This is a genomic window from Micromonospora noduli, assembly GCF_003264365.1.
Classification (GTDB): domain Bacteria; phylum Actinomycetota; class Actinomycetes; order Mycobacteriales; family Micromonosporaceae; genus Micromonospora; species Micromonospora noduli.
Genome location: NZ_PYAK01000051.1, coordinates 1 through 44,655, shown reverse-complemented (window position 1 = coordinate 44,655; position 44,655 = coordinate 1). Strand labels below are relative to the sequence as shown.

The window sequence follows — 44,655 nt, the reverse complement described above, 5'->3', positions numbered from 1 at the left end:
AGCCGCCGCCCACCGCACTCCGGGCAGGCGTACGCGGCCGCCACCCGGGCGCACCACCGGCAGGCCGGGGTGCCGCCGGCCGAGGGCAGCGCGAGCGGGCCGGCACAGTGCGCGCAGCGCGCCGGGGTGCGGCACTCGGCGCAGGAGATCGACGGGAGGTAGCCGCGGCGGGGCACCTGCACCAGCACCGGCAGGTCCTGGCGGAGCGCGTCGCGGGCAGCCGTCCAGGCCAGGCTGGGCAGCCGGGCGGTGGCGGCCCCGGGGTCGCGGGCCAGTTGCGGGTCGTCCCCGGTCGGCGCGATGGCCGGGATCCGGGCCCGCACGGTGGCCCGGTCGGCGACCACCTCCGCGGCCCAGCCGGTCTCCACCAGCAGCTGCGCCTCGGCCGTCCGGGCGTACCCACCGACCAGCGCGCCGGCCTCGGCGAGGTGGGCGCGGGTGAGCAGCACGTCGCGGGCGTGCGGGTAGGGCGCCCGGGGCTCGGAGTGCAGGTCGTCACCGTCGTCCCAGACGGCGACGAGGCCGAGCCGGGCCACCGGGGCGAACATCGCCGCCCGGGTGCCGATCACCACCGGCACCTGGCCACGGCGAGCGGCGAGGAAGGCCCGGTACCGCCGGGCCGGGCCGAGCGCGGCGGAGAGGCTGACGTGCCGTCCCGGGCCGAGCACGCCGGTGAGCGCGGCGTCGAGACGGTCGAGGTCACGCGCGTCGGGCACCACCACCACCGCGCCGCGCCCACCGGCGACGGTGGCCGCCACCGCGTCGGCGTAACGGGCCGCCCAGTCCTCACCGGGCAACGCCGACCAGACCGCGCGGGGCGCCCGGCCGTCGGCGAGCGCCCGCAGCAGGGCCGGACCGGTCGGGTAGTCGCGCCACCCGCGCGGGTCGACCGCCTCGGTGGGGGCCGCCGGGGTGGGCTGCTCGTCGCAGGGCTCCTTCTCCACCCGGGCGTGCCGGGGTGGCACGGCGAGCCGGAGCACGTCGGCGAGGCTGCCCGCGTACCGGTCGGCGACCGCTCGGGCCAGCCGGGCGACCTCGGGGGCAAGCACCGGCTCCGGGGAGACCACCTTCTCCAGGTACGCGAGGCGGCCGGTGTGCCCGGAGTCGTCGGCGCGTGACAGCAACCACCCGTCGACGAGTTGCCCGGCGAAGCGCACCTTCACCCGGGTACCGGGCACCGCCACCTCGTCCAGCTCCGCCGGCACCAGGTAGTCGAACGGCCGGTCCAGGTGCGCCAGTCCCACATCCACGCAGACGCGCGCGACCGGCGACCCGTCCGCGGGTCGCCGGTCGCTGCGCTTGGTGGCGGTCAGGCTCCCGCGGCCGACTTGAGGTCGGCGGCCCGGTCGGTGCTCTCCCAGGTCAGGTCCGGCAGCTCCCGGCCGAAGTGGCCGTACGCGGCGGTCTGCTGGTAGATCGGGCGGAGCAGGTTGAGGTCCCGGATGATCGCGGCCGGACGCAGGTCGAACACCTCGGTGACGGCCTTCTCGATCGAGGAGACGGGCACGGTCTCGGTGCCGAACGTCTCGATGAACAGGCTCACCGGGTGCGCCTTGCCGATGGCGTAGGCGACCTGCGCCTCACACCGCTCGGCCAGACCGGCGGCGACCACGTTCTTGGCAACCCAGCGCATCGCGTACGCGGCCGAGCGGTCCACCTTGGACGGGTCCTTGCCGGAAAACGCGCCGCCACCGTGGCGGGCATACCCGCCATAGGTGTCGACGATGATCTTGCGGCCGGTCAGCCCGGCGTCACCCATCGGGCCGCCGATCTCGAACCGGCCGGTCGGGTTGACCAGCAGCCGGTAACCGTCGGTGTCCAGGCCGAGGCTCTCCAGCTCCGGGGCGATCACGTGGTCGCGCACGTCCGGGGTGAGCAGCGAGTCCAGCGAGATGTCGGCGGCGTGCTGGCTGGACACGACAACTGTGTTCAGCCGGACCGGGCGCAGCCCCTCGTACTCGATGGTGACCTGGGTCTTGCCGTCCGGCCGCAGGTACGGGATCGTGCCGTCCTTGCGCACCGCCGAGAGGCGGCGGGCCAGCCGGTGCGCGAGCGCGATCGGCAGCGGCATCAGCTCGGGCGTCTCCGAGCAGGCGAAGCCGAACATCATGCCCTGGTCGCCCGCGCCCTGCGCGTCCAGCGCGCTCTCCGACGCCCCGGTGCGCAGCTCGAAGGCGTTGTCCACACCCTGCGCGATGTCCTCGGACTGCGCGCCGATGGAGACGCTGACCCCGCAGGAGGCGCCGTCGAAGCCCTTCTTCGACGAGTCGTAGCCGATGTCGAGGATGGTCCGGCGGACGATCGTCGGGATGTCGGCGTACGCCTTGGTGGTCACCTCACCGGCGATGTGCACCTGACCGGTGGTGATCATGGTCTCCACGGCCACGCGGCTGTGGGGATCCTCGGTCAGCAGCGCGTCGAGGATGCCATCGCTGATCTGGTCAGCGATCTTGTCCGGGTGGCCTTCCGTGACCGATTCGGACGTGAAGAGACGGCGTGTCACGGCACTCCTAAGCGTGTGAGGTCGTTCCGCGGCAGTCTAATCACCACTGCGGCCGGTGTCGGGATCGGTCGAGCCCTGTTCCACCCGTCAGGAGCGGCCGGACAGCCGCGCCACGACGAGATCCCAGACGGCGTCGGCCACAGCCTCCTTGGCCTGCTCGGGCAGCCGGCTGACCGAACCGTCCGCGCCGATGACCGTCACCGTGTTGGTGTCGGCGCCGAAGACCAGGTCCGGACCGACCTCGTTGACCACGATCAGGTCGGCCCGCTTCCGGGCGAGTTTCGCCCGGCCGTTGGCCTCGGCATCGCCGGTCTCGGCGGCGAACACCACCAGCACCTGCCCCGGTCGTTTGCGCTGGCCGAGCTCCGCCGCGATGTCCGGGTTCGTGACGAGCTCGATGGTGGGCGCGACACCGTCGTCCGACTTCTTGATTTTGCCAGTCGCGTACGTCGCGGGCCGGAAATCGGCCGGAGCCGCCGCCATCACCACCGCGTCGGCGTCGACGGCGGCCTTGACGGTCGCCTCCCGCAACTCGGCGGTGGTGCCCACCCGGATCAGGTCGACCCCGGCCGGGTCGGCGAGGCCGACGTTGGCCGAGATCACTGTGACGCGGGCACCCCGGGCGACCGCCGCGCGGGCGAACGCGTAGCCCTGCTTGCCCGACGAGCGGTTGCCCAGGAAACGCACCGGGTCGAGGGGCTCGCGGGTGCCACCGGCGGTGACGACCACCCGGCGACCGGCCAGGTCGGCGGGGGCGGAGTCGCCGCGGGCCAGGAGCCGTCCGGCGACGGCGAAGATCTCCGCCGGGTCGGGCAGCCGACCCTTGCCGGTGTCGGCGCCGGTGAGCCGGCCGACGGCGGGCTCGATGACCCGGACCCCCCGGGAGCGCAACGTCGCCACGTTGGCAACGGTGGCGGGGTGCTCCCACATCTCGGTGTGCATGGCCGGGGCCAGCAGGACCGGGCAGCGGGCGGTCAGCAGGGTGTTGGTCAGCAGGTCGTCGGCGAGGCCGTGGGCGGCCTTGGCGAGCAGGTCGGTGGTGGTCGGCGCGACCACCACCAGGTCGGCCTGCTTACCGAGCCGGACGTGCGGCACCTCGTGGACGTCGGTCCAGACGTCGTCGGCGACCGGTTGACCGGAGAGCGCGGCCCAGGTCGGCGCTCCAACGAAGCGGAGCGCCGACGCGGTTGGCACGACCCGAACCCGGTGACCGGATTCGGTGAAGAGTCGCAGCAGCTCGCACGCCTTGTAGGCGGCGATGCCGCCACCGACCCCGAGGACGATCGAGGCGGACATCGGCCAGCGGGGGCTTACGGCTGGTCGGTCGGCTCGGCGGTGAGCAGGCCCGAGTTGATCTCGCGCATGGCGATGGAGAGGGGCTTCTCCTGCGGGGTGGTCTCGACGAGCGGGCCGACGTACTCCAGCAGACCCTCACCGAGCTGGCTGTAGTAGGCGTTGACCTGGCGCGCGCGCTTGGCGGCGAAGATGACCAGCGCGTACTTCGACGTCGTCTTCTCGAGGAGCTCGTCGATCGGCGGGTTGGTGATGCCTTCGGGGTTGGCGATGGATCCCACGAATTAACCTCTGCGTCTTTCGAGCCGCGCGGACGCGGTGCTGAGTCTCAACGGCGGCCGACCGTCAGCCACGCACGCGCGACCAGGCCGGATCCGGATAAGAAGAACCGAGTAAGCCTACCAGCTCCTCGACCACCCGTTCGGTGTGGTCGTGGGTCAGCGCGTGCTCGACGGTGGCGGCCACCGTGGCGTCGGGCGCGTACCCGGGTGGGCTCAGCAACACCAGCCGGGCATCGGGCAGTCGCGCCCGGATCAGTGGGACGCCGCGCAGGTCGAGCGGGAGCAGCACCGGCTGCCCGGCGTCGAGCCGGGCGCGCAGCGGGGGGTACGGGGTGCCCCGGCGGTGCGAACCGATCCGGGACCACTCCAGCAGCTCGCCGTCGACGATCCGTCGATCGAACTCGGCGGGGGCGAGGAAGACGCGGTCCACCCCGTCGATCTCCGACTCCCGGCGCGGCCTGGTGGTTGCCGCGACCGGGATCCACACGGACGGAGAACGCGCCCGGACGAGCTCGACGACACTCTCCCTGCCGGAACCCGAAGGTCCAGCCAGGACAGTGAGCCGAGCCGCCGGGCGCGCCTCGTCATCCGTGCTCACTGCTTGTTTCTACACGCTGCCAGGTTCAGTTGGCGGCGAACTCTCCAAGCAGTGCCTTGCGCTGCTGCTCGCCGAGGCCACGCAGGCGACGGCTGTCGGCGATCTTGAGCTTCTCCATGATCTGGGTAGCCCGGATCTTGCCGATGCCCGGCATGGCCTGCAGGACGGCCGACACCTTGAGCTTGCCAACGACGTCGTCGTTCTCGGCCCGCTCGAGGACGGCACCGAGGGTGGTCTTGCCCTGCTTGAGCTGCTCCTTCAGCTGAGCACGGGCCTTGCGGATCTCCGCGGCCTTCTCGAGCGCGGCAGCGCGTTGTTCGGGGGTCAGTGACGGGAGCGGCACCAGTTCTCCTCAGGTCCCTATCGCGGCGGGCGGGGCGCACCGCCGCATCTGTGAAACGTGGTGTCGCTGTGAACCAAGGGGTCCATGGTTCCCAGCGCGGGGAAAACTAGCGGCCAACGGAGCTTTCGGCAACGTGGGGGCCGCATGATCACCGTAGAGTGACCGACCCGTCAGTCAGTCACCGGGCAGGCAGGACGGCCCGACAGTCGACCAACACGCGGTCCGCGGCGGCCCGCAGCGCGGCCACATCGGGGCCTGCCGAGAGCACTTCCCGGGAGTACGACGGAAGCACCGAGGCGAGGCTCGAACCGAAGACGGTACGCAGATCGGCTGCGCCGGCACCCTGCGCGCCGAGCCCCGGAGCGAGCAGTGGGCCGCCCACACCGGAGAGGTCGTGACCGGTGTCACCGATGGTCGCGCCGACCACCAGACCGAAGCTCCCGAGCGGGGACGCACCCATGTTGAGCTGGGAAATCTCGTCGATCACGGTTTGCGCCACGGTGCGGCCGTCGGCCGTGACGGCCCGCTGCACGGCCGCGCCCTCGGGGTTGGAGGTGAGGGCCAGCACGAACACCCCGCCGCCGTGCTCGGCGGCCAGCTCGAACATCGGCGCCAGCGATCCGACCCCGAGGTAGGGGCTCGCGGTGACCGCGTCGACATACACGGGGCTGGATGGATCAAGGTACGCGGCGGCGTACGCGCTCACCGTCGAGCCGATGTCGCCGCGCTTGACGTCAAGCAGAACGAGCGAGCCGGCATCTCGTAACTGTCGGATAGTTGACTCAAGAATCGCCACACCTCGGGACCCGAACCGCTCGAAAAAGGCCGACTGAGGCTTGACTACCGCAACCCGGTCACCGAGCGCTTCCACCACGGTCCGGCTGAAGCGTTCGAGCCCCTGAACGTCGTCCGGGAGGCCCCACTGAGCCAGCAGACCGGGATGCGGGTCGATGCCCACACAGAGCGGGCCGCGCTCGGTGATCGCCCGGTGCAGCCGGGTACCGAAGCTCTCCATCGGAGTGTTCTCCTCTTCTCGTCCGGGCGGCCGACCCGCCCGGGTAACCCGTCGACCCGGTGACCGGGCCGACTCAGCCAGCCGCCACCGCCGCCGCCACCCCGGTCGCGATCCGGGCCAGGTCGGCGTCGTCGGTGACGTACGGCGGCATCGTGTAGATCAGGTCGCGGAACGGACGCAGCCACACCCCCTGGGCGACAGCGGCCGCGGTCGCCGCGCCGAGGTCGACCTCGTGATCGAGCTGGACCACGCCGATCGCGCCGAGGACCCGTACGTCGGCCACGCCCGGCGTGCCGCGCAGGGGCTCCAGACCGGCGCGCAGGCCGGCGCCGACCCTGGCGACCTGGCCGGCCCAGTCTCCGGCCCGCAGCAGCCCGATGGAGGCGTTCGCCACCGCGCAGGCCAGCGGGTTGCCCATGAACGTGGGCCCGTGCGCCAGCACGCCGGTCGCCGAGATGCCCCGGGCGACCTCCGCGGTGCACACTGTCGCCGCGAGGGTCAGGTACCCGCCGGTCAGCGCCTTGCCCACACAGAGCACGTCCGGCGTCACCCCGGCGTGCTCGGCGGCGAACATCTCGCCGGTACGGCCGAACCCGGTGGCGATCTCGTCGAAGATCAGCAGAATCCCGTGCGCACGGGTCACCTCGCGCAGCACCCGCAGGTAGCCCGGGTGGTGGAAGCGCATCCCGCCGGCGCCCTGGACGACGGGCTCGACGATCACGGCGGCCAACTCGTCGGCGTGCCGCTCGACCGTCTCCACCAGCGCCGCCACGTACGCGTCGTCGGGCGGATCGGTGAAGCCGCCCGGCGGCACCGGGGCGAACACCTGCCGGGGCAGCACGTCGCCCCACAGGTGGTGCATCCCGCCCTCCGGGTCGCAGACGCTCATCGGGTGGAACGTGTCGCCGTGGTAGCCACCCCGCCAGGTCGCCAGCCGGCGCCGCTGCGGCCGCCCGACGGCCCGCTGGTACTGCAGGCACATCTTCACCGCCACCTCGACGCTGACCGAGCCGGAATCGGCCAGGAACACGTGCTCCAGGCCGTCCGGGGTCAGCTCGACCAGGGTCCGGGCCAGCCGCACCGCCGGCTCGTGGGTGAGCCCGCCGAACATCACGTGGCTCATCCGGCCGAGCTGGTCGGTCACCGCCGCGTCCAGCACCGGGTGCCGGTACCCGTGGATCGCCGCCCACCAGGACGACATCCCGTCCACCAGCTCCCGCCCGTCGGCCAGGGTGAGCCGTACCCCCTCGGCGCCGCGCACCACGTACGGCGGGTTGGCCGGCGGCAGCGCGGCGTACGGGTGCCAGACGTGCGCCCGGTCAGCGGCCAGGATCTCCTCGGGTGTCACGCGTACTCCTCTGCGCCTCAAGCGGTCCGGACGGCGGACGTCCTGCGGCCGGATCGAACCTCCGGGCCAGCACCGGACCGGGAGCGGTCACCGGCCGGCGACCGCGTCCGGTGCCGCCGTTGCGGCCGCCGCGCGGGCGGCGGCGCGGACCAGGGCCGGTCCTCGGTAGATGAAGCCGGTGTAGAGCTGCACCAGGGCGGCGCCGGCGTCGAACATCCGCGCCGCGTCGTCCGGGTCCAGCACCCCGCCGACGCCGATGATCGGCAGCCGGCCGCCGGTCTCGGAGTGGACGAAGGCGACCACGTCGCGGGCCCGCCCGGTGAGCGGCCGACCGGACAGACCACCGGCCTGCGCGCCACGCTCGACGTCGACGCCGGCGAGGCCGTCCCGCGACAGCGTGGTGTTGGTGGCGATCACCCCGGCGGCACCCCGGGCCAGGCAGACCTCCAGCAGCTCGGCGATCGCCGCCTCGGTCAGGTCTGGTGCGATCTTGACCAGCACCGGCTTCTCCCCCACCAACGCGCCGAGCAGCGCGTCCAGGTGGCCACGGTCCTGCAACGACCGCAGACCCGGGGTGTTCGGTGAGGACACGTTCACAGCGAAGTAGTCGCCGTGCCCGCGCAGCGCCCGGTACGAGGCGAGGTAGTCCTCGACCGCCTCGTCGAGCGGCGTCACCTTGGACTTGCCCAGCGAGATGCCCAGCGGCACCCCGAGCGGGCGCGGCAGCGCCGCCAGCCGGGCGGCCAGCGCGGCGGCCCCGGCATTGTTGAAGCCCATCCGGTTGACCACCGCCTCGCTGGCCGGCAGCCGGAACAGCCGCGGCCGGGGGTTGCCCGGCTGGGCGTGCGCGGTGACAGTGCCGACCTCCACGAAACCGAAGCCGAGCGCCGGCCAGGCCGGCAGCGCCGCGCCGTCCTTGTCCATGCCGGCGGCCAACCCGACCGGGTTGGGGAACCGCACCCCGAACACCGTGCGCGGCGCGTCGACCGCATAGCGGGCCCGCAGTGCGGCGAGCGCGGCCGGCCGCCGCGACAGGGCCGCCAACCGCCGCAGCGTCCATTCGTGCGCCGCCTCGGCGTCCCCGCCCCCCAGCCGGAACAACCACGGCCGTACCGCCTGCTCGAACACTGTCACTGGGCCGCCCGCAGGATGGCGTGCAGGTCCTGCAGGGGGCGGACCTGCATGTCGCCGCGGATCCGCGCCTCGATGCCCATCACCGCCGCGGCTGCGCCGGGAACCGTGGTGATGCAGGGGATGTCAGCGGTGACGGCCGCGCTGCGGATCTCGTAGCCGTCGGAGCGGGCGCTGGCACCCGAGCCCTGCGGCGTGTTGATCACCAACGCCACGTGGCCGCCGCCGATCAGCGACACCGCGTCGTCGCCCGCACCGGCCTGGTAGTGCTTACGGATCTGCTCACAGGCGATGCCGTGCCGGCGCAGCACCTCGGCCGTGCCGGCGGTGGCGACGATCTCGAAGCCCAGATCGGCCAGCCGCTTGATCGGGAAGATCATGCCGCGCTTGTCCCGGTTGGCCACCGAGACGAAGATCTTCCCGGCGGTCGGCAGCGACCCGTACGCGGCCGACTGGCTCTTGGCGAAGGCATGCCCGAAGTTGGTGTCGATGCCCATCACCTCGCCGGTCGACTTCATCTCCGGCCCGAGCAGCGAGTCGATCCCCTTGCCCGCGCGGGTCCGGAAACGCTTGAACGGCAGCACCGCCTCCTTGACCGCGACCGGCGCGTCGGCGGGCATCGTGCCCCCGTCCCCCGTCGCCGGCAGCAGGCCCTCGGCCCGCAGCTCGGCGATGCTCGCCCCGAGCGCGATCCGGGCCGCCGCCTTGGCCAACGGCACCGCCGTGGCCTTGGAGACGAACGGGACGGTCCGCGACGCACGCGGGTTGGCCTCCAGCACGTAGAGCACGTCGTCCTTGAGGGCGTACTGCACGTTGAGCAGGCCACGGACCCCGACGCCACGCGCGATGGCCTCGGTGTAGCGGCGGACCTCGACCAGGTGCGAGCCCGCGAGCGTGATCGGCGGGAGCGCGCAGGACGAGTCGCCGGAGTGGATGCCCGCCTCCTCGATGTGCTCCATCACACCGCCGATGTAGACCTCGCCGTCGGCGTCGCACAGCGCGTCCACATCGATCTCGATGGCGTCGTCGAGGAACCGGTCCACCAGCACCGGGTGGTCCGGGGAGATGTCGGTGGCCCGGCCGATGTAGTCGCGCAGCGTCGGGTCGTCGTAGACGATCTCCATGCCCCGACCGCCCAGCACGTACGACGGCCGGACCAGCACCGGGTAGCCGATCTCGTCGGCGATCGTCTTGGCCTCGTCGTACGAGGTGGCCATGCCGTGCGCCGGCGCGCGCAGTCCGGCGCGGGCCAGCACCGCGCCGAACGCGCCGCGCTCCTCGGCCAGGTGGATCGACTCCGGTGAGGTGCCGACGATCGGCACACCGGCGTTCTTGAGCCGCTGCGCCAGCCCCAGCGGGGTCTGCCCGCCGAGCTGGACAACCACCCCGACCACACCCGGCCCGCCGGCCGCGCGACCGGACGAGTCCTCGGCGTGCCAGACCTCCAGGACGTCCTCGAAGGTCAACGGCTCGAAGTAGAGCCGGTCGGCGGTGTCGTAGTCGGTGGAGACCGTCTCCGGGTTGCAGTTGACCATGACGGTCTCGTAACCGGCCGACCGCAACGCCTGGACGGCGTGCACGCACGAGTAGTCGAACTCGATGCCCTGCCCGATCCGGTTCGGGCCGGAGCCCAGAATCAGCACCTTCGGCCGGTCCGACGGCACGACCTCGGTCTCCAGGTCGTACGTGGAGTAGTGGTACGGCGTGGTCGCCTCGAACTCGGCCGCGCAGGTGTCCACCGTCTTGTAGACCGGGCGCACGTCCAGGCGGTGGCGCAGGGTCCGTACGCCGTCCTCGGCGGCCAGCTCCGGGCGCAGCGCGGCGAGCTGCCGGTCGGACAGACCGGCCCGCTTGGCGCGGCGCAGCAGGTCGGCGTCGAGCACCGGCGCGTCGACGATCTCGGTGCGCAGCTCGATCAGCGCGGCGATCTGGTCCAGGAACCACGGGTCGATCCCGCCGGACGCCTCGGCGACCTCGGCGATCGACGCGCCGAGGCGCAGCGCCCGCTCCACCGTGTACAACCGGCCGTCGTGCGGGATCCGCAGCGCGGCGAGGGTGTCCGAGCGGGTGGCGCCCTCCGGGTCCGGAGTGGTCCAGAAACCAGATGATCGGGTCTCCATCGAGCGCATCGCCTTGTTCAGCGCCTCGGTGAAGTTGCGCCCCAGGCTCATGGCCTCGCCCACCGACTTCATCGTGGTGGTCAGCTCCGGGTCCGCGCCGGGGAACTTCTCGAACGCGAACCGGGGAATCTTCACCACCACGTAGTCCAGGGTCGGCTCGAACGCCGCCGGGGTCTTCAGGGTGATGTCGTTGGGGATCTCGTCGAGGGTGTAGCCGATGGCCAGCTTCGCGGCGATCTTCGCGATCGGGAAGCCGGTCGCCTTGGAGGCCAGCGCCGAGGACCGCGACACCCGGGGGTTCATCTCGATCACGACGATCCGGCCGTCGACCGGGTTGACCGCGAACTGGATGTTGCAGCCGCCGGTGTCCACCCCGACCTCGCGCAGCACGGCGATGCCCAGGTCACGCAGGCGCTGGTACTCCCGGTCGGTGAGCGTCATGGCCGGGGCCACTGTGACGCTGTCGCCGGTGTGCACACCCATCGGGTCGATGTTCTCGATCGAGCAGACCACCACCACGTTGTCGTGCCGGTCGCGCATCAGCTCGAGCTCGTACTCCTTCCAGCCGAGCACGCTCTCCTCGATGAGCACCTCGTGCACCGGGCTGGCGGACAGGCCGTCGCCGGCGATACGGGCCAGGTCCTCCGGGTTGTGCGCCATGCCGGAGCCCAGGCCACCCATTGTGAACGACGGCCGGATCACCACCGGCAGGCCCAGCTCGGCGACTGTCGCCTCGACCTCGTCCATCGAGTGGCAGACCCGCGAGCGGGGCACCAGCCCGGTCGGGTCGTCGACACCCAGCCGTACGCCGGCCTTCGCCACGATCTCCTTGAACAGCTGCCGGTCCTCGCCCCGGTTGATGGCGTCGATGTTCGCGCCGATCAGCTCGACGCCGTACTTCTCCAGGACGCCGGCCTCGTGCAGGGCGACGGCCGTGTTCAGCGCGGTCTGCCCGCCGAGGGTCGCGAGGATCGCGTCCGGGCGCTCCTTGGCGATGACCAGCTCCACGAACTCCGGGGTGATCGGCTCGACGTAGGTCGCGTCGGCGAACTCCGGGTCCGTCATGATCGTCGCCGGGTTGGAGTTGACCAGGCTGACCCGGATCCCCTCGCTGCGCAGCACCCGGCACGCCTGGGTGCCGGAGTAGTCGAACTCGCAGGCCTGCCCGATGACGATCGGCCCGGAGCCGATCACGAGGATGTGCTTGAGATCGGTCCGCTTAGGCATTGCTGCGCCCCTTGCTGTGGGTCCGGCCCTCGATGAGATCGGCGAATCGGTCGAAGAGGTAGTCCGCGTCGTGCGGGCCGGCCGCCGCCTCCGGGTGGTACTGAACGGTGAACGCGGGCAGGTCCACGGCCCGCAGCCCCTCGACCACGTTGTCATTGAGGCAGACGTGCGACACCCGTACGCCACCGAAGTCGGTGTCGATCACCTGGTCGGGGACGACCGCGCCGGCGCCCACACCGGGCACCTCGACGGCGAAGCCGTGGTTGTGGCTGGTCACCTCGACCTTGCCGGTGACCCGGTCGAGCACCGGCTGGTTGATCCCCCGGTGGCCGTAGCCCAGCTTGTAGGTGCCGAAGCCGAGCGCCCGACCGAGGATCTGGCTGCCGAAGCAGATGCCGAACAGCGGCACCTCCCGCCGCAGCGCCTCCCGGGCCAGCGCCACCGGGGCGTCGGCGGTGGCCGGGTCGCCCGGGCCGGGCGACAGGAAGATCGCGTCGGCGCCGGTGGCGAGCATCTGGTCGATGCTCGACGACGCCGGCAGCACGTGGGTGGTCACCCCACGGGTGGCCAGCCGACGCGGCACGTTGCGCTTGATGCCCAGGTCCAGCGCGGCCACTGTGAACCGGTGCTCGCCCAGGGCCTCGACGACGTACGGCTCGGCGGTGCTCACCTCCGCGGACAGGTCCGCGCCGGCCATCTGCGGCGCCTGGCGCACGCGGGCCAGCAGGCTCTGCGGGTCGTTGTCGATGCTGGAGATGCCCACCCGCATGGCGCCCCGCTCGCGCAGGTGCCGGGTCAGCGCCCGGGTGTCCACCCCGCTGATGCCCACCACGCCCTCGGTGGCGAGGCGGTCCTCGAGGCCACCGGTGGCCCGCCAGTTCGAGCCGATCCGGGCCGGGTCGCGCACCACGTAGCCGGCCACCCAGATCCGACCGGACTCGTCGTCCTCGCCGTTGACGCCGGTGTTGCCGATGTGCGGCGCGGTCTGCACCACCACCTGACGGTGGTAGGACGGGTCGGTCAGGGTCTCCTGGTAACCGGTCATGCCGGTGTTGAAGACCGCCTCGCCGAAGGTCTCTCCGACGCTGCCGTACGCCTCGCCGGGGAACGTGCGCCCATCTTCCAGCACCAGGATTGCGGGTCTGCGCTTGACCATTACTTGACAGCCTTTCCGTCCAGGACCGTCGGCTCGCCACGCAGGAAGGTCGCCACGATGCGACCTGGCAGCGTCATGCGGGCGTACGGAGTGTTGCGACTGCGACTGGCCAGCTCCGCCGGCTCGATGGTGCGGTGGGCGGCCGGGTCGATCAGGGTCAGGTTGGCCGGCACACCCGGCGCGGGGTCGACGCCGTGCCCGGTGAGGCCGGCGATCCGTGCGGGGGTGCGCGACATCCGCTCGGCGATCAGGTCCCACTCGGGGCCGAGCACGTCCAGCGCGATGGAGAGGGCCGTCTCCAGACCGAGCATCCCCGGTCGGGCGTACGCCCACTCGCACTCCTTGTCCTCCACCGCGTGCGGGGCGTGGTCGGTGGCGATCACGTCGATCACCCCGTCGGCGAGGGCGGCACGCAGCGCGGCGATGTCCGCGGCGGTGCGCAGCGGCGGGTTCACCTTGTAGACCGGGTCGTAGGTTTCCGCCCGTTCGTCGGTGAGCAGCAGGTGGTGCGGGGTCACCTCGGCGGTCACGCGTACGCCGCGGGCCTTTGCCTGGCGCAGCACCTCGACGCTGCCAGCGGTGGAGACGTGGCAGACGTGCAGTCGGCTGCCCACGTGCTCGGCGAGCAGCACGTCCCGGGCGATGATCGCCTCCTCGGCGACCGCCGGCCAGCCGATCAGGCCGAGCCGGGTGGAGACCTCACCCTCGTGCATCTGGGCGCCCTCGGTGAGCCGGGGCTCCTCGGCGTGCTGGGCGATGATCCCGTCGAACGCCTTGACGTACTCCAGGGCTCGGCGCATCAACTTCGGGTCGGCGACGCAGTGCCCGTCGTCGGAGAAGATCCGCACCCGGGCCGCCGAGTCGGCCATCGCGCCCAGCTCGGCCAGCCGCTCGCCGGCCAGCCCGACGGTGACCGCGCCGATCGGCTGCACGTCGACCAGGGCTGCCTCGCGGCCGAGCCGCCAGACCTGCTCGACCACACCGGCGGTGTCCGCCACCGGGGAGGTGTTGGCCATCGCGCAGACCGCCGTGTAGCCGCCCAGCGCCGCCGCCCGGGAACCGGACTCGACGGTCTCGGCGTCCTCCCGACCGGGCTCACGCAGGTGGGTGTGCAGATCGACGAGGCCGGGCAGGGCGACCAGGCCGGTGCCGTCGACGACTGTGGCGTCCGGCGCGGTCAGGCCGGGACCGACCTCGGCGATCACGCCGTCGCGGATCAGCAGGTCGGTCGGCGCCGCGCCGACGACACTCACGCTGGTGATCAGGTACGCGGTCACCGGTTGTTCCCTCCGAGCAGCAGGTAAAGGACAGCCATCCGCACGGAGACCCCGTTGGTGACCTGTTCGACGATGGTGGAGCGGGGTGAGTCGGCGACCTCGGGGGTGATCTCCATCCCCCGGTTCATCGGGCCGGGGTGCATGACGATCGCGTGCTCGGGCAGCCGGCGCATCCGCGGCCCGTCCAGCCCGTAGCGGCGGGCGTACTCGCGCGCGGAGGGGAAGTAGGAGTCGTTCATCCGCTCCCGCTGCACGCGCAGCATCATCACCACGTCCACGTTCGGCAGGACGGAGTCGAGGTCGTAGGAGACGTCGGTGCCGGGCGCGAGGGCACCCGCGATGTCGACCGGGATGAGGGTCGGCGGGCCGACCAGGGTGACCTTGGCGCCGAGGGTGGAGAGCAGCAGCACGTTGGAGCGGGCCACCCGGGAGTGCAGCACGTCCCCGACCACCGCTACCGACAGGCCGGCGAGCCGGCCCAGCCGGGCCCGCATGGTGTACGCGTCCAGCAGCGCCTGGGTGGGGTGCTCGTGGGTGCCGTCGCCGGCGTTGACCACCGACCCGTCCACCCAGTTGGCCAGGCGGTGCGGCGCGCCGGAGGCGGGGTGTCGGATGACCACGGCGTCCGCGCCCATGGCCTGCAGGGTCAACGCGGTGTCCTTCAGGCTCTCACCCTTGGTGACGCTGGACCCCTTCGCGGAAAAGTTGATCACGTCGGCGCTGAGCCGCTTCGCCGCCGCCTCGAAGGAGATCCGGGTACGCGTGGAGTCCTCGTAGAAGAGGTTCACCACGGTCCGTCCGCGCAGCGCGGGAAGCTTCTTGATCTCCCGGCCGGCGACGGTGGCCATCTCGGCGGCGGTGTCCAGGATCTCGGTGGCGGTGTCGGCGTCCAGGTCCCCGCCGGAGAGCAGATGCTTGATCATGAGGCAGGTCCCCCGTAGAGCTTGACCTCGTCCGTCCCGTCGATCTCGGCGAGCGTCACCTTGACGCTCTCGGCGAGCGAGGTCGGGATGTTCTTGCCGACGTAGTCGGCGCGGATCGGCAACTCCCGGTGGCCCCGGTCGACCAGGACGGCGAGCTGCACCGAGGCCGGGCGGCCCACGTCGTTGAGCGCGTCGAGCGCGGCCCGGACGGTGCGGCCGGAGAAGAGCACGTCGTCGACCAGGATGACCCGTTTGCCGTCGATCCCGCCGGGAGGCAGCTCGGTCGGACCCACCGCGCGGGTGGCGTGCCGACGGAGGTCGTCGCGGTACAGGGTGATGTCGAGCACACCGACCGGAACGGCTACGTCCTCGAAGGTGCTGATCCGGTCGGCGAGCCGCCGGGCGAGGGGGGTGCCCCGGGTGGGAATCCCCAGCAGCACCGTGTTGGCGGCGCCCTGGGTCTTCTCCAGGATCTGGTGGGCGATGCGGTCGACCACGCGCTGCACGTCGGCGCTGGCGAGGATCACCTTCACCGAGGGTTGTTGCGGTGGCGACGAGCGGGCAGCCGGTGGGTATGCCACGGCGGACCTCCTTCCCCGCCTCACGGGACGGGTCGTTAAAGGATGTCGGGCACCTCCGGCCGGACCGCTCAGCGGACCTGGGCCGGGGCTTCCGCCACGTTACCAGTGGTCACCGGGGTGATGGACGGCGGCCGCTGACCACCGGGTCAGGCACCGGAAAAGGAGAAAACTCCCCGGACGCTCCGCAACGGTAGGGGCACGACCACTTGACCACGTGTCGCATTCCCCGTACCGTCACGCTCCGTAGCGATCGACGGGAGAACCCCGAGCAGCACTGGGAGTGTCCGAATGCCCTCTGAATACGCCAAGTCTCTGGGCGCCCGCCTGCGCTCCATCCGCCAGCAGCAGGGTCTGTCCCTGCAGGGTGTGGAGGAGAAGTCGAACGGGCGGTGGAAGGCCGTGGTGGTCGGCTCGTACGAGCGTGGCGACCGGGCCGTGACGGTGTCCCGTCTGGCCGAGTTGGCCGAGTTCTACCGCGTACCCGTCTCGGAGCTGCTGCCTGACGGCAGTGGCGTCCGTCACGAGCCCACCAGCAAGATTGTCCTGGACCTGGAGCGGCTCTACGACGAGGCCTCCGAGGACCTGGCCTACGTCGCCCGCTACGCCCGCGCCATCCAGCAGCAGCGCGGCGACTACAACGGCCGGGTGCTCTCCATCCGCGCCGACGACCTGCGGGCGCTCGCGATCGTCTACGACGCCTCACCGTCGGGCCTGATCGAGCGGCTCACCGAGCACGGCGTGCTGGTGGCCGACCCCCGGGCGTTCTTCGCCTCCTGATCTGCCGCTTCACCTGATCTGCCGCTTCACCTGATCTGCCGCTTCACCGAAAGGGCCCGTGCCGACTGGCACGGGCCCTTTCGGATCTGCGGTGTTGGTGCGGACGCTCAGCGGGTGGCGTACTCGGCGATCCGGCCGAGCACCCCGTTGAGGAAGCGCGGCGAATCGTCGGTAGACATCTGCCGAGCCAGCTCCACGGCCTCGCTGATCGCCACCGCGTCGTCGATCTCGTCGACGTAGAGCAACTCGTAGACGGCGATCCGGGCCAGATTACGGTCGACGACCGGCATCCGCTCCAGCGTCCAACCCTCGGCGTAGCTGGCGATCAGCTCGTCGATCCGGTCGAGGTACTCGGCAACCCCCTCGACCAGGCCCACCGCGTAGCCGAGATGCTCCGGTCGGGGCTGCTCGATCCGCTGCACGTAGCCGGCGAGTACCTCCACCGGAGGCTTGTCCCGCAGGTCGGCCTCGTAAAGGACATCCAGCGCCCGCTTGCGCGCCTTGCGGCGCGCCGGCATCTGCTGCTTGGAACCCTCAGCCATCAGGCGCGGCCGAGGTAACGGCCGTCGCGGGTGTCGACCTTGATCTTCTCGCCGGTGGTGATGAACAGCGGAACCGGCACGGTGGCGCCGGTCTCCACGGTCGCCGGCTTGGTGCCGCCGGTCGAACGATCGCCCTGCAGGCCCGGCTCGGTGTAGGTGACCTCCAGCACGACGCTGGTGGGCAGCTCGATGTAGAGCGGCACACCCTCGTGCTGGGCGACGGTCGCCTCCGCCTCGGGCAGCAGGTAGTTGGCTGCCTCACCGACGGTGCCACCGGGCACGGTGATCTGGTCGAAGGTCTCCAGATCCATGAAGACGAAGTCCTCACCGTCGGCGTACAGGTACTGCATCGTGCGCTTGTCAACGGTCGCGGTTTCGACCTTGGTGCCCGCGTTGAAGGTCTTGTCGACCACCTTCCCGGACAGCACGTTCTTCAGCGTGGTGCGCACGAAGGCACCACCCTTACCGGGCTTGACGTGCTGGAACTCGACGACGGCCCAGAGCTCGCCGTCCAGGTTGAGTACCAGGCCGTTTTTGAGGTCGTTGGTGGAGGCCATTTCCTGCCTTGATCATCAATTGGCGGACAGACCTGGCAAGTCTACAAGCTGCGTCGAATCGGACGGCCCCCCGTTCGGAGCGCCCAGTCGGTGGGCCGTCAGCGGGTGGCCAGATGGTGCAGGGCGAGACGATAGCCGTCGATGCCAAGACCGCAGATCACCCCGGTCGCCACCGCCGAGACCACCGAGTGGTGCCGGAACTCCTCGCGGGTGTGGATGTTGGAGATGTGCACCTCCACCAAAGGCCCCCGCAGCATGGCGCAGGCGTCCCGCACCGCGTACGAGTAGTGCGACCAGGCGGCGGGGTTGAGCACGACCGCGGCGCCCTCGTCGGCCGCCGTGTGCAGCCAGCCGAGCAGCTCGTGCTCCGCGTCGGTCTGCCGGACCGTCACCGCCAGCCCCAGCTCCCGACCGGTGCTCTCGCAGAGCGCCACCAGGTCCGCGTAGCTGGTCGCGCCGTACACGTCGGGCTCGCGGGTGCCCAGCCGGCCCAGGTTCGGCCCGTTCAGGACGTAGACCTTCACGGGGTTGCCACCTCCCGGTAGGCGGCCTCCAGCAACGCGTCGTCGGGGCCCTCCAACATCGCCGGGTGGGCCAGCCCGTCAAGCACCACGAAGCGCAGCAGACTGCCCCGGGTCTTCTTGTCCACCCGCATCGCGGCCAACAGCTGCGGCCAGGCGTCGGCCGGGTAGCTCACCGGCAGACCCAGCGCGCTCAGCGTGACCCGGTGTCGGTCGGCGGTCGGCGCGTCCAGCCGCCCGGCGAGCCGGGCCAGCGTGGCCGCGTACACCAGACCGACGGCGACGGCGTGGCCGTGCCGCCAGCGGTAGCCCTCGTTCTGCTCGATGGCGTGGGCCAGGGTGTGACCGTAGTTGAGCACCTCCCGCAGGCCCGACTCGCGCAGGTCGCCGGCGACCACGTCGGCCTTGACCCGGATGGCCCGCTCGATCAGCTCCCGGCTCACCTGCCCACGGGGGTCGGTGGCGGCCTCCGGGTCGTTCTCGATGAGATCCAGGATCGTCGGGTCGGCGATGAACCCGCACTTGACGACCTCGGCCAACCCGGCCGCCAGGTCGACCGGGGGCAGGCTGTCCAGAGTGGCCAGGTCGGCCAACACCCCGACCGGCGGGTGGAACGCGCCCACCAGGTTCTTGCCGGCGGCCGTGTTGATGCCCGTCTTGCCGCCCACCGCGGCATCCACCATGCCCAGCAGCGAGGTCGCCACCGGCACCCAGCGCACCCCCCGCAACCAGCAGGCCGCGACGAATCCGGCCAGGTCGGTCACCGCGCCGCCGCCCACCCCGACCACCGCGTCGGTACGGGTGAAGCCGGCCGCTCCGAGCCGGTCCCAGCAGGAGGCGGCCACCTCGATGTGCTTGCCCGACTCGGCGTCGGGCACCTCGATCGGCAGTGGCTCGATGCCGGCCGCGCGCAGGCGTTCGCCGAGCGCGTCCGCGAGGGCCTTGAGCGGAGGCGCGTGCAGCACCGCCACCCGGGTCGCGCCGGGCAGCAGGCCAGGCAGCGCACCCAGCAGGTCGCGTCCCACCAAGACGTCGTACGGCCGCTCGCCGCCGACCGGAATTCGGGTCACCTCGTCCATCGCCGGCAGCCTAGTCCAGCGGGCGGCGCGGGGAGGGCGGCTGTCCACCTGCTGGCCGAGCGGCCCAGTCCGCCAACCGGCGGGCGTGCTCGGCCACCGCGGCGCGCAGCGCGTCCGGATGCCGCACAGTGAACGGGCAGCCCAGCCCGGCGAGCAGCGCCGCCATCCCGGGCAAACTCTCCGCTCGGGCCCGCAGCAGCACCCCGTCGGTGGTGGCGGTCAACTCGGCCACGCTGGGCGGGATGCGGCGGCGGGCGGCGACCAGATCGGTCTCCAGCACCACCTCCACCTCGTGCGTATACGGCACGCCGGCCAGCGACCGGGTCACCCAGGCCACCGCCTCGAAGCCGTCCGGCACTGTGAACGTCGCCGCGCCGGGCGTCACCGCACCGATCCGGTCCAGTCGGAAGGTGCGGATCTCCCCGCGTCGGTGGTCGTGGCCGGTGACATACCAACGGCCGGCGTGGAAGACCAGCCCGTACGGGTCGAGCTCGCGGTGCGACTGCTCGCCCCGCCAGGAGCGGTAGTCCAGCGCCACCCGCTGCCGGTGCCGGGTGGCCGAGGCCAGCGCGAGCAGGGTGCCGGACGCCGGTCCGCGCTCCAACTCCGGACGACGCAGTGTGAAGCCCAGGTGCTCCTGGACGGCGGCGAGCCGGTCGGCGAGCGCCGCCGGCAGCACCCGGCGGATCTTCGCCAGCGCGGTGGCGGTGGCGGGCTGCTCGGTGGCGAGCCCGACCCGTTCGGCGACGACGAGGCCGAGCAGCACCGCCACCGCCTCGTCGTCGGTGAGCATCAGCGGCGGCAGCTTGTAACCGGAGTGCAGCCGGTAGCCGCCGTAGCGGCCCCGGTCGGCGGTGACGGGAATGCCCAGCTCGACAAGCGTCGTCGCGTACCGGCGCACGGTCCGCTCGTCCACACCGAGGTGACCGGCGAGGTCGGCGGCCGTCGACCGGTGCCGGGTCTGCAGCAGTTCGAGCAGGGCCAGCACGCGCCCGGCGGGATGTGACACGGGCCACTCCTTCAATCCGGGCGGATCCTGTCCGGAATAGATCGTACGGTCTGTCGGTAACCGAGAGAAGGAGCCACAGATGGCGACATTCGTGCTGGTGCCGGGATTCTGGTTGGGTGCCTGGGCATGGCGGGACGTGACAGTCGCGCTGCGGTCGCAGGGGCACGAGGTCCACCCGATGACGCTGACCGGGGTGGCCGAACGCGACCACCTCGCCGGACCGGAGGTCAGCCTGGACACGCACACCACCGACATCGTCCGACTGATCGAGGTCGAGGACCTGCGCGACGTACTGCTGGTCGGGCACTCCGGCGGGGGGATGCCGGCCGCCCAGGCGGTGGACCGCATCCCGGACCGGATCGCCCGGATCGTCTACGTGGAGAGTGGGCCGTTGCCGGACGGCACGGCGCAGTTCGACACGCTGCCGCCGGAGGAGCAGCAGCGGCTGCGGGCCGCGATCGGCGCCGGGCACCTGCTGCCGCCGCCGGCCTGGGATCCGGCCGCCGACCCGACCAACCTGGCCGGCCTGGACGAGCCGACGCTCGCGCTGCTGGGTACCCGGGCCACCCCGCAGCCGCTGCGGGCCGCCACCGACCCGGTCCGACGCACCGGCGGACGCCCGGTGCCGACCGCGCTGGTCGCCAGCACGTTCCCGCTCAGCGTGGTGCAGCAGATGATCCAACAGGAGCATCCGTTCTTCACCGGCCTGGCCGACGGCCAGCTGCACGAGTTGCCCACCGGGCACTGGCCGATGCTCAGCGAGCCGAAGGCTCTGGCCGACGTCCTCGACCTGATCGCCCGCAGCTGAGAACCAGCCCACTGCGCCGATCTTGCAGTTCCGGTTGCCCAGATGCGGGGAATGTCCCCTACGTCGGGGCAGCTACTGCAAGATCGGCGGGGCAGGGCGACGTCAGCGGGGCAGCAGGGCGGCGACCTCGGCGACGACCTCCGCCGGGGCCCGGCCGTCGGTCACCACCGTCTCGGTGGCGACCTCCGCGTAGAGCGGTCGGCGCTGGTCCAGCAGGTGCTTGAGGGTGGCCCGTGGGTTGATCGCCAGCAGCGGTCGGCCGGCGCCGAGCCCGACCCGCCGCACCGCGTCGGGCAGCTCGACCGAGAGGTGCACCACCCGGTGCCCGATCAGGGCCGCTCGGGTCTCCTCGGCCAGCACCGCGCCGCCGCCGAGGGCGAGCACGCCCGTGCCGCCGGCCAGCGCCGCGGCCACGGCGGCCCGTTCCAGGGTACGGAAGTGCGCCTCACCCTCGTCGATGAAGATCTCCGGGATCGGTTTGCCGGCCATCTGCTCGATGTCGGTGTCGGTGTCGCGGAACTCCACGCCGAGGGTGGCGGCGAGCGCCCGCCCTACGGTGGTCTTGCCGCAGCCGGGCGCGCCGACCAGCACGACGACCGGTGCCATCAGCGGATGACCAGCGCGTCGAGGTACCCGGCCAGGTTGCGGCGGATCTCGGCGATCGAGTCTCCGCCGAACTTCTCGGTGGCCGCCTCGGCCAGCACCAGCGCCACCATCGCCTCGGCGACCACCGCCGCGGCGGGCACCGCGCAGACGTCAGAGCGCTGGTTGATCGCGGTGGCCGGCTCGCCGGTGGTGACGTCCACTGTGGACAGGGCCCGGTTCAGCGAGGAGATCGGCTTCATCGCGGCGCGGACCCGCAGCGGCTCACCGGTGGTGATGCCACCCTCCAGCCCGCCGGCCCGGTCGGTGACCCGGCGGACGCCGGTGGCCGACGGGATGATCTCGTCGTGCGCCTCCGAGCCGCGGGACCGGGCCTGCTGCCAGCCGTCGCCGATCTCCACGCCCTTGATCGCCTGGATGGACATCAGCGCGGTGGCCAGCCGGGCGTCGAGCTTGCGGTCCCACTGCACGTGGCTGCCCAGCCCCGGTGGCACCCCGTACGCCAGCACCTCGACCACGCCGCCGAGGGTGTCGGCGGCCTTCTTCGCGGCATCGACCTCGGCGACCATCAGGGCGCTGGCCTCCGGGTCGAGGCAGCGCAGCGGGTCGGCGTCGATCCGGGCCGTGTCGGACGGCGTGGGACGCAGCCCGGGCTTCGCGGCCACCGGGCCCAGCTCGACGACGTGCGAGACGATCTCGATGCCGAGCGCCTGACGGATCAACGCCTTGGCGACAGTGCCGACGGCCACCCGGGCGGCGGTCTCCCGTGCGCTGGCGCGCTCCAGGATCGGCCGGGCGTCGGTGTGGCCGTACTTCTGCATGCCGGCCAGGTCGGCGTGACCCGGCCGGGGTCGGGTCAGCGGGGCGTTGCGGGCCTGCCGGGCCAGCTCATCGGGGTCGACCGGGTCGGCGGCCATCACGGTCTGCCACTTCGGCCACTCGGAGTTGCCGACCCGGATCGCCACCGGGCTGCCCAGGGTCACGCCGTGCCGCAGGCCGCCGAGCAGCTCGACCTCGTCCCGCTCGAACGACATCCGGGCACCCCGCCCGTAGCCCAGCCGTCGACGGGCCAGCTCGTCGGCGATCTCGGTGGTGGTCACCTCAATGCCGGCCGGCACCCCCTCCAACATCGCGACGAGGGCGGGACCGTGCGATTCACCTGCAGTCAACCAGCGCAACACAGCGGTCAGTCTGTCACGGCGGGCCACCGACGCGGCGCGCTCCCCGTCGCGTCCCGCCCAGCGGACGCCGCCGCCCGCTCACGCGGGCGGCGGCTCAGATCCCCCGACCGCGCTTGTGCAGGGTGCGCAGCACCGCGTCGGCCCGGACCACCCGACCGGCGACGGCGAGGGCCAGGTAGGCGCGCGGCTCGCGGGGGTTGCTCCGCAGGGTGCGCCGGGCCCAGCGCAGCGCGCCCCGGCGGTCGCCGGAGGCGGCCTGGGCGAACGCGATCTGCCCGGCCACCCGGGCCTCGCCCGCCGGTTGACTGGCGAACTCCGGGTAGCGTTGCAGCAACCACTGCAACGCCTCCGAGATGGTGTCCCAGCGCTGCGCGAAGTACGAGCGCTTGTGCCAGCGCACCAGCACCGACGGCGTCCGCAGGTTGATCAGCGGCGCGCTGCGCGCGGCCCGCAGCAGGAACTCGTAGTCCTCCGCGTAGCTGCCCGGGATCTCCTCGTCGACCAGCCCGAACCCGTCGCGCAACGCGGTGGCGCGGATCAGGAAGGTCGACGGGTGCAGCTCCGTCATCCGGTCCCGTAGCAGGTCGTCCAGGGTGATCCGGTCCTTGTCGAGCACCCGGTCGACTGTGTGCCCGTCGTAGTTCACCCGGATGCCGCAGCAGACGAACTCGGCGGCCGGATCGCCGGCCAGCGCGTCGACCTGGGCGGCCAGCTTGCCCGGCAGCCACTCGTCGTCGTCGTCGCAGAACGCGACCAGCTCGCCCTCGGCAGCGAGGGTGCCGCTGTTGCGCGCACCGGCCAACCCGGGGGTACGGGCGTTGCGGATCACCCGCACCACGCGGGTCGGGCCGCTCCCCAGCTCGGTCAGCGACTCGTCCGGCGCGGACTGGTCGAACACCACGACGACCTCGATCAGGCCCGGGTAGTCCTGTGCCAGGATCGCGCGCACCGCGGCCCGCAGCAGCTCGGGGCGGTCCCGGGTGGGCACCACGACGCTGACGGTCGGCTGCTGGGTCATCGAATCTCCTTCGTACCCGGGCGCGGCCGGGGCCAGGCCCGCCACCGGGGTGGGCGCGGGGTCGAACGGGCCACCAGGTCGTCGACGATCTGCCCGACCCGGGCCACCGCCGCCCGTCGTGCCTCGTGTGCCTCCGGGTCGGCGGCCACCGCGTACCGGGACGGGTCGGCCACCCCGGCGGCCAACGCGTCGTGCAGGGCCTCCCGGGTCTCGCAGAGCGCCACCAGCCCGGCGGCGCCGAGCCGGCGGGCGAAGAGGAGCTGGTGGTTGTCGACGTGCTCACCGCGGGCCGGATCGCGGGGCACCACGATGGGCAGGTGGCCGTGCCGGCGGGCCTCCAGGATGGTCGCCGGGCCGCCGTGGCAGACCACCAGGTCCGCATCGATCATCGCCTGTTGCAACGCGTCGTGGCCGAGGAACGGCACCGCGCCGCTCAGCTGGGGCGCGGTGGTGTGCCCGTGCTGCATGGTCAGCCCGATCGGGCCGGCGGCCTGCGCGTGCCACTGCGCCAGCCAGTCGACGAGCCGGTCGAAGGGGTGCTTGTCGGTGCCCACCGCGACCAGCAGTCGGAGCTGGGCGACCGCCGAGCTGTCGCGCTGGCGCGGCAGGCGGGCCGCCTCGGTGGCCGGCCGGGGTTGCGGACGCCGGGCGGTGCCCGTCTCCCCGGTCACAGCAGCGTCCCGACGACTGTCGCCTCGGGGTACTGCCGGCGCTGCTCGTCCCACTGCACGAGCATCGCGGACAGGAACGGCCGGCAGAGCCGAGCGGTCAACGTCGGGGTGTCGATCCGGTCGTACACCTCGATGTAGACGGTCGGGATGCGCCGCAGCCGGGCCAGCACCACGAACGGCACCGCCACCCCGGCGCCGGTGGTGACCACTGCGGCGACCCGCCGGGCCCGCAGCACCTGCCAGGCCAGCAGCGCGTTGCGCAGCAGGTTCGGCACGTTGCGGGTGGTCGGGTGGTGTGCCGGCACCAGGTCCTCGCCGGCCAGCAGCGAGACCGCCTCCGGGGTGTCGAAGGTGACCCAGCAGCGCCGCCACTGTTCGTACCAGGGCCGCAGGGCCAGTAGTTGGGCCAGATGGCCGCCGCTGGAGCCGACCAGCAGCAGCACCGGCGCCCCACTGTCGTCGTTGTTCGTGTCCACGCGACTCCCCACAAGTTCGCTTGGAATTTCAGTTCACGCCAGGCAGAAGCAGATCACACGATCCCCGGTCGTTGAATAGCGCGACCGGCCGAGATGACGATCTCCACGGTGGCCGGTGCGGTGCACCGAACGTCCGAGGTCCATCGATCGTCATCACCACCTGCGATTATGTCGTCACTCTGCGGCGCACCGTCGTCGCCGCGATTCCTCCAGATCAGCCGCTATGTCTTTTCTCGATGACGTCCAGAAGTGCGGGATGCAGGGCGGCGTTCCAGCCCGCGCCCGCGTCGGCCAGCCGCCACGTCCGCAACCACATCTCCACCAGGTACGCGTCGGCGACGAGCCGACACTGCGCGGCGTCGAGGCCGAGCCGCTCGCCGTGCCGACTCAGATATCCGTCCACAGCCGCCGCGGCGGCGTCGGCCGGCTCCCCGCGCAGCACGAGGGCCCGCTGGAACGCGTCGTGCGCCAGGTCGAAGCCGACCGGCACGTCCGGCCCGCTGTGCTCCCAGTCCCAGGCGACCAACCGGCCGGCGTGCCAGCCCAGGTTCCACGGCACCCAGTCACCATGCCAGTGACCGAACTCGACGCTGGTGTCGCCATGCCGGCGGGCCAACGCCGAGACCGCGGCGACCGCCCGCGCACCGGCCGGCTCGGTCGCGGCGGCCCGGCCGGCCTGATCGGCCAGCCGGCGCAGGAAGGTCGAGTCGACCAGCGGTCGAGGTGTGCCCGCCGGGCCTCCCCGCCGGGCGACCGCGAGCAGCGCCGCGATCCGGGGCGGGTCGTCCACCGGCACACCGCGTACCGCCGGGGGCAGCGGCTCGATCACCGCGACCACCTGGCCCGCCCACAACGTCTCGGTGAGCAGCCGCGGCGGCGTCGGATGGTCGGCGACGCCGACCACCTCGCGCAACGCCCGTAGCGCCGCCGCCTCCGCGCTGACCAGCGCGCGGGTCGCGTCGTTCCAGCCGATCTTCGCGTAGCCACGCGGCCGCCCGTCGGCGCTGAAGAGTTGCAGTGTGGGCTTGCCGTTCGGGTCCGGTGGGCGGACCCCGAACGCGGCCAGCAGCGGCGTGTCACCCAGGTCGGCGGAGAGCCGCTCGCTCAGCAGCAACTCCGCGGCCGGCACCCCGGCCGGCACCGAGACGGTCAACGTCGGAAAGGGCGCGAGCCCCACCCGACCGAACCGGGCCAGCCCACCGAGCACCGCCCGCAGCGCGCGCACCTTCGGTGGCCGCAGGGCGTTGTACGCCAACAGGGACGCCGCCCCGGCCCGGGGCGCGCCCAACGGCACCAGGAACCGGGCCCGGGCGATCGACGGCACCACCGCGTACCGGGCCACCGCCTGGTGACCGGCCGGCGGGGCGCCGGCCACGGTCAGGCCGACCCGGTCGTCCGGGAAGACCGCGCGGCTCACCCAACCCAGGCCGTCCACCCGCGAACGCGGGTCGGTGGCCGGGCCCACCCGGGTCGTCACGCCGCCCGGTCCGCCCAGTCGAGGTCCAACCCGAGCCGTTGACGCAACGCGTCGTTGTACGGCCGGTAGTAGTCGGTCAGCTCAGCCCGCACGGTCGGCTCCAGCGGTGCCGAGCGCCGATCGTTGTAGACCTTGAAGTTGGGCAGGTCGTACGCCGGCAGACCGAGGAAGTCCAGGGTGCGTCGGTAGGTCGCCCGCGAGTCGCGGTACAGGTCCTCGCTGGGCAGGAAGAGGATCTGCTCCCGGGCGAAACGCTCCAGCCACGGCTCCAGGTGCTCCAGGTAACGCCCCCGGGCCCGGTACGTGTACCAGTCGTACGGCTCGCTGAACGACTCCGGCTCGGCGATCAACCGCTCCCGCTCCCCCGCCGTGCGTTCCGGCTCGGCCGCCAGCGCGGCGGCGAAGTCCAGTGGTTCGATGCCGTGGGTGCGGCGTTCCTTCCAGTGCGAGTACGCCCGCTCCACCGGGTCCCGCAGCAGCACGATGAGCTTCACCGTCGGCATCAGCGCGGCGACCCGCTGCGCGGCGAGCGGGTGGAACATGTACAGCGGGGCGGCCTCACCGACCCGGACCGGCCCACCGTGCCGCTTGGCCAGGGCCTCGCGCTGCCGCTCGGTCGGGAAATGCGAGCGGTACCAGGCTTCGCCGCGACCCCAGTGCTCCTCGAAGTAGTGCGCCGACTTGGTGTTCCACGCGGGAAAGAGCCGGGGCACCAACGGGTGCTGGATGAGGTAGTTCCACAGGGAGGTGGTGCCACCCCGTTTGGTCCCGATGATCAGGAAGTCCGGCAGCGGCCGGCGGTCGCTGGTGCGAACGCCGTAGTCGACAAGCGACTCCTTCACCCGGGTGGTCACCTGGGTCGGAACCAACTGCTTGACCCGGTCACGGATGGACACCACGACGAACCTCACCTGCCTCTCGTCGATGCCGAGGTGGGCTCGGCGGCCGTGGCCGCGTTGTCCCCTCCACGGATCTGCCTCATGGTCCCCCGGATGCCGGCGCGCACCCGGGGCAACGTCAACATGCCGACGCAGCCGGTCAGCAGCACCGCCAGCGCCACCGCGAGGCCGGGCAGGCCGCGACCGCCCACCAGCACGCCGGCCCCGGCGGCCAGGCCCACACCGGCGATCGTGGCCGCCGCGGCACGCACCATCGCGGCGTCGAACAGCGGCTCCCGAACCACCGACCGGGCGAATCCGGCGGCGGTGAGGTTCTCGGTGGCGATGCCGGCCGCCCAGGCCACCGCCGCGCCTGTCGCGCCGTGGTGGGGGATCAGCCAGAGACCCAGCGAGACGGTCACCGTCAACCCGGCCACGGTGGCGACCAGGTGCAGCCCACTGCGCCCGCCCATCAGGAGCAGGCTCTGCACGTTGCCCACTCCGGTGTTGACAAGCATCGCCAGCGCGAGCACCGTCATCGCCGGCACACCGGCGGTGAACTCCGGCCCGAACAGCTGGAGGAAGGCCAGCGCGAAGACCGCCAGCAGCAGGTACACCGGCCAGGACAGCACCAGCCCCCAGGTGGTCAACTGCCGGTGCACGGCCGCCGCCGCGGCCCGCTCGCCCCGCCCGAGCAGCCGGGACAGCTGCGGCGACACCGCCACCCGCAGCCCCTGCATGGCCAGTTGACCGGCCAGCACGTACCGGCCGACGGCACCGAACACACCGGCGTCCGCCGGCCCGGCCAGCACCGAGGTGAGCAGCACACCCACCCACATGCTGCCGGCGTCGATGGCCGCCGAGGCGGCCCGGGGCAGCGCGAAGCGCCAGAACGTGGACCAGTCGGCGCGGTGCGGACGCAGCGTCGCGCCCCGCCCCAGCCCGAGCGGACCGGCGACGAGGGTGAGACAGACCAGCAGGGCCAACGCCGCCGGCACCAACCAGCCGGTCATGCCGGCGAGCAGACCACCACCCGCCAACGCGGCCGCGCCGACCAGCACCGGGCGGGCGACCGGCAGAAGCAGGAACTGCACCCCGACGTACGCCCGGATGGGCCGCACGCAACGCAGTGTGGCCAGCAGCAGGGTCATCGCGACCACCACCGGCACCGCGGCGAACGTGACAGTGAGCAGAGCGTCGCCGCTCGCGCCGGAGCCGCGCAGCAGCCGGGGCGCGAGGGCGTCGGCGGCCAGCACGCCCGCGCCGGCGACCAGCAGCCCGGTCAGCAGCGGCGGGATCAGCGCCACCGGGAGGACCCGGGCGGCGTCACCGCGCACGCCGGCGCTGCGGCGGGGCAGGGCCCACATCAGACCGGTCTCCGCGCCGAGCGTGCAGATCGCGGTGGCCACTGTGACGACCCCGATCGCGGCGAAGAACGCGCCCGCGCCGGCCGGGCCGTAGCCCCGGGTGATCACGACCGCCAGAACGAACCCGAACAAACCACTGGTGGCCGCGCCGAGCAGTCCGGCCACGCCGCTACGCGCGCTGCGGCGGGTCTCGGCCGAGCCGGTGTCCCCGGCCGGCGACGGCGTGGCCTGGTCCTCGACGGGGGTGGGCGTGGGCCTGCCCTCGTCGGCACCGGCCGACGGTCGGGTCGCGGCGGTCACGCGGGCACCGGCGCGGTCCGCGCGGGCGTCGGCGACGACCCGGCCAGCCGGGTTCGCCGTTCGCGTTCGGTGAGCGCCATCGCGAAGGCCACCGCGAAGAACGCGACCGCCAGGTTCTGGTTCGCCATGCCGTAGAACGGGATCTGCACGAGGCAGACCACCGGCACCGCCGCCAGCCACTGCCCGGCCGCCGAGGTCGCCCGCGCGCAGATCACCGCTGCGGCGACGAACCACGCCAGGAAACAGATGAGCGCGGGTACGCCGTGGCTGAACAGCACCATCCACAGCTGCCCCTGGGTGCCGATCGGCGCGGCCGCCGACACGGTGTCCACGTTCACCGGAGCGCCGTAGCCCAACCAGGGCGACTCCTGCACCCGGCGGATCACCTCGGTGTAGAGCGAGAGCCGGTCGGTGTTGGTGTCGCTGGAGTCGACCCGCCTGCTGATCAGCTCGGTGATCGGGATGAACAGCGTGGCCAACCCGCCGATCACCACGACCCCGACGATGGACGCGGCCACCCGGACGTTGCCGCGCAGGCTGGCCCGCACCCCGAGCACCGCCAGCCCGGCGCCGAGGCTGAGGAACATCGCCCGGTTGAGGGTGAGGAACGCCGGCGCCAGCGACAGTGGCAGCGACGCGAGCAGCGCCCAGCGCAGCAGCCCCTGCCTGCGCAGCATCGTGAAGGCCACCACGCAGGGCAGGGTCATCGCGTACGCGCTGCCGTAGTTGTTGGTGTACGCGAACGGCGCGGCCGGCCGATAGATCGGGTTGAGCGAACGGGCGCTGTACTCAGCGGTGGTGAGGTGCACCATGTCCTGGATGAACGGGGTGCCGGCCACCCCGCCGGGCAGCAGCACCTCCATCGGGGTCGTCATGGCCAGCCGCGGCACCAGCACCCCGAGCCAGCCCAGCGCCACCAGCCCGAACCAGAACGCGCAGAGCGGGGTGAGCACCGCCACCAGGCTGGCGCGTTCCCGGGCGGCCGCGTAGACGTAGACGCCAACCACCAGCGCGGTCAGGTAGAAGGCCAGCCGCAGGGCGAACGTGAGCAGCGAGGCGGGCGACGACAACTGGGTGGCGCTGACCACCACGATGGCGAGGAAGAGCAGCCAGATGCCGGCCGCCGGCGGCAGCGGCACGCGCCCCCGGGTCAGCAGCAACGCGAACAGCAGCGCACCCAGCAGCGGCCAGCCGAGGTAGAAGGCGCCGAACAGCCACCAGAGCGGCACCAGGCCGAACATCATCGACAGTGGCCAGAGCGGCAGTTGCGGCGGCGCGGACGGCGGCACCGGCGCGGCCTCCTGCGGAGCGCCTCCGGGTGGTGGTTCGGTCGCCGGGGCGCGGGTCACCGACACGCTCAGGCCCGGCCGTTTCGGGTGAGCACGAAGCCCAGCGGGGTGACGCCGGCGGCGCGCAGTCGCTCCACCAGGCGTCGCAGGTCACTCTGCCGGGTGCGGTCCCGCTCCACGACCACCACCGCGCTGCCCTGCCGGGCCACTGCCACGCCACGCTCGTCGGACTCGGCCGGCGGGGCGTTGAACAGGACCAGGCCGTGGTCCGCGCCCTGCCTCCAGGTGCCGAACCGGACAGTGCCCACACCCACGACAACCTCGTCGGGGGTGACGACACGACTGTTCTCCGGGCGGGCGGACGACACCCTCGGCAGCGTCAGGGTGGCATCGGGGTCGGTGGACGGGCGGGCACCGGGCGGGTGCGGGGAGGGCCGACGGGCGGGCGTGCTCTCCGTGGCGGCACCGGCGGCCGGTGTGCTGCCGGCCGGCCGGGGCTTGGGCACCAGCGGCCGGGACGGGTCGATGGGCAGCCGCCCCCGGTCGGCGAGAACGGTGGCCCGAAGGCGCTCGATCCGCCCGCTGTCGTCGGCGACGAAGACCTCCCGGCCGTCCACGGCGAGCGCCACGGCGAGCCCGGCGGTGAGCACTGTGGCGTCCTCCCGGGCGGTGACCAGCGCCACCCGGGCCGGCTGTCGGACCCGCTCGGCGACCGCCATCGCCACGTACCGGACGTCGGCGTCGACCGCCCGAGGGCTGCCCCGGAACGCCGGCCGGCGTACGGTGCCGAGCAGTGGAAGGCCGGAGGCCTCCCGGCCGTCGGCGACCGAGCGGACCCGCCGGTCGGTCGACTCCCAGAGGTACGCCAGCACGATGCCGATCAGCGCGCCACCGAGCAGGCCGGCGACCAGGTAGAGCGGACGGTGCCCGGCGGAGGTGACCAGCGCCTTCTCGGCGGTCTGGGTGACCCAGCCGGGGTTGACGTCGACCGCCGCGATCTCGGTACGGGCGGCGTTGAGCTGGGTGAGCTGGTTGTTGATCCCGGCCAGCTCGGCCACCAGCGCGTCGCCGGCGGCGGTGTCCTTGGCGGTGTTCGCCCGCTTCTGCAACGCGGTCTGCTGGGCGGCGACCTTGGTGATGCTGGCGTCGTAGGAGCGCAGCATCTCGGCGCGCTGCTGCTCGTACATGGCCCGGCGCACGCTCAGGTAGGCCTCGGCGGCCATGTTGGCGCTCTGCACGGCCTGGTGCGCCTCGCGTGCCTGGTAGGTGAAGCGCAGGATCTGCCCACCGGTGGGCACCTCGACCTCGAGCGCGTCGCGGATGTCCCGCGGGTCGCCGCCGGCCGAGTCGGCGAGCCGCTGCACCACCTCGGTGCCGGTGGCGATGCCGCTCTCCACGTTCATGTTGACCGCGCGGTCGGCGCCCGCGCCGCTGGGGGTGAAGGCGTCGGTCACCACCGGCCGGACCGCGACCACGGCGCTCGCGGACAGCGCCGCCGGCACCAGCAGCACGTAGCCGAGCGCGGCGAGCAGCCCGACCATGGCGACCGCCGCCACCAACCGCAACCGGTGCATCGGCACCCGCAGCAGGTCGGTCAGTGTCACGGCACGCGAGGTGCCGGAGGACGGGCCGTCCGTGGGCCAGGGGCCGGGCGCTGCATCAGTCATGGAACTTCTTCACCGTCTGTTGAGGATTACCGACGACCACGACGCCGGGTGGTACGTCCGTGCGGACCACAGTCGCCGCGCCGACGACGCTGTCCCGACCGACCCGCACACCCTTCAGGACCAGGGCGTGCGCACCGACCCAGACGTTGTCCTCGAGAACGATCGGGGCACGGGTGAGCGGGCCGGGCGGCGCGTGCCGCTGCTCGGGGGGCAGGTTGTGGAAGTCGTTGTCGAGCAACTCGCAGTCCGACAGGAGGCACCGGTCCCCCACGGTGACCGACGTCCAGGTGCCGATCCAGGTGGCGTTGAGCAGACAGTCCGCGCCGACGCGTACCTCGCCGGGGCCGGCGAAGCGGACGAGTTTGTTCAACCGGGTGCGGTCGCCAATGGTCACCCGCACACCACGCCGCAACCGGATCCGGCCACGGATCTCCACGTCCCGACCGAGCGTCAACCGTCGGTAACGGAGCTGATACCAGCCGCGTTTGACCGCGAAGACCAGACGCACCACGCGTCTCGTTCGGATGCCAGCGGCGCCGAGCAACGACCCTCCCCCACCGTCGCGGGCCGGCGGCGGTGGGTACCGCCACCGGCCCAACGTGAACAATCTACCGATGCTCCGTTACGAACGGTTGACCCTTACTGTACGGAGAAGAATGTCGATGGGGTAGACCAGGACAACTCGGGCGTCGCGCTGCTGATGACAGTCGCCGTGGCGCCGTTGACCACCGCGCTCGGCGCGGCCGTCGGGTCGAACGGCACGCTCCGCAGCGCGCCGTCGGTGGAGCCGTAGACGATCCGGCCGCCCACCCAGGCCATGCCCCGCACCGCGGACCAGGTCACGCCCGTGGTCGGCAGGGCGAACTCGGTGGCGCCCAGGTAGTTGCCGTCGATCTCGAAGTAGCGGTAGTAGAGGTTGTTCGCCCCGGTACGGGTGTAGTAGAGCCGGCCGTCGAGGAAGAAGGCGCCGGTCAGCAACGCCGGGTTGTACCAGTCGTTGTAGCCGGACGCCTCCCACGGCGAGCCGATCGCGCCTCCGTTGAAGAGCGAGATGTCGATCCGACTGCCGGTGGGCGTGCCGGCCACCGTGTGCGACCAGTAGATCCGGTCGTCCACCCGCCAGGTCGCGCCGGCCGCCGTGTACGCGGGCTGGCTGACAGTGGTCGCGGTGCCCAGCGCGGAGCCGTCGAACGGCACCTTCGCCACGGTGCCCGAGGCGGTGCCGAGGTAGAGGTTGCCGGTGGTGGCCGACGGCGGGTTCTTCGCGGTGAAGGTACGTCCGCCGGCGAGCGGGAACATGCCGAGCCGGCCGTGGTACTCCTCGCCCATGCCATCGGAGTTGTGCCCGAAGTAGAGGCCGTCCGAGCCGCGCCAGAGCACCGGCACCGACGAACCCCAGTTGCTGGTGCCCGACGGCATCGAGGCGCTGCCGCTACGGCGCGGGTTCCAGTTCACCGGCATGCCGGTCGCCGGAGTGACGGCGGCGATGCCGAGCCGGTCGACAGCGCCCGGGCCGGCGTTGTCGCTGGCGTTCGGGTTGTTGACCCAGCGGAAGTGCCCGCCCAGGTAGATGACGTTGTCCGCCACCTCGACCGAGGTGATGGTGTCGTTACCGGTGTAGTCGACCCAGGTGGCGAGCAGGCCAGAGCCCCGCGCGGCGGTCTCGAAACGGACCAGGGCGTCGCAGTACGCGGCCGGCCAGCCGGCGCCGCCGTTGGTGCCGACCACGAACCAGCTGCCGTCGCCACCGAACTTCACGTCCTGCACGTAGTGCACGAACGTCGTCGGCGAGGCGCACGGCGGAACGAACTTCTCGGTGCTCCAGTCGAGCAACGTGGGAGTCCCGGAGACGTCCACCAACGCCATCTGGTTGCGCGGCAGGTCGTTGACGAGCGTGAAGTTGCCGCCGACGACCAGGGTGTCACCGTCCGGCGCGACGTCGATGGTCCAGACGTACGACGTGGTGCCGTGCCGTCCCACTGTGGCGTCGATGCTGAAACTCGGGTCGATCGCGCCGGTGGTCGCGTTGAGCCGACCGAGACCCGCGTGCGCGGTGCCGTTGAGCCAGTTGAACGCCCCGGCCACGTACAGCCAGTTGCCGTCCAGCGCCAGGTCACGAACCGTGCCGCCGTCGGAACGCCCGACCCAGCTGTCGATGATCGCGCCGGTCGACGGGTTGAGCGCCACCAGGTTCTTCCGGGAGACGCCGTTGACGTTCTTGAAGGTGCCGCCGACGATCAGCGTGCCGCCGGGGCCGGCGATGAGCGTGTTGACCGCGCCGTCGAGCACCGGCAGGAAGGTGGTCGACATGGTGCCGGTGGTCCGGTCGTACGCGAAGAGGTAACGCTGCGTGATCCACGCGGAACTGGCGGTCTGCCGGAGCTGCGTGAAGCTGCCGCCGACGAAGACCGTGTTGCCCACCTGCGCGAAGGCGCGGGTCTCACCGTCTCGGGCGTGCGGGGTCGCGTCGGCGGGGTTCGCCGACACCAGGGTCGCCGTGGCCGGGACCGGTACCACCGCGGCCGACGCGGTCGTGGGCACGCCCAGAGCTGCGGCGATGATCGCCAACGCGACCATCCCCGCCCGAGTACGACGTCGTCCTGCAAAACGCCACAAGTGCGAGAGTTTGGGCACGCTGCGCCTCCAGATTGGATGAGAACCCGAGGTAGCGTGCCTCGTCCAGCCTGGTTAACAAAATCCGCCGATTGGGCGGTGCATGAATCCGCAAGCCGACAGAACGCCGGAGGGTCGGGTGTCCGACCCCCCAGCGAACGCCGTCCGGTCAGCCCGTTTCGAACGTCAGCGGCTACCTCCGGTGGGTTGCCGCAGGTAGGGGTCCTGTCCGGCCTTCGCGAAGCCGGCCACCGCCGAGGCGTCGTGGTTCATCGTCATGTCGCAGGTCGACGTGCGGCTGGTCATGCCGGCCGAGTTGAAGTAGATCGCCGCCTTGATCTTCGGGTGCGCCTTCAGCGCCGCCGGGAACTCCTGGAACCAGCGCTGCTTGGCGCCCGGGTCGGCGGAGTTGAAGTTGGTGCCGAACTCGGCGAGCATCCGGGGCTTGCCCGCGCCGATGCCGTTGTCGTCCAACCACCGGTAGAAGCCACCGACCGTGGTGCTCGGACTCTTCCACACCGTGCTGCCGTTGCAGACGTGGAAGTTGTACGGGTCGTAGGCCACCCAGTCGACGTACCGGTCACCGGGGTACAGGCCGGCGTACCGGGAGTAGTGCCCCGACCAGCCCATCATCGTCCAGACCCAGACCGCGTTTGTCGCGCCGGCGTTGGCGAACCGCTCGTGGACGTAGCGCCAGGCCCGGACGAAGTCGGCGTCGCTGCCCTTGTTCGGTTCGTCCTCCGGCTCGTGGTCGAAGCCGATGAAGACCGGCACGCCGGCGGCGCGGATCCGGCCCGCGACCGCGTCGATGGTGTCGTCCTGCTTGCCGCCGTAGACGTCCGACCACTTGAGGGTGGTGCCGGCGGAGAAGTCACGGGACTCCCAGGCGAAGAACATCAACCGGCCTTCGCGCATCTGCTGCTGTTCGTACATGTCCGGGAAGGCGCCGTTGCTGCCGGCGTTGGAGAAGTCGTGGTAGCGGTGCACGATGTCGAACTTGCGCCCGACCTGAGTCTCCACGTCGGCGACAGCCTTGCCGTGGTCCCAGCCGCCGGCCGCGCCGGCGGGCGAGTACATGCCCCACCAGGCGCCACAGGACGGGACGAGCTTGTCCGAGACGGAGCCACACTTGCCGGACGGGAGGGTGCCGCTGGCGCTCGGGGTCGCCGTCCGGGTCGGAGCGATGGTCGGCGACGGCTTCGGCGCGGCGGTGGTCGGCGACGCGCTCGGCGACGGCGGCGGTGCCGGCCGGGTGGTCGTCACCGGCGACGGCCGGGCCCCGAGGTCGTAGCTGATCAGCAGGCCGGGTCGCAGGTCCGGGTTGCGGTTCTCGACCGACGCCCAGTAGATCCGGCTCTCCAGGCCGCTCTGCGCCAACGAGACCGTCCAGGTGCCGTTGCCGGTGACCAGTTTGGAGACGTCCCACTCGTTGAAGCCCTTGGACACGCTGGTCACGCTGTCCAGCGCGGCACCGGCCGACGTGAGCGGCGGCCGCGATTCGCGGGCGCTCAGCGGCGACGCGTGCGCCGTCACCGTGGCGGCGAACTGCTGCCAGGCGTGCACCCGTAGCGTCGCCCGGATGTTGACCGCCGTGGCCGGCACCGTGGTCACCGCGAACTCGATGACCGCCTCCCGGCCACCGCGCGGGTTGCCTTCGCAGCGCGTCGCGCAGGTGGCCAGCGTCGACTTGGCCGCGTTGTCACCGTCCTGCGACACCGCGGTGGCGGTGGTGTCGGCCGCCGCCCGGATCGACAGGTCGTCGCTGGCCAGCAGCGGCATCATGGTCGCCACGATGCCGGCCACCACCGAACCGCCGACCACGCCGATGGCAATCGCCTTACGCCGGGGTCCGGAGCGGAACCGGGTTATGCGGTGCAGTCCGTGCCTGGTCAAGGAAACTCCCTGTGTCTGCGTCCGTAACGGTGAGCAGCGTATCGATGACCAGGACATGTGGCAGGTAGGACAGTTTCCCGTAAGCGCGTCTTAACCGTCAGCTAAGAAACCGCCCCAGGGAAATCAGGGGCTCTGGCCGCAGGTGCGACCGAAGCCCGCCCCACACCTTGCCCGGGGAGCACGCGCGGAGTCAACGGGACGCGTTGGAAGCGCTTCCACAACGTGTCACGACTATCGGCGACCGCGTCCGGACCGTCTGTTCGGTCCGTCAGGCGGCCCGAGCGGCAGTCAGTGCGGCGGCCATCGCCGCCCTCGGCGCGGCCACGCCGGTGAACTGCTCGAACTGCCCGACGGCCTGGGCCAGCAGCAGATCCAGACCGGAGACGATCCGGCAGCCGGCCACGTTCGCGGCTGTCGCCAACGGGGTCGGCCACGGGTCGTAGAGCGCGTCGAAGTACACCGCGCGCGGCCGCCAGGCCACCGCGCCGGCCAGCGGGTCGGCGACCCCCTTCGGCACCGTGGAGACGACCACGTCGGCAGTGGAGAGTTGCCGGGGCGCACCGGCCCATGGGGCGGACGTCAGCGTGACACCCACCGCGCCGGCCACCGGGCGCAGCTCGTCGACCGCCTCGGGTCGGCGGGCCACCACCGTCACCGCTGAGCACGCGAGCTGCGCGGCGGCGGCGAGCGCGGCGCGGGCCGTTCCCCCGGCGCCGAGCACCGTCACGGCGGCACCAGGGGTCACACCGGCGTCGGTGAGCACCCGCACCATGCCGGCGACGTCGGTGTTGTCCGCGTACCAGGAGCCGTCCGGACGGCGTACCAACGTGTTGGCCGCGCCGACGGCGGCAGCGACCGGCGACGCGGCGTCGGCCACGGCGAGCGCCGCCTCCTTGCCCGGCATGGTCACCGACAACCCGGCCCACTCCGGGCCCAGGCCGGCGACCAGATCCGGCAGCTCCGCCGCCGCGCACTCGATCCGGGTGTACGACCACCCGCTCAGCCCGGCGGCGACGTAACCCGCGGTGTGGATCACCGGGGAGAGGGAGTGCGCAATCGGCTTGCCCAGCACCGCGGCCCTACGAATCGACACGATCACCGCCGGTCGCAGCCGGTGGCCCGGTCACTGTCGACATCACGTCCCCGCTCTCCCCCACACGTCGGGATTGACAGTACCCAGCACCCCGTCACGGGCACCAGGGAACCGGCTCTGCCGCCACCCCGCGCAATCGGGTCATCGCTTGACCCCCATCGACGTTGGTGAAAGCATTCCGGGGACGGAAGCGCCGATCGAAAAAAGGGGAAACCTTGAACAAAAGCATTCTCCGTGCCCTTATCGCGATTGCTGCGGTTTTCAGTCTTTCGCTGATGACCGCAGCTCCCGCGCGGGCGGACGCCGCAGCCAACAGCTGGTCCGACAACCACCAGCTGTGCCAGTCCAGCTCCTGCGTCCGTAGCGGCAACATCGTGCGGCTCTGGCAGGCCATCGTCTGGGCCGACGACCTGAGCGGCACCGTCGGCACCAGCTTCATCGACGGGGAGTACGGCTCCAACACCGCCGCCAAGACCAGGACCTGGCAGGACGTGATGAACGTCGGCATCGACGGGTCGGTCGGGCCGCAGACCTGGGGTGAGGCGTACGGCGCGGTCAACCGCAACACGGGCTTCGACACGAGCACCCAGACCGGCTACTTCTACTACGGTTACAACCGCACGTTCGGTCTGCGCAAGCAGAACAGCAACGGCGTGTGGACGTTCCTGAACCCGCGCACCGGCACCTGGACCGGCACGAGTCACTGACAATGACGCGGTAATTGCGCGCCACGGCTGAACCGTAAAGACTCGCTTCCCGACAGCGACCATAATTGCGGTCGCAATGGGAAGGGAGCCTTTATGACGTGACCCGGCCGGTCAGATGATGCCGGCCTCCTTGGCCTTGTTCTCGTTGCGCTTGTGCTGCTCGTACGTCTCGGCGAACGCGGAGTGGCCCTTGTCGTCGATCGCCACGAAGTAGAGCCACTTGCCCGGCGGCGTGTCCATCGCCCCTTCCAGGGCCTCCTTGCCGGGGCTGTTGATCGGGGTGGGGATCATGCCGCGCAGCTTGCGGTTGTACGGATTCTTCGGGTCGTCCAGCTCGGCGGCCGTCATCTGCTTGGACGACTTGGTCGGCTTGCCGATCGACTCCAGGTAGTAGTTGACAGTGACGTCCATCTCCAGGCAGTTGCAGTCGAACTCGCCGTACGCGCGGTTGTAGGCCACCCTGGCGACCTTGCCGAGGTCGTCCTTGTTACCCGCCTCGGCCTGGGCCAGCGACGCCACGATCAGCGCCTCGTACGGGCTGACCTTGCGCTCCTCCTGCACCCGGTCGGCGAACTTCATCTCCCCCGTCACCGACAGGAAGCGGTTCACCATCAGCTTGAGGACGCTCTCGGCCGTGGACTTCGGCGGGATCTCGTAGGTGTCCGGGAAGAGGAAGCCCTCGACTGACTTGACGCTCTTCTTGCCGTCGCCGCGCTTGAACCACCAGTCCGGGACGCCGAGCCCCTCCGGGTCCTTCGCGGCGGCCTGGAAGTCCTTGACCGGGATCTTGGTCTTTTCGGAGAGCAGCTTGTAGATGTTGAAGCTCGTGCGGCCCTCGGGGATCGTCAGCCCGTTGACGATCTTGTTCTTCAGGTCGAGCATCGCGGTCACGGCGTTCGCGCCGCTCATCTGCTTGCGCAGCTTGTACGTGCCCGGCTGGATGTTCTTGCTGCGCGAGTTGGCCTCGGCCGCCTCGATGAAGGCCTTCTGGCTCTTCACCACGTCGGCCGCGACGAGGGCGTCGGCCATGTCGGCGAGCAGCGCGCCGTTCTTGATCTCGACGGTGATCTCGCCGGCCCCGCTGCCGTCGTAGTCGGGGGTGACGAAGTAGTTCTGGATGCGGTCGAAGCCGTAGAACGCGCCGCCGCCGATCGTGCCCAACAGGAGCAGGGCCATCAGCAGGGCCAGGAATGTCTTGCCCCGTCCACCGCCGGACTTGCCCTTGCCCTTGCGGAAGCCGCGCCGGTGCCGACCCTTCTCCCCCCGCTCCGGCTCGTCAAACCCAAGATCCAGATCGTCGATCATTACGTCCGCCTCCGCTGCGCGTCCAGCCAGCTCTGCAGGATCTCCACCGCGGCCGCCTGATCGACAACCGCACGTTGACGTTTACCTCGGACGCCACGCTCGGCAAGCCTACGAGAAGCGACCACGGTCGACATCCTCTCGTCAGTGAGCGTTACCGGGACAGGCGCTATCACATCGACCAGTCGGTCAGCGTACGCCTTCACATGGACGGCCGCAGGACCGTGCTTGCCGGCGAGATTGACCGGAAGGCCGACGACAACCCCGACGGCCTCGTGCTCGGCCACCAACGCGGCCAGCTCGGCGAGGTCGCTCGGCACCGCGTCCGGCGCCGCCGCGAGATCGCGGGCCAGGGTGACCAGCGGCGTTGCCAAGATCCCGTCCGGATCCGAGCGGGAGACGCCCACCCGCACCTGGCCCACATCCACACCGATCCGCACACCACGCGTCAGCTCAGCCACCGAACGTCACCACCGGCCGGGAACGAACCAGGGCGGACCAATCGGCCCGCCCTGACTCACAGTGATGATCCATCACGCCTCAGTGATCGCCTTCTCGACGGTGAGCAGCAGATTCGGCGCCTCGGCGGCGGGCAGGCCGCCGCCCTGGGCCAGATCGGGGCTGCCACCTCCGCGCCCGGAGAACGCCGCCTTCACCAGATCCGACGCGGCCAGGCCCCGGCTGCGCGCCGCCGCGTTGACCGCGACCACCAGGGACGCCTTGCCGTTCGACCGCGCCGCCACCGCGACGACCGCCGGCCGCGCCGGGTCGATCTTGCCGCGGATCTCCTGGGCCAGGGTGCGCACGTCGTTGCCGGCCGCGCCCTCCGGCGCCTCGGTGCCCACGTACGCCACCCCGCGCACATCCTTGGCCTGCGCCGCGAGCGCCGCCGCGCCACCCAGCACCAGCTGGGCCCGCAGCTTCTCCAGCTCCTTCTCGGCGTCGCGAAGCTGGGTGACGGTCTGCTCCACCCGGTCGGCGACCTGATCGTTGGGCACCCGGTACAGCTCGGCCAGCCGGGAGACCAGCAGGTGCTCCTTGGCCAGGAAGCCGAAGGCGTCCATGCCGACCAGCGCCTCGACCCGGCGGACACCGGAACCGATGGACGACTCGGAGAGGATCTTCACGAGGCCGAGCTGGGCCGAGCGGGCCACATGCGTGCCGCCGCACAGCTCCCGGGCGTAGTCACCCACCTCGACGACCCGCACCTCCTCGCCGTACTTCTCGCCGAAGAGCGCCATCGCGCCGATGCGCCGCGCCTCCTCCAACGAGGTGATGAAGGCGTGCACCTCCAGGTCGGCCAGGAGCACCTCGTTGACCTGCTGCTCCACGTCGCGCAGGACGCTCGGCGACACCCCGGTCGGGGTGTTGAAGTCGAACCGGAGCCGACCGGGGGCGTTCAGCGACCCGGCCTGCGTGGCCGACTCCCCGAGGAAGTTCCGCATGGTCTGGTGCACCAGGTGCGTGGCGGTGTGCGACCGGGAGATCGCCCGACGCCGGGTCGTGTCGATCTCGGCGAAGCCGGCCTCACCAGCGCGCACCTCGCCGCGGATCACCCGGGCGCGGTGCACGATCAGACCGGGCACCGGCTGCTGCACGTCGAGCACCTCGACCTGCCCGCCACCAACCGTGATCATGCCCTGGTCGGGCTGCTGCCCACCGCCCTCGGCGTAGAACGGGGTGGTGTCCAGCACCAGCTCGATGGTGTCGCCCTCGGTCGCCGCCTGACGCGGGCCGTCGGCGCCGAGCAGCGCCCGCACCGTCGACTCGCGGGACACCTCGCTGTACCCGGTGAACGTCACCGGACCACCCGCGTCGAGCACCGACCGGTACGCCGACAGGTCGACGTGCCCCGTCTTGCGGGCCTGCGCGTCCGCCTTCGCCCGGGTCCGCTGGTCGGCCATCAGCCGCCGGAACCCCTCGTCGTCGACAGTGAGGCCCTGCTCCGCGGCGATCTCCAGGGTCAGATCGATCGGGAAGCCGTAGGTGTCGTGCAGCTGGAACGCCTTCGCCCCGGACAGAGCCGAGCCGCCCGCCGTACGGGTCTCCGCGATCGCGGTGTCCAGGATCGTGGTGCCGGCCCGCAGGGTGGACAGGAACGCCTCCTCCTCCGCGTACGCGTAATCCGCGATCCGGTCGAAGTCGGTAGCCAGCTCCGGGTACGACGGCGCCATACAGTCCCGGGCCACCGGCAGCAGCTCGGGCAGCGCCCGGTCCTGCCAACCCAGCAGCCGGATCGACCGGATCGCCCGGCGCATGATCCGCCGCAGCACGTACCCGCGACCCTCGTTGGACGGGGTCACCCCGTCGCCGATCAGCATCAACGCGGTCCGCACGTGATCCGCGATCACCCGCAGCCGGACGTCGTCCGGGTGCGACTCGCTGGCCACATGCCCGGAGTGCGCGCCGTAGCGCTTACCCGTCAGCTCGGCCGCCCGCGCCAGGATCGGCCGGACCTCGTCGATCTCGTACAGGTTGTCGACACCCTGCAGGATCGAGGCCATCCGCTCCAGGCCCATGCCGGTGTCGATGTTCTTCGCCGGCAGGTCACCCAGGATCGGGTAGTCCTCCTTGGTCGTGCCCGGACCCCGCTCGAACTGCATGAAGACGAGGTTCCAGTACTCCATGTACCGGTCCTCGTCGACCGCCGGGCCGCCCTCCCGGCCGTACTCCGGGCCCCGGTCGTAGAACAGCTCCGACGACGGACCGCACGGCCCGGGAATGCCCATCGACCAGAAGTTGTCCGCCTTGCCTCGGCGGACGATCCGCTCAGCCGGCACGCCCACCGACCGCCAGATCTCGTACGCCTCGTCGTCGTCGAGGTAGACCGTCGGCCAGATCCGCTCCGGATCCAGCCCGTAACCACCCTCGGCGATCGGCTTCGTGGACAACTCCCAGGCCAGCGGAATCGCGCCGGCCTTGAAGTAGTCACCGAAGGAGAAGTTGCCGTTCATCTGGAAGAACGTGCCGTGCCGGCTGGTCTTACCAACCTCGTCGATGTCCGGGGTACGGATGCACTTCTGCACGCTGACCGCCCGCTGGTACGCGGGCGTCTGCTGACCCAGGAAGTACGGGACGAACTGCACCATGCCGGCGTTGACGAACAGCAGGTTCGGGTCGCTGATGGCGGGCAGCGGAGCGGACGGCACCACGGCGTGGCCATTCGCCTCGAAGTGCGCGAGGTACCGCCGCTTGATCTCCGCCGTCTTCATCGCTGGTGTTCCTCCGGAAAGATTTCTCGATCGCCGATTCGCGGGTCTTCCCGCAGGTCGGCGAACTTGTCGTCGAACGCCTCGCCCTGGGCGAACGCGTGGTGGATCTCCTGCTCGCGCTCGGCCATCCCGACCCGGACGTCCTCCACGAAACTACGCAGCGACTCGACGAGCCCGCCAGCGGATTCCGTCAGCGAGCTGGCGATGCCCGCCGGCGTGTACGCCTGCGCGGTCCGGGTCGCCTTGCGGACCACGATCACACCGACGGCCACCCCGATGCCGAGCCAGAACAAGCGCCTCATGTCCCGCTACCTCCTGGTGCGCCGGGTCGGTCAGCTGTTGCCGCGTCGCGCGGCCCGTCGCTGCTGCTTGATGGTGTCGCGCACCTCGCGCTCGGTCTCGGCGTGCCGGCGGCCGGCGGCGGCCTTACGCACGCCGTAGCCGAACGCGGCCACCTTGACCAGGGGGTTGGCGGCGGCGGCGGAGACGACGGTGGCCAGGTTGGCGACGTTGGCGGTGACGTTCTGCGCGTGGCTGGTCATGGTGTCGACCTTCGCCAGCTGGAGATTCACACCGTCGAGCGAGGTCTGCACCTGCTCCAGCGCGGTGTTGACGTTCTTCACAGTGGTGTTCACGTCACCGAGCAGCGGTGCGGTCCGATCGTTCAGGTCGTTGATCATGCGGGTGGTGGCGTCAACCGTGTGCCGCAGCCGCAGGATGGGCAGCGTCAGGATGAGCACCAGCACCGCGAACGCGGATGCCGCGATCAGCGCCGCGATCGCTCCAAAGTCGCCCACGCCTGTCCTCCTCAAGCAGAGTTCCGCAGGACCCGACGTCCCCGGAACGCACAACCATGCCGCCCGTACCGGCCGCCGAGCCGTCGGCGGTACCGGCAGCGGGCGTGCCCGCCAGCCCCAGACCCTACCGTCCGTGATGGAGACCGGCTCAGGACGGTGAGGGTGTCGGCTCGCCCAGCGGATCCGCACTGACCGTCGGGAACGGATCCTCACCGGTCAGTGACGGGTCGGTGGTCGGCTGCGGCCTGGTCCGCTCGTCGTCGATCGCATTGCGCACCTTCACCGACACCAACGAGCCGGTGCACTCGGTCGCAGCGGCCGACGGGTCGCCGGACGGCACCACCGCCGGCTCGCCGTCCACCGGCGGCGGCACACAGGTCGGCTCGCGTACCCACAGGTCGAGGGTCAACTCGTCGCGACGCCAGCAGGTGTAGCTGCCCTTCGTCTGCTGCTCCGGGCAGCGGCTCACCTTCCACGGCTGCCACCCGTCCCGGCGCAGCGCGTCCTCGTAGACCTGCGCCGTCTCCTTGGGCGCCTTCTCCGAGGTCACGGTGCGCTCACGCAGCCGGCAGTCAAGCAGGCACCAGCGGCTGCCGCTGACGTCGTCGACCGTCTTGGCGGCCGCCCAGGCGGGCACACCGAGCTGGTCCAGGTTGTCGAAGACCGGGTCACGGCTCAGCGTCCGGATGCCGAAGAAGAGCGGCACCGCGCCGAGCAGCACGACGCTGACCAGCACCAACACCGCCGCGCGCAGGCGACGTCGTTCACGGGTCTGCCGGCGTTCCTCGGAACGGGCACCCGGTGCGGCGTCGTCGTCCGGCGCGTCCTGACCGGCCGAGCGCAGCGCCGGCCCGTCGGAGGGCTCCGGTTGCGGCCGGTCCACCGGGCCGGACACGGAGGGCACCACGGCGGCGGCGCGGGCCACGCCGACGGGCTCGCCGGCGCGTCCGGGCGGTGGCACGGGCGCGACACCGCTCGGCTCGGCACGACCAGGGTCGCGATTCGGAGGCAGGGCACGTCCG

General features: G+C 71.7%; 42 protein-coding genes. 3 read left to right on the top strand and 39 right to left on the bottom strand.

Translation table 11 applies throughout. The features are described 5' to 3' along the window. From GUI43_RS26810 to pyrR, 14 genes are all read right to left on the bottom strand, one after another. A partial coding sequence (locus GUI43_RS26810; RefSeq protein ID WP_502322465.1) for a primosomal protein N' family DNA-binding protein occupies positions 1–1,250 on the bottom strand: 1,250 nt, incomplete at its 3' end. 59 nt (positions 1,251–1,309) lie between these two features. Beyond that, on the bottom strand, positions 1,310–2,503 hold the full coding sequence (gene metK / locus GUI43_RS26805) for a methionine adenosyltransferase (protein WP_091401916.1): 1,194 nt from the start codon (positions 2,501–2,503) through the stop codon (positions 1,310–1,312). A gap of 87 nt (positions 2,504–2,590) precedes the next feature. Continuing rightward, complete coding sequence (gene coaBC / locus GUI43_RS26800) at positions 2,591–3,799, bottom strand: bifunctional phosphopantothenoylcysteine decarboxylase/phosphopantothenate--cysteine ligase CoaBC (RefSeq protein ID WP_112602176.1); 1,209 nt, start codon at positions 3,797–3,799, stop codon at positions 2,591–2,593. A gap of 14 nt (positions 3,800–3,813) precedes the next feature. Beyond that, positions 3,814–4,077 (bottom strand): DNA-directed RNA polymerase subunit omega, encoded by a 264-nt coding sequence (rpoZ, locus tag GUI43_RS26795; RefSeq protein WP_030335666.1) that lies wholly within the window; start codon positions 4,075–4,077, stop codon positions 3,814–3,816. A gap of 64 nt (positions 4,078–4,141) precedes the next feature. Then, a complete protein-coding gene (locus GUI43_RS26790; protein ID WP_112584586.1) occupies positions 4,142–4,675 on the bottom strand; it encodes a nucleoside/nucleotide kinase family protein in 534 nt (177 codons plus the stop codon). 25 nt (positions 4,676–4,700) lie between these two features. After that, on the bottom strand, positions 4,701–5,018 hold the full coding sequence (gene mihF / locus GUI43_RS26785) for an integration host factor, actinobacterial type (RefSeq protein ID WP_112584585.1): 318 nt from the start codon (positions 5,016–5,018) through the stop codon (positions 4,701–4,703). Positions 5,019–5,196: 178 nt separating this feature from the next. Then, a complete protein-coding gene (gene pyrF / locus GUI43_RS26780; protein ID WP_112584584.1) occupies positions 5,197–6,033 on the bottom strand; it encodes an orotidine-5'-phosphate decarboxylase in 837 nt (278 codons plus the stop codon). A gap of 73 nt (positions 6,034–6,106) precedes the next feature. Further along, positions 6,107–7,381: an adenosylmethionine--8-amino-7-oxononanoate transaminase gene (locus GUI43_RS26775; RefSeq protein ID WP_112602175.1), complete on the bottom strand. Its 1,275-nt coding sequence runs from the start codon at positions 7,379–7,381 to the stop codon at positions 6,107–6,109. Between the two features lie 87 nt (positions 7,382–7,468). Beyond that, positions 7,469–8,515 (bottom strand): quinone-dependent dihydroorotate dehydrogenase, encoded by a 1,047-nt coding sequence (locus GUI43_RS26770; protein WP_112602174.1) that lies wholly within the window; start codon positions 8,513–8,515, stop codon positions 7,469–7,471. Beyond that, a complete protein-coding gene (gene carB / locus GUI43_RS26765; RefSeq protein WP_112584581.1) occupies positions 8,512–11,859 on the bottom strand; it encodes a carbamoyl-phosphate synthase large subunit in 3,348 nt (1,115 codons plus the stop codon). The genes GUI43_RS26770 and carB overlap by 4 nt, the downstream gene beginning before the upstream one ends. Beyond that, the gene (gene carA / locus GUI43_RS26760) at positions 11,852–13,015 is read right to left on the bottom strand and encodes a glutamine-hydrolyzing carbamoyl-phosphate synthase small subunit (protein WP_112584580.1); all 1,164 of its coding nucleotides are present in this window, start codon (positions 13,013–13,015) and stop codon (positions 11,852–11,854) included. The genes carB and carA overlap by 8 nt, the downstream gene beginning before the upstream one ends. Then, positions 13,015–14,292 (bottom strand): dihydroorotase, encoded by a 1,278-nt coding sequence (locus tag GUI43_RS26755; RefSeq protein ID WP_091401901.1) that lies wholly within the window; start codon positions 14,290–14,292, stop codon positions 13,015–13,017. Before GUI43_RS26755 ends, carA begins: the two co-directional genes overlap by 1 nt. Beyond that, positions 14,289–15,215: an aspartate carbamoyltransferase catalytic subunit gene (locus GUI43_RS26750; protein WP_091401900.1), complete on the bottom strand. Its 927-nt coding sequence runs from the start codon at positions 15,213–15,215 to the stop codon at positions 14,289–14,291. Before GUI43_RS26750 ends, GUI43_RS26755 begins: the two co-directional genes overlap by 4 nt. Next, on the bottom strand, positions 15,212–15,796 hold the full coding sequence (gene pyrR / locus GUI43_RS26745; protein ID WP_091401898.1) for a bifunctional pyr operon transcriptional regulator/uracil phosphoribosyltransferase PyrR: 585 nt from the start codon (positions 15,794–15,796) through the stop codon (positions 15,212–15,214). Before pyrR ends, GUI43_RS26750 begins: the two co-directional genes overlap by 4 nt. Positions 15,797–16,084: 288 nt before the next feature. On the opposite strand from pyrR, the gene bldD reads away from it, so the two are divergent. Next, complete coding sequence (gene bldD, locus GUI43_RS26740; protein ID WP_007458348.1) at positions 16,085–16,573, top strand: transcriptional regulator BldD; 489 nt, start codon at positions 16,085–16,087, stop codon at positions 16,571–16,573. Positions 16,574–16,680: 107 nt separating this feature from the next. On the opposite strand, the gene nusB is transcribed toward bldD, so the two are convergent. The 5 genes from nusB to GUI43_RS26715 form a co-directional block, all read right to left on the bottom strand. Next, positions 16,681–17,091: a transcription antitermination factor NusB gene (nusB, locus tag GUI43_RS26735; protein WP_181518518.1), complete on the bottom strand. Its 411-nt coding sequence runs from the start codon at positions 17,089–17,091 to the stop codon at positions 16,681–16,683. Positions 17,092–17,114: 23 nt separating this feature from the next. Then, entirely contained in the window at positions 17,115–17,672 is a 558-nt protein-coding gene (gene efp / locus GUI43_RS26730; RefSeq protein WP_007458344.1) for an elongation factor P, read from the bottom strand. Positions 17,673–17,770: 98 nt separating this feature from the next. After that, complete coding sequence (gene aroQ, locus GUI43_RS26725; RefSeq protein ID WP_091401894.1) at positions 17,771–18,196, bottom strand: type II 3-dehydroquinate dehydratase; 426 nt, start codon at positions 18,194–18,196, stop codon at positions 17,771–17,773. Beyond that, the gene (gene aroB / locus GUI43_RS26720) at positions 18,193–19,272 is read right to left on the bottom strand and encodes a 3-dehydroquinate synthase (RefSeq protein WP_112584578.1); all 1,080 of its coding nucleotides are present in this window, start codon (positions 19,270–19,272) and stop codon (positions 18,193–18,195) included. Before aroB ends, aroQ begins: the two co-directional genes overlap by 4 nt. Positions 19,273–19,282: 10 nt before the next feature. Continuing rightward, entirely contained in the window at positions 19,283–20,281 is a 999-nt protein-coding gene (locus GUI43_RS26715; RefSeq protein WP_112584577.1) for a helix-turn-helix transcriptional regulator, read from the bottom strand. 79 nt (positions 20,282–20,360) lie between these two features. Between GUI43_RS26715 and GUI43_RS26710 the strand changes: the two genes are divergently transcribed. Next, positions 20,361–21,089, top strand: coding sequence for an alpha/beta fold hydrolase (locus GUI43_RS26710; protein ID WP_112700041.1), 729 nt, complete (start codon positions 20,361–20,363; stop codon positions 21,087–21,089). A 102-nt stretch (positions 21,090–21,191) separates the two neighbouring features. Here the strand turns inward: GUI43_RS26710 and GUI43_RS26705 are convergent, their stop codons facing one another. The 14 genes from GUI43_RS26705 to GUI43_RS26640 form a co-directional block, all read right to left on the bottom strand. Further along, complete coding sequence (locus tag GUI43_RS26705; protein WP_112584575.1) at positions 21,192–21,695, bottom strand: shikimate kinase; 504 nt, start codon at positions 21,693–21,695, stop codon at positions 21,192–21,194. After that, positions 21,695–22,873: a chorismate synthase gene (aroC, locus tag GUI43_RS26700; protein ID WP_112584574.1), complete on the bottom strand. Its 1,179-nt coding sequence runs from the start codon at positions 22,871–22,873 to the stop codon at positions 21,695–21,697. The genes GUI43_RS26705 and aroC overlap by 1 nt, the downstream gene beginning before the upstream one ends. A gap of 94 nt (positions 22,874–22,967) precedes the next feature. Next, complete coding sequence (locus tag GUI43_RS26695; RefSeq protein ID WP_112700040.1) at positions 22,968–23,891, bottom strand: glycosyltransferase family 2 protein; 924 nt, start codon at positions 23,889–23,891, stop codon at positions 22,968–22,970. Next, complete coding sequence (locus GUI43_RS26690) at positions 23,888–24,562, bottom strand: glycosyltransferase (RefSeq protein WP_112602171.1); 675 nt, start codon at positions 24,560–24,562, stop codon at positions 23,888–23,890. Before GUI43_RS26690 ends, GUI43_RS26695 begins: the two co-directional genes overlap by 4 nt. Further along, positions 24,559–25,038 (bottom strand): glycosyltransferase family 28 protein, encoded by a 480-nt coding sequence (locus GUI43_RS26685; protein WP_091401878.1) that lies wholly within the window; start codon positions 25,036–25,038, stop codon positions 24,559–24,561. The genes GUI43_RS26690 and GUI43_RS26685 overlap by 4 nt, the downstream gene beginning before the upstream one ends. A 214-nt stretch (positions 25,039–25,252) precedes the next feature. Further along, the gene (locus GUI43_RS26680; protein WP_112700039.1) at positions 25,253–26,515 is read right to left on the bottom strand and encodes a hypothetical protein; all 1,263 of its coding nucleotides are present in this window, start codon (positions 26,513–26,515) and stop codon (positions 25,253–25,255) included. After that, the gene (locus tag GUI43_RS26675) at positions 26,512–27,414 is read right to left on the bottom strand and encodes a sulfotransferase domain-containing protein (protein WP_112700043.1); all 903 of its coding nucleotides are present in this window, start codon (positions 27,412–27,414) and stop codon (positions 26,512–26,514) included. The genes GUI43_RS26680 and GUI43_RS26675 overlap by 4 nt, the downstream gene beginning before the upstream one ends. Before the next feature lie 8 nt (positions 27,415–27,422). After that, positions 27,423–29,060, bottom strand: a complete 1,638-nt coding sequence (locus GUI43_RS26670; RefSeq protein WP_112700038.1) for a lipopolysaccharide biosynthesis protein — start codon at positions 29,058–29,060, stop codon at positions 27,423–27,425. Continuing rightward, positions 29,057–30,349 carry an O-antigen ligase family protein gene (locus tag GUI43_RS26665; RefSeq protein WP_225855075.1) on the bottom strand — a complete coding sequence of 431 codons (1,293 nt, stop codon included), beginning with the start codon at positions 30,347–30,349 and terminating at the stop codon, positions 29,057–29,059. The genes GUI43_RS26670 and GUI43_RS26665 overlap by 4 nt, the downstream gene beginning before the upstream one ends. A 68-nt stretch (positions 30,350–30,417) precedes the next feature. Continuing rightward, the gene (locus GUI43_RS26660) at positions 30,418–32,016 is read right to left on the bottom strand and encodes a GumC domain-containing protein (RefSeq protein ID WP_112584570.1); all 1,599 of its coding nucleotides are present in this window, start codon (positions 32,014–32,016) and stop codon (positions 30,418–30,420) included. Beyond that, a complete protein-coding gene (locus GUI43_RS26655; protein ID WP_181518689.1) occupies positions 32,009–32,527 on the bottom strand; it encodes an acyltransferase in 519 nt (172 codons plus the stop codon). Before GUI43_RS26655 ends, GUI43_RS26660 begins: the two co-directional genes overlap by 8 nt. A gap of 128 nt (positions 32,528–32,655) precedes the next feature. Continuing rightward, positions 32,656–34,593, bottom strand: a complete 1,938-nt coding sequence (locus GUI43_RS26650) for a hypothetical protein (RefSeq protein ID WP_112584569.1) — start codon at positions 34,591–34,593, stop codon at positions 32,656–32,658. Positions 34,594–34,815: 222 nt separating this feature from the next. Next, positions 34,816–36,522, bottom strand: coding sequence for a glycoside hydrolase (locus GUI43_RS26645; protein ID WP_112584568.1), 1,707 nt, complete (start codon positions 36,520–36,522; stop codon positions 34,816–34,818). A 268-nt stretch (positions 36,523–36,790) separates the two neighbouring features. Next, on the bottom strand, positions 36,791–37,618 hold the full coding sequence (locus GUI43_RS26640) for a shikimate dehydrogenase (RefSeq protein WP_112700042.1): 828 nt from the start codon (positions 37,616–37,618) through the stop codon (positions 36,791–36,793). Between the two features lie 272 nt (positions 37,619–37,890). On the opposite strand from GUI43_RS26640, the gene GUI43_RS26635 reads away from it, so the two are divergent. Then, positions 37,891–38,322: a peptidoglycan-binding domain-containing protein gene (locus GUI43_RS26635; RefSeq protein ID WP_112700037.1), complete on the top strand. Its 432-nt coding sequence runs from the start codon at positions 37,891–37,893 to the stop codon at positions 38,320–38,322. 111 nt (positions 38,323–38,433) lie between these two features. Here GUI43_RS26635 and mltG read toward each other — a convergent pair whose 3' ends face one another. The 6 genes from mltG to GUI43_RS26605 form a co-directional block, all read right to left on the bottom strand. Beyond that, positions 38,434–39,627: an endolytic transglycosylase MltG gene (gene mltG / locus GUI43_RS26630; protein ID WP_112700036.1), complete on the bottom strand. Its 1,194-nt coding sequence runs from the start codon at positions 39,625–39,627 to the stop codon at positions 38,434–38,436. Beyond that, positions 39,627–40,085, bottom strand: coding sequence for a Holliday junction resolvase RuvX (gene ruvX, locus GUI43_RS26625; protein WP_112700035.1), 459 nt, complete (start codon positions 40,083–40,085; stop codon positions 39,627–39,629). The genes mltG and ruvX overlap by 1 nt, the downstream gene beginning before the upstream one ends. Positions 40,086–40,157: 72 nt before the next feature. Then, positions 40,158–42,836, bottom strand: coding sequence for an alanine--tRNA ligase (gene alaS / locus GUI43_RS26620; protein WP_112605806.1), 2,679 nt, complete (start codon positions 42,834–42,836; stop codon positions 40,158–40,160). Then, positions 42,833–43,138, bottom strand: a complete 306-nt coding sequence (locus GUI43_RS26615; protein WP_091401860.1) for a hypothetical protein — start codon at positions 43,136–43,138, stop codon at positions 42,833–42,835. The genes alaS and GUI43_RS26615 overlap by 4 nt, the downstream gene beginning before the upstream one ends. Positions 43,139–43,168: 30 nt before the next feature. Then, a complete protein-coding gene (locus GUI43_RS26610; RefSeq protein ID WP_091401858.1) occupies positions 43,169–43,633 on the bottom strand; it encodes a DUF948 domain-containing protein in 465 nt (154 codons plus the stop codon). A gap of 148 nt (positions 43,634–43,781) precedes the next feature. Next, complete coding sequence (locus tag GUI43_RS26605) at positions 43,782–44,477, bottom strand: hypothetical protein (protein ID WP_112584628.1); 696 nt, start codon at positions 44,475–44,477, stop codon at positions 43,782–43,784. Positions 44,478–44,655: the final 178 nt, after the last annotated feature.

Coding starts and splice junctions, on each gene's coding strand:
- GUI43_RS26695 (WP_112700040.1), bottom strand. CDS start 23,891: ATGACCCAGCAGCCGACCGTCAGCGTCGTGGTGCCCACCCGGGACCGC.
- GUI43_RS26750 (WP_091401900.1), bottom strand. CDS start 15,215: ATGATCAAGCATCTGCTCTCCGGCGGGGACCTGGACGCCGACACCGCC.
- alaS (WP_112605806.1), bottom strand. CDS start 42,836: ATGAAGACGGCGGAGATCAAGCGGCGGTACCTCGCGCACTTCGAGGCG.
- efp (WP_007458344.1), bottom strand. CDS start 17,672: ATGGCCTCCACCAACGACCTCAAAAACGGCCTGGTACTCAACCTGGAC.
- bldD (WP_007458348.1), top strand. CDS start 16,085: ATGCCCTCTGAATACGCCAAGTCTCTGGGCGCCCGCCTGCGCTCCATC.
- nusB (WP_181518518.1), bottom strand. CDS start 17,091: ATGCCGGCGCGCCGCAAGGCGCGCAAGCGGGCGCTGGATGTCCTTTAC.
- mltG (WP_112700036.1), bottom strand. CDS start 39,627: ATGATCGACGATCTGGATCTTGGGTTTGACGAGCCGGAGCGGGGGGAG.
- carB (WP_112584581.1), bottom strand. CDS start 11,859: ATGCCTAAGCGGACCGATCTCAAGCACATCCTCGTGATCGGCTCCGGG.
- GUI43_RS26615 (WP_091401860.1), bottom strand. CDS start 43,138: ATGAGGCGCTTGTTCTGGCTCGGCATCGGGGTGGCCGTCGGTGTGATC.
- aroB (WP_112584578.1), bottom strand. CDS start 19,272: ATGGACGAGGTGACCCGAATTCCGGTCGGCGGCGAGCGGCCGTACGAC.
- GUI43_RS26635 (WP_112700037.1), top strand. CDS start 37,891: ATGACCGCAGCTCCCGCGCGGGCGGACGCCGCAGCCAACAGCTGGTCC.
- GUI43_RS26705 (WP_112584575.1), bottom strand. CDS start 21,695: ATGGCACCGGTCGTCGTGCTGGTCGGCGCGCCCGGCTGCGGCAAGACC.
- GUI43_RS26660 (WP_112584570.1), bottom strand. CDS start 32,016: ATGACTGATGCAGCGCCCGGCCCCTGGCCCACGGACGGCCCGTCCTCC.
- GUI43_RS26650 (WP_112584569.1), bottom strand. CDS start 34,593: ATGGTCGCGTTGGCGATCATCGCCGCAGCTCTGGGCGTGCCCACGACC.
- coaBC (WP_112602176.1), bottom strand. CDS start 3,799: ATGTCCGCCTCGATCGTCCTCGGGGTCGGTGGCGGCATCGCCGCCTAC.
- pyrF (WP_112584584.1), bottom strand. CDS start 6,033: ATGGAGAGCTTCGGTACCCGGCTGCACCGGGCGATCACCGAGCGCGGC.
- carA (WP_112584580.1), bottom strand. CDS start 13,015: ATGGTCAAGCGCAGACCCGCAATCCTGGTGCTGGAAGATGGGCGCACG.
- GUI43_RS26710 (WP_112700041.1), top strand. CDS start 20,361: ATGGCGACATTCGTGCTGGTGCCGGGATTCTGGTTGGGTGCCTGGGCA.